Source organism: Paenibacillus sp. FSL R5-0636 (genome assembly GCF_037974255.1).
GTDB classification, from domain to species: domain Bacteria; phylum Bacillota; class Bacilli; order Paenibacillales; family Paenibacillaceae; genus Paenibacillus_AQ; species Paenibacillus_AQ odorifer.
The window spans coordinates 1-57,671 of sequence record NZ_CP150232.1 but is presented as its reverse complement, the minus strand read 5'-3'; the positions used below and the strand labels follow the sequence as shown (position 1 = coordinate 57,671).

Annotated in this window: 47 protein-coding genes, 6 rRNA genes and 1 riboswitch (1 of these 54 running past the window's edge); of the genes, 4 read left to right on the top strand and 49 right to left on the bottom strand. The window is 45.7% G+C overall.

The genetic code is table 11. The features are described from left to right. From MKX34_RS00265 to pth, 4 genes are all read right to left on the bottom strand, one after another. A protein-coding gene (locus MKX34_RS00265) for a peptidylprolyl isomerase (RefSeq protein WP_076147592.1) crosses the window boundary here: on the bottom strand, nucleotides 1-364 show its 5' end (the start). 677 nt of this gene lie to the left of the window's left edge; 364 of the gene's 1,041 nt are visible here — the first part of the coding sequence; its start codon is at nucleotides 362-364; its stop codon lies off the left edge, out of view. After that, nucleotides 351-3,875 (bottom strand): transcription-repair coupling factor, encoded by a 3,525-nt coding sequence (mfd, locus tag MKX34_RS00260; RefSeq protein ID WP_038568019.1) that lies wholly within the window; start codon nucleotides 3,873-3,875, stop codon nucleotides 351-353. The genes MKX34_RS00265 and mfd overlap by 14 nt, the downstream gene beginning before the upstream one ends. A gap of 131 nt (nucleotides 3,876-4,006) precedes the next feature. Next, nucleotides 4,007-4,237 carry an anti-sigma-F factor Fin family protein gene (locus MKX34_RS00255; protein ID WP_036678789.1) on the bottom strand — a complete coding sequence of 77 codons (231 nt, stop codon included), beginning with the start codon at nucleotides 4,235-4,237 and terminating at the stop codon, nucleotides 4,007-4,009. Between the two features lie 84 nt (nucleotides 4,238-4,321). Next, nucleotides 4,322-4,882, bottom strand: coding sequence for an aminoacyl-tRNA hydrolase (gene pth, locus MKX34_RS00250; RefSeq protein WP_036678864.1), 561 nt, complete (start codon nucleotides 4,880-4,882; stop codon nucleotides 4,322-4,324). Between the two features lie 125 nt (nucleotides 4,883-5,007). Between pth and MKX34_RS00245 the strand changes: the two genes are divergently transcribed. Beyond that, nucleotides 5,008-5,208, top strand: coding sequence for a hypothetical protein (locus MKX34_RS00245; RefSeq protein WP_036678792.1), 201 nt, complete (start codon nucleotides 5,008-5,010; stop codon nucleotides 5,206-5,208). A gap of 88 nt (nucleotides 5,209-5,296) precedes the next feature. Here MKX34_RS00245 and MKX34_RS00240 read toward each other — a convergent pair whose 3' ends face one another. From MKX34_RS00240 to MKX34_RS00180, 13 genes are all read right to left on the bottom strand, one after another. Then, nucleotides 5,297-6,250 (bottom strand): ribose-phosphate diphosphokinase, encoded by a 954-nt coding sequence (locus tag MKX34_RS00240; protein WP_036678796.1) that lies wholly within the window; start codon nucleotides 6,248-6,250, stop codon nucleotides 5,297-5,299. Between the two features lie 87 nt (nucleotides 6,251-6,337). Further along, nucleotides 6,338-7,738 carry a bifunctional UDP-N-acetylglucosamine diphosphorylase/glucosamine-1-phosphate N-acetyltransferase GlmU gene (glmU, locus tag MKX34_RS00235; RefSeq protein ID WP_036678799.1) on the bottom strand — a complete coding sequence of 467 codons (1,401 nt, stop codon included), beginning with the start codon at nucleotides 7,736-7,738 and terminating at the stop codon, nucleotides 6,338-6,340. 272 nt (nucleotides 7,739-8,010) lie between these two features. After that, nucleotides 8,011-8,298, bottom strand: a complete 288-nt coding sequence (gene spoVG / locus MKX34_RS00230; protein WP_020425826.1) for a septation regulator SpoVG — start codon at nucleotides 8,296-8,298, stop codon at nucleotides 8,011-8,013. Nucleotides 8,299-8,507: 209 nt separating this feature from the next. After that, the gene (gene purR / locus MKX34_RS00225) at nucleotides 8,508-9,335 is read right to left on the bottom strand and encodes a pur operon repressor (RefSeq protein WP_036678807.1); all 828 of its coding nucleotides are present in this window, start codon (nucleotides 9,333-9,335) and stop codon (nucleotides 8,508-8,510) included. Nucleotides 9,336-9,410: 75 nt separating this feature from the next. Continuing rightward, on the bottom strand, nucleotides 9,411-10,265 hold the full coding sequence (gene ispE, locus MKX34_RS00220) for a 4-(cytidine 5'-diphospho)-2-C-methyl-D-erythritol kinase (RefSeq protein WP_036678809.1): 855 nt from the start codon (nucleotides 10,263-10,265) through the stop codon (nucleotides 9,411-9,413). 140 nt (nucleotides 10,266-10,405) lie between these two features. Then, nucleotides 10,406-10,582 (bottom strand): small, acid-soluble spore protein, alpha/beta type, encoded by a 177-nt coding sequence (locus MKX34_RS00215; protein ID WP_036678812.1) that lies wholly within the window; start codon nucleotides 10,580-10,582, stop codon nucleotides 10,406-10,408. Between the two features lie 143 nt (nucleotides 10,583-10,725). Further along, on the bottom strand, nucleotides 10,726-11,001 hold the full coding sequence (locus MKX34_RS00210) for a Veg family protein (RefSeq protein ID WP_019914493.1): 276 nt from the start codon (nucleotides 10,999-11,001) through the stop codon (nucleotides 10,726-10,728). A gap of 276 nt (nucleotides 11,002-11,277) precedes the next feature. Further along, nucleotides 11,278-12,180 (bottom strand): sporulation peptidase YabG, encoded by a 903-nt coding sequence (yabG, locus tag MKX34_RS00205; RefSeq protein ID WP_036678813.1) that lies wholly within the window; start codon nucleotides 12,178-12,180, stop codon nucleotides 11,278-11,280. 165 nt (nucleotides 12,181-12,345) lie between these two features. Continuing rightward, entirely contained in the window at nucleotides 12,346-13,230 is an 885-nt protein-coding gene (rsmA, locus tag MKX34_RS00200) for a 16S rRNA (adenine(1518)-N(6)/adenine(1519)-N(6))-dimethyltransferase RsmA (protein ID WP_036678815.1), read from the bottom strand. After that, nucleotides 13,227-13,778, bottom strand: a complete 552-nt coding sequence (gene rnmV / locus MKX34_RS00195) for a ribonuclease M5 (protein WP_036678817.1) — start codon at nucleotides 13,776-13,778, stop codon at nucleotides 13,227-13,229. The genes rsmA and rnmV overlap by 4 nt, the downstream gene beginning before the upstream one ends. 175 nt (nucleotides 13,779-13,953) lie before the next feature. Then, nucleotides 13,954-15,120, bottom strand: coding sequence for a 3D domain-containing protein (locus MKX34_RS00190; protein ID WP_036678820.1), 1,167 nt, complete (start codon nucleotides 15,118-15,120; stop codon nucleotides 13,954-13,956). 285 nt (nucleotides 15,121-15,405) lie between these two features. Beyond that, a riboswitch (cyclic di-AMP (ydaO/yuaA leader) is annotated at nucleotides 15,406-15,635 on the bottom strand. 198 nt (nucleotides 15,636-15,833) lie between these two features. Next, nucleotides 15,834-16,604 (bottom strand): TatD family hydrolase, encoded by a 771-nt coding sequence (locus tag MKX34_RS00185; protein WP_036678823.1) that lies wholly within the window; start codon nucleotides 16,602-16,604, stop codon nucleotides 15,834-15,836. Nucleotides 16,605-16,655: 51 nt separating this feature from the next. Further along, nucleotides 16,656-17,939, bottom strand: coding sequence for an HD domain-containing protein (locus MKX34_RS00180; protein WP_038568006.1), 1,284 nt, complete (start codon nucleotides 17,937-17,939; stop codon nucleotides 16,656-16,658). A gap of 295 nt (nucleotides 17,940-18,234) precedes the next feature. On the opposite strand from MKX34_RS00180, the gene MKX34_RS00175 reads away from it, so the two are divergent. Next, nucleotides 18,235-18,489 carry an AbrB/MazE/SpoVT family DNA-binding domain-containing protein gene (locus MKX34_RS00175; protein ID WP_036678829.1) on the top strand — a complete coding sequence of 85 codons (255 nt, stop codon included), beginning with the start codon at nucleotides 18,235-18,237 and terminating at the stop codon, nucleotides 18,487-18,489. A 419-nt stretch (nucleotides 18,490-18,908) separates the two neighbouring features. On the opposite strand, the gene rsmI is transcribed toward MKX34_RS00175, so the two are convergent. From rsmI to MKX34_RS00125, 10 genes are all read right to left on the bottom strand, one after another. After that, entirely contained in the window at nucleotides 18,909-19,820 is a 912-nt protein-coding gene (gene rsmI / locus MKX34_RS00170) for a 16S rRNA (cytidine(1402)-2'-O)-methyltransferase (RefSeq protein ID WP_076147596.1), read from the bottom strand. Then, nucleotides 19,817-20,590, bottom strand: coding sequence for a tRNA1(Val) (adenine(37)-N6)-methyltransferase (locus MKX34_RS00165; RefSeq protein WP_076296962.1), 774 nt, complete (start codon nucleotides 20,588-20,590; stop codon nucleotides 19,817-19,819). The genes rsmI and MKX34_RS00165 overlap by 4 nt, the downstream gene beginning before the upstream one ends. 109 nt (nucleotides 20,591-20,699) lie before the next feature. After that, complete coding sequence (gene yabA, locus MKX34_RS00160) at nucleotides 20,700-21,065, bottom strand: DNA replication initiation control protein YabA (RefSeq protein ID WP_036678835.1); 366 nt, start codon at nucleotides 21,063-21,065, stop codon at nucleotides 20,700-20,702. A 30-nt stretch (nucleotides 21,066-21,095) separates the two neighbouring features. Beyond that, nucleotides 21,096-21,896: a stage 0 sporulation family protein gene (locus tag MKX34_RS00155; protein WP_036678838.1), complete on the bottom strand. Its 801-nt coding sequence runs from the start codon at nucleotides 21,894-21,896 to the stop codon at nucleotides 21,096-21,098. A gap of 139 nt (nucleotides 21,897-22,035) precedes the next feature. Then, nucleotides 22,036-23,010 carry a DNA polymerase III subunit delta' gene (gene holB, locus MKX34_RS00150; protein ID WP_076296963.1) on the bottom strand — a complete coding sequence of 325 codons (975 nt, stop codon included), beginning with the start codon at nucleotides 23,008-23,010 and terminating at the stop codon, nucleotides 22,036-22,038. 17 nt (nucleotides 23,011-23,027) lie between these two features. Beyond that, nucleotides 23,028-23,471, bottom strand: a complete 444-nt coding sequence (locus MKX34_RS00145; protein WP_036678842.1) for a YaaR family protein — start codon at nucleotides 23,469-23,471, stop codon at nucleotides 23,028-23,030. A 51-nt stretch (nucleotides 23,472-23,522) separates the two neighbouring features. Then, complete coding sequence (locus MKX34_RS00140; protein WP_036678844.1) at nucleotides 23,523-23,852, bottom strand: cyclic-di-AMP receptor; 330 nt, start codon at nucleotides 23,850-23,852, stop codon at nucleotides 23,523-23,525. A gap of 126 nt (nucleotides 23,853-23,978) precedes the next feature. Further along, the gene (gene tmk, locus MKX34_RS00135) at nucleotides 23,979-24,620 is read right to left on the bottom strand and encodes a dTMP kinase (protein WP_076099910.1); all 642 of its coding nucleotides are present in this window, start codon (nucleotides 24,618-24,620) and stop codon (nucleotides 23,979-23,981) included. Continuing rightward, a complete protein-coding gene (locus MKX34_RS00130) occupies nucleotides 24,621-26,159 on the bottom strand; it encodes an aminotransferase class I/II-fold pyridoxal phosphate-dependent enzyme (protein ID WP_076273193.1) in 1,539 nt (512 codons plus the stop codon). Nucleotides 26,160-26,371: 212 nt separating this feature from the next. Next, complete coding sequence (locus MKX34_RS00125; RefSeq protein WP_036678851.1) at nucleotides 26,372-26,557, bottom strand: sigma factor G inhibitor Gin; 186 nt, start codon at nucleotides 26,555-26,557, stop codon at nucleotides 26,372-26,374. Between the two features lie 209 nt (nucleotides 26,558-26,766). Between MKX34_RS00125 and MKX34_RS00120 the strand changes: the two genes are divergently transcribed. Beyond that, nucleotides 26,767-27,291 carry a hypothetical protein gene (locus tag MKX34_RS00120; RefSeq protein WP_036678854.1) on the top strand — a complete coding sequence of 175 codons (525 nt, stop codon included), beginning with the start codon at nucleotides 26,767-26,769 and terminating at the stop codon, nucleotides 27,289-27,291. Nucleotides 27,292-27,351: 60 nt separating this feature from the next. Here the strand turns inward: MKX34_RS00120 and MKX34_RS00115 are convergent, their stop codons facing one another. The 16 genes from MKX34_RS00115 to gyrA form a co-directional block, all read right to left on the bottom strand. Further along, nucleotides 27,352-27,765 carry a hypothetical protein gene (locus tag MKX34_RS00115; RefSeq protein WP_036678856.1) on the bottom strand — a complete coding sequence of 138 codons (414 nt, stop codon included), beginning with the start codon at nucleotides 27,763-27,765 and terminating at the stop codon, nucleotides 27,352-27,354. Nucleotides 27,766-28,023: 258 nt separating this feature from the next. Then, nucleotides 28,024-28,140, bottom strand: a 5S ribosomal RNA gene (rrf, locus tag MKX34_RS00110). A gap of 129 nt (nucleotides 28,141-28,269) precedes the next feature. Then, a 23S ribosomal RNA gene (locus MKX34_RS00105) occupies nucleotides 28,270-31,196 on the bottom strand. A gap of 232 nt (nucleotides 31,197-31,428) precedes the next feature. Beyond that, nucleotides 31,429-32,986 (bottom strand): 16S ribosomal RNA (locus MKX34_RS00100). Together the 16S, 23S and 5S rRNA genes form the textbook arrangement of a ribosomal RNA operon. Nucleotides 32,987-33,411: 425 nt before the next feature. Beyond that, nucleotides 33,412-34,563: an amidohydrolase family protein gene (locus tag MKX34_RS00095; RefSeq protein WP_076297357.1), complete on the bottom strand. Its 1,152-nt coding sequence runs from the start codon at nucleotides 34,561-34,563 to the stop codon at nucleotides 33,412-33,414. A gap of 2 nt (nucleotides 34,564-34,565) precedes the next feature. Beyond that, nucleotides 34,566-35,624, bottom strand: coding sequence for an aminotransferase class V-fold PLP-dependent enzyme (locus MKX34_RS00090; RefSeq protein ID WP_076273896.1), 1,059 nt, complete (start codon nucleotides 35,622-35,624; stop codon nucleotides 34,566-34,568). 21 nt (nucleotides 35,625-35,645) lie between these two features. Continuing rightward, nucleotides 35,646-36,395, bottom strand: a complete 750-nt coding sequence (locus MKX34_RS00085; protein ID WP_076101048.1) for an ATP-binding cassette domain-containing protein — start codon at nucleotides 36,393-36,395, stop codon at nucleotides 35,646-35,648. Continuing rightward, nucleotides 36,386-37,153 (bottom strand): ABC transporter ATP-binding protein, encoded by a 768-nt coding sequence (locus MKX34_RS00080; RefSeq protein ID WP_256717659.1) that lies wholly within the window; start codon nucleotides 37,151-37,153, stop codon nucleotides 36,386-36,388. Before MKX34_RS00080 ends, MKX34_RS00085 begins: the two co-directional genes overlap by 10 nt. Then, entirely contained in the window at nucleotides 37,150-38,016 is an 867-nt protein-coding gene (locus MKX34_RS00075) for an ABC transporter permease (RefSeq protein WP_143761395.1), read from the bottom strand. The genes MKX34_RS00080 and MKX34_RS00075 overlap by 4 nt, the downstream gene beginning before the upstream one ends. Then, the gene (locus MKX34_RS00070; protein WP_076297356.1) at nucleotides 38,013-39,002 is read right to left on the bottom strand and encodes an ABC transporter permease; all 990 of its coding nucleotides are present in this window, start codon (nucleotides 39,000-39,002) and stop codon (nucleotides 38,013-38,015) included. Before MKX34_RS00070 ends, MKX34_RS00075 begins: the two co-directional genes overlap by 4 nt. After that, the gene (locus tag MKX34_RS00065; RefSeq protein WP_076273892.1) at nucleotides 38,999-40,615 is read right to left on the bottom strand and encodes an ABC transporter substrate-binding protein; all 1,617 of its coding nucleotides are present in this window, start codon (nucleotides 40,613-40,615) and stop codon (nucleotides 38,999-39,001) included. The genes MKX34_RS00070 and MKX34_RS00065 overlap by 4 nt, the downstream gene beginning before the upstream one ends. A gap of 154 nt (nucleotides 40,616-40,769) precedes the next feature. After that, a 5S ribosomal RNA gene (gene rrf, locus MKX34_RS00060) occupies nucleotides 40,770-40,886 on the bottom strand. A 128-nt stretch (nucleotides 40,887-41,014) separates the two neighbouring features. Next, a 23S ribosomal RNA gene (locus MKX34_RS00055) occupies nucleotides 41,015-43,941 on the bottom strand. A 232-nt stretch (nucleotides 43,942-44,173) separates the two neighbouring features. After that, nucleotides 44,174-45,731: ribosomal RNA gene (locus MKX34_RS00050) — 16S ribosomal RNA — on the bottom strand. 380 nt (nucleotides 45,732-46,111) lie between these two features. Beyond that, nucleotides 46,112-47,209 carry an HD-GYP domain-containing protein gene (locus tag MKX34_RS00045; RefSeq protein WP_038567989.1) on the bottom strand — a complete coding sequence of 366 codons (1,098 nt, stop codon included), beginning with the start codon at nucleotides 47,207-47,209 and terminating at the stop codon, nucleotides 46,112-46,114. Nucleotides 47,210-47,465: 256 nt separating this feature from the next. Continuing rightward, nucleotides 47,466-50,030 carry a DNA gyrase subunit A gene (gyrA, locus tag MKX34_RS00040; protein WP_036677722.1) on the bottom strand — a complete coding sequence of 855 codons (2,565 nt, stop codon included), beginning with the start codon at nucleotides 50,028-50,030 and terminating at the stop codon, nucleotides 47,466-47,468. 356 nt (nucleotides 50,031-50,386) lie between these two features. Between gyrA and MKX34_RS00035 the strand changes: the two genes are divergently transcribed. Then, nucleotides 50,387-51,262, top strand: coding sequence for a YheC/YheD family protein (locus MKX34_RS00035; protein ID WP_076273001.1), 876 nt, complete (start codon nucleotides 50,387-50,389; stop codon nucleotides 51,260-51,262). An 80-nt stretch (nucleotides 51,263-51,342) separates the two neighbouring features. On the opposite strand, the gene gyrB is transcribed toward MKX34_RS00035, so the two are convergent. From gyrB to dnaA, 6 genes are all read right to left on the bottom strand, one after another. Next, on the bottom strand, nucleotides 51,343-53,253 hold the full coding sequence (gene gyrB / locus MKX34_RS00030) for a DNA topoisomerase (ATP-hydrolyzing) subunit B (RefSeq protein ID WP_036677726.1): 1,911 nt from the start codon (nucleotides 53,251-53,253) through the stop codon (nucleotides 51,343-51,345). 47 nt (nucleotides 53,254-53,300) lie between these two features. Next, nucleotides 53,301-53,549, bottom strand: coding sequence for an extracellular matrix/biofilm biosynthesis regulator RemA family protein (locus MKX34_RS00025; protein ID WP_036677731.1), 249 nt, complete (start codon nucleotides 53,547-53,549; stop codon nucleotides 53,301-53,303). A gap of 17 nt (nucleotides 53,550-53,566) precedes the next feature. After that, nucleotides 53,567-54,685 (bottom strand): DNA replication/repair protein RecF, encoded by a 1,119-nt coding sequence (recF, locus tag MKX34_RS00020; protein WP_036677733.1) that lies wholly within the window; start codon nucleotides 54,683-54,685, stop codon nucleotides 53,567-53,569. A gap of 23 nt (nucleotides 54,686-54,708) precedes the next feature. After that, nucleotides 54,709-54,936: a S4 domain-containing protein YaaA gene (yaaA, locus tag MKX34_RS00015; protein WP_036677736.1), complete on the bottom strand. Its 228-nt coding sequence runs from the start codon at nucleotides 54,934-54,936 to the stop codon at nucleotides 54,709-54,711. A gap of 48 nt (nucleotides 54,937-54,984) precedes the next feature. Continuing rightward, entirely contained in the window at nucleotides 54,985-56,127 is a 1,143-nt protein-coding gene (gene dnaN, locus MKX34_RS00010; RefSeq protein WP_036677739.1) for a DNA polymerase III subunit beta, read from the bottom strand. A gap of 197 nt (nucleotides 56,128-56,324) precedes the next feature. Further along, on the bottom strand, nucleotides 56,325-57,671 hold the full coding sequence (gene dnaA / locus MKX34_RS00005) for a chromosomal replication initiator protein DnaA (RefSeq protein ID WP_036677741.1): 1,347 nt from the start codon (nucleotides 57,669-57,671) through the stop codon (nucleotides 56,325-56,327).

The window sequence follows — 57,671 nt, the reverse complement described above, 5'->3', positions numbered from 1 at the left end:
TCTTCTTATAGGTATCGCCCAATTGTTCCTTAATGCTTGCAATTTGAGTATCGGCTTCTTTCTCCGCTTGCTTTTTCGCTTCATCCGTTGCTTGGGAAGCCAAATATTCAAAGCCCACTTCTTGCTTCAGAATGGACTCCTTAAACGCATCAATCTCTAAATATTGCGCTTGTTGTGGAGATAGGAATTTCATGATTTTTTGATCCATTGCGAATTCCTTTTGTGTAATCGTTCCACCTTTATAAGTGGCTACAGCTTGATTATCATCAGCACTATTTCCACATGCTGCTAGCATAGAAAAGGAAACTGCCGCTGCCAATGAAACGAGCAGCACTTTCCATGATTTTGTTTTATTTAACGACATTGTGTAGTTCTCCCTTCGATTTAAAAGACTGTTTAGCTTCCTTAAGAAACTGTTCAAGCAAGTCAAGCAGCTGTTTATCACTTAAATCTTTCGATTTGACCCGGATACTGGCTTTCGCATCCCTATCAAATTGTACACGTCTTTCGAAGCTATTTCCAACTTTGGCGAGTTTCGCTGTGTCTAAAGCGCCGAGACTTCCCTCATAGAAATTCAAGGTAACATCATCTCCGCGTCTAATCATGGAATCAATGCCATACATTTTTCCATACACTTTCAAACGAGCGACCGATAGTAGATTCACCACGGCTTCAGGTAACTCACCGAACCGATCCAAGAGCTCATCTTCAAGCTCGGAAGCATCATCGAAGGAGGTTACTGCCGCCACTTTTTTATAAATTTCAATTTTTTGGATACTGTCGTAAATATACTCTGACGGCAGATACGCGTCAATCGACAAATCAATGACTGTATTGCCTTCTTTCAGGGATGTATCTTCCTCCCCAAGCACAGTAACCTTACGCTTACGAATTTCCTCCGCCAGCATTTGTGAGTACAGATCAAACCCCACGGATGCGATAAAGCCATGCTGCTCTGCACCCAGCAAGTTACCCGCACCGCGAATAGACAGATCTCGCATCGCTATTTTGAAACCAGAGCCCAGCTCCGTAAATTCCTTAATAGACTGCAGACGTTTCTCTGCAACCTCTGTCAGAACCTTGTCCCGTTGATACGTGAAATAAGCGTAAGCGATCCGATTGGACCGGCCTACACGTCCACGCAGCTGATAGAGCTGAGACAAGCCCATTTTATCCGCATCATGCACAATAAGTGTATTAACGTTCGGAATATCTACGCCCGTCTCAATAATACTTGTGCTGACGAGCACATCGTATTCTCCGTCAAGGAAATCGAGAATGGTCTTCTCCAGCTCAGATTCCGACATTTGACCATGTCCGATGCCAACTCTAGCCTCAGGAACAAGCATAGAGATTTGAGCAGCCATTTCTTGAATGCCCTGCACACGATTATAGAGATAATAGACTTGACCACCGCGGGCTAATTCCCGCTCTACAGCTTCCCGCGTAAGGGTCTGGCTATGCTCCACTACATACGTCTGTACAGGGAATCTGTTCTCTGGCGGGGTCTCAATGACAGACAGATCCCGCACTCCGAGCATCGACATATGTAGCGTACGAGGAATTGGAGTTGCAGTCAGCGTAAGAACGTCTACATTCGTTTTCAGCTTTTTCAGCTTTTCTTTATGAGTTACGCCGAAACGCTGTTCTTCATCCACAATTAATAGCCCCAGATCCTTGAATACAAGGTCCTGAGATAACAGACGATGTGTACCGATAACTACGTCGACAGTTCCTGCCCTAACGCCTTTAATCGTCTCGTTCTGCTCTTTACGGCTGCGGAAACGACTTAAGACCTGAATATTAAGCGGGTAATTAGCGAAACGTTCCCGGAAGGTCTCATAATGCTGTTGAGCCAAAATCGTTGTCGGGACTAGCACCGCCACCTGTTTACCTTCAATCGCTGATTTAAAAGCCGCCCGAATAGCCACTTCAGTCTTACCATATCCAACATCACCGCAAAGCAATCGGTCCATTGGCCGGTTTTGTTCCATATCCTTCTTAATCTCTTCGATAGCCCGAAGCTGATCTCGGGTCTCTTCGTAAGGGAACATTTCTTCAAATTCATGCTGTTCCTGTGTATCCTTTTCAAAACCATATCCTGCGGCACTTTGGCGCTCAGCATATAGTTTTATCAAATCATCAGCAATATTCTGAACGGAGGAACGAACCTTATTGGTGACTCGTGTCCATTCATTGCCGCCTAGCTTATATACTTTCGGCTCTTTATCTTCGGAACCGACATATTTCTGAATCAGGTCAATCTGCTCAATCGGAACTGAGAGCTTATCGCCGCCAGCATACAGAATATGCATGTAATCACGGTGAATACCGCTGACCTCAAGCGTGCCGATTCCCATATATTTTCCGATACCATGGTTCTGGTGGACGACATAATCACCGATTTTCAGCTCTGTGTAACTCTTGATCCGTTCAGCATTATCTATTCCTTTGGAAATCTTCCGTGCCTTCCGCTGCTTCTGAGAGAACATTTCCCCCTCAGTTATAACTGCTAGATGAATAGAGGGCAGCTCAAAACCAGAACCCAGATTTCCTTGTACAATCATCGGCTCGTTAATGCCGTAATCATAAAGAACTCTGCGCACTCGTTCAATCCGTTCCTCACTGCTCGCAAGCATCATTACCTTAACACCGGACTTCTGCCAACGCTCCATCTCCGATTTCAGCACATTCATCTGGCCATGGAAATCCTGCATTCCACGACTGATAAATCCAAGAATGTTCTGAGGCTGAATATGCGGAACCTGACGTAAAAAGATTGACATAAACAGACTTTGGAACGGGCGCTGATACATAACAACATCCGTATCGACAGAGAGATCTAGATCCGGTAAAGATTTGCCGTTTTGCAGCAAATGCAGGTTCCATTCCGATTCATCCCGTTCAAGCTGTCTCGCCGTTTCGAGCAGTCTTGTCGGCTCATCTAGAATAAGAATGGTATCCTGGGCCATGTAATCAAATAAATGAGAGCGTTCAGGATATAAAAGACTGATATATTTATAGATCTCCGGGAAATAAGTACCTTCCCGCAGCATTTCCAGCTCACGGCCAATTTCTTCCCGCAGCCTGAGCTTCGCCTGGCGATCCGCCATCTTCTCCAACTGTCGCTCCATCATAGCTGAGGCTTCAGCAGAAGCAGATTCCTGGCGCAATCTACTAGCTATAATCTCTTTAGCCGGTGTAATCTTCACACTACGTACCTTATCAATAGAACGCTGATCCACTGGATCAAAAGTTCTTATGGAATCAACCTCATCGTCAAATAACTCAACCCGATAAGCCAAAGGAGATGTCATTGGATAAAAATCAATTATTCCACCCCGTACGCTCAGTTCACCACGATTTTCAACCCGCTCTACTCTTTCATAGCCCATTTCAATCATGGACATCAAAAATTCATCCAGAGCAAGCGTTCCATCTTGGGAAACGGTGACTTGTGCCTCTGCCATAACCTCTGGGGCTGGCAGCAATCTACGCACTCCTGAGTAAGGAACTACAACAATACCACGGAAGCCCTGAGCACATTTGGTCAGCACATCTATACGCTGAGCCAGTGTCTCTGGGCTTGATACAGCCGCTTCTGCAGCCACTAGTTCATTGGCGGGATAGAGCAGAACCCGGTCAGGAGAAAGCGCTTCCTGCAAATCATCGGCCATCTTCTGGGCCGAAAACATATTATGAGTCACTACAAGTAAGGGACGAGTTGTCTCTTCATGTAATGCTGCAAGCATAATCTGTCTAGCAGAACCTGTAAGCCCCGAAATGAGCTGCTCTTTCATACCTGCAGCAACACCATGGGTGATAGACTGGAAATCGGGATCCTTGGAAAAAGCTTCTATAAGACCTTGTAACAACAGGCGCACCTCTCTTACTAAACAGGCTAACGGTGGCGTAGCCACCGTCACCTATTATGATTGGAATCGAAAAGAAGCCTCAGCTGTAACGCCAAGGCTTGCGGATGACGATAGAGACAGGCGCTTCCACCTTACTGAAGCGGACTTGTCAGCAGGCTAAGCTCCGGATTGTTCTCTAAAGCCTCCTTGCAATAGTCGCAAGTAACCTTTACCGTGATTTCACCTTCTGAATTATACGCTATTATATCTCTGCGCTCCGCAGGGGTCAAGGAATGAAGGCCCAACTGCATTTCTGTAACATCACTTCTATTAATACTGCCTAGAGATGTCTTACAGTGCCTACAAACATAGTTTATTGCCATCTATATGCCTCCTGAAGGTACTATATACCTTCAGTATGTCCGGGCAGCTTCATCTTTAGCCTTAAAAACAACAGGGTTTACAGATTAACCATTGAACTTAGCCATCGTCTGCTCGAATGAATGCTGTAAGCTGTATTCCAGTGCATCACAAGTATTAAGGATCATTTGCTTAAGCGGATCGCTTTCCTTCTTAGGAAAAGTAGAAAGTACATAATCGACAATAGCAAAACCTGGCTCAGGACGAGAAATACCCATTCGTACCCGATTGAAATTCTGTGTTCCTACATGCTGGATGATGGATTTAATTCCATTATGTCCACCAGCGCTTCCTTGATAACGCAAACGGATTTTTCCGATTTCTGTATCCAAATCATCATAAACGACGATCATATCTTCAAGTTGAACTTTGTAATAATCCATATAAGCGCGAACGGCCTCACCGGACAAGTTCATAAAGGTCATGGGCTTAATCAATACGGTTTTGACGCCACCAATGACCCCTTCACCGATGACGGATTTACATTTGCTCTGGTTGAAGGCAATTCCGTTCTGGGCGGCAAGCTCATCCAAAGCCATAAAGCCAACATTATGCCTTGTTTTCGCGTACTGTGTTCCGGGATTTCCCAATCCGACAATCCATTTCATTATCGAACCTTTCCTTTCCATTCGGGCTCTCCGGCAAGAGGAGTCCGTTTTTGGTACAATAGATCTAATCTACATATCTCTGTGCAACCAGAGCGAAATTATACTCCGAAGACAGGTGATAACCCATGCCGCACAAAGGCGAATTATTGACACATCAACGCCATTTTCAGTACCACATCCAATATGCTGTACCCGTGGAAATATATAAGGGCGACGTGCATATTGATATCGGTGTATTAACAGCGGTAGACGAAGCTTTCGTGGAGCTACAAGGGACACTCTATAACCGCAGTTTATTCACCTTTGTCTCCCGCCCCGGATATTGAATCCAGTAGTTCTACCTGTAGCACGCCGATAAGGGTTACATCTCCGAGAACGGAGGTGTAACCCTTTTGTACTATTCATTCGTTATATTTATTCAATCTCGAACAATTTACTAATCGACAACTCTTCATGAACGCGGATAATTGCCTCACCCATAAGTGGAGCCACGGACAACACCTTGAGCTTAGAGGTTGGATTCGCGCTGCGAATTGGAATGGTATCCGTCACGATAATTTCTTTGATTGGAGAATTCTCCAGACGCTCGTGTGCAGGACCAGACAATACTGGGTGTGTACAGCATGCGTATACTTCCTTCACGCCGCCTTCCATCAAAGCATTAGCACCAAGTACGATAGTTCCAGCGGTATCGATGATATCATCAATCAGGATGGCTGTTTTGCCTTCGATATTACCGATGATGTTCATAACTTCGCTGACGTTAGGTTCTGGACGACGCTTGTCTATAATAGCCAGCGGAGCGTTTAGGAAATCAGCAAGCTTTCTTGCACGTACTACACCGCCATGATCCGGCGATACGACAACTGGGTTCTCGATTTGTTTGGAACGGAAATACTGAGCCAGAATCGGTACACCAAGCAAATGATCCACTGGAATATCGAAGAATCCTTGAATCTGCATGGCATGAAGATCCATCGTAATTACACGGTGAGCGCCAGCCTTTTCAATTAGATTGGCTACCAGCTTAGCGGTAATGGGGTCACGGGAACGGGCTTTACGATCTTGACGGGCATATCCGTAGTAAGGGATAACCACGTTGATGCTTTTTGCAGAGGCACGTTTAAGCGCATCTACCATAACCAAAAGCTCCATCAGGTTATCATTTACAGGGCCACAAGTGGATTGAACAATATAAACATGACATCCCCGAACGCTTTCTGACAGCTTGACCTGAATTTCTCCATCGCTGAAACTTGTGGTGTGTGATTCACCCATCGGAATCCCGATGTAATCAGCAATTTGACTAGCTAGCTTAGGATTGGAGTTACAGGTGAAAATCTTTAACTTGGAATCACAATAAGTCATAAAATATAAACCCTCCGTGACGGAATTTAGCTTTCCAAAGGCGCCGGCGCGGAAATATAAGTCCGTCCGGCGCTTCTTAGCAACGCTTTACGATGGACTCGAGTGGTCTTTCTTCGCTTTAGCACGGGAACGGATCTTCTCTGCATATCCCGGTTTGTTCTCTTGTCTTACTCTAGCTACAGCCAGATCGTTCTCGGAAACGGAACGTGTAATTGTCGAACCTGCTACAACAAAAGCCCCTTTGCCCACAGTGACTGGAGCAATAAGATTAACATTACTGCCAATAAAGGCATCGTCTGCGATTGTTGTCTTGAATTTATTATACCCGTCGTAGTTAACGGTAATCGCACCGCACCCGACGTTTACATTCTTACCTACAGATGCGTCGCCGACATAACTAAGATGTGACACTTTTGAACCGTCACCAATAGTAGCATTCTTGATCTCGACGAAATCTCCAACCTTAACTTCTTCTCCAAGCACAGAGCCTGGACGCAAATAGGCAAAAGGCCCAACGGTTGTCCGTGCGCCGACTTGAGCTTGATTCAATACGGACTGCTTAATCGTCGCATCATCCATAATCTGACAGTCTTCGATTTCACTAGCCGGTCCGATCACACAATTGTCCCCGATTACAGTCTTCCCTTTCAGGATGGTTCCTGGATAAAGCGTTGTATCTGATCCGATAACTACATCTGCTCCGATATAAGTGGAGGCTGGATCAATGATGGTTACACCACCGAGCATGTGTTTACGATTAATACGTTGACGCATAAAGGCTTCCGCTTCAGACAAAGCTAAACGATCATTAACGCCGATAGACTCAGCTGCGTCATGGGTCTGATATCCTAGTACGGTATCCCCTTGTGAACGAAGAATCCCAATCACATCAGTCAAATAATACTCCTGCTGGTTATTACTGTTCGTTACCTTTTCGAGTGCAGCAAATAATTTAGCATTATCAAAACAATAAGTGCCTGTATTGATTTCCTGAACCGCATCTTCTTCAGTAGTGCAATCCTTCTGCTCTACAATCTTCAGAACGCCGCCATCTTCACCACGAATAATTCTTCCGTAGCCTGTAGGCTTTTCCATAACTGCTGTCAATACGGTTGCAGCCGCATTACGCTGTTCATGAAGCGCCATGAGTCCTTCCAGGGTCTCCGTGGTTACGAGTGGTGTGTCTCCACAAATAACTATAGTTGTTCCTTCTTCGCCAGCAAGTAAATCCTTTGCTTGTTTGACAGCATGGCCAGTGCCGAGCTGAGTTTCCTGCAGCACGTATTCCGCTCCATCACCTACATAGGCCTTAACTTTCTCTGCGCCATGCCCAACAACAACAACGGTGCGCTGGCATCCGGTCGCTTTTACTGTATCAAGCACGTGCCCTACCATCGGCTTACCGCAAACGGGGTGCAGCACCTTATATAATTTAGATTTCATTCGCTTGCCTTGACCTGCGGCAAGTACTACAGCCATTCTTTTCAAGAATGCCAACCTCCTACTCTTGAACTCACTACTGAATATATCTCATTCCGGGCAAAAAGAAAAGAGAACCATGAAGTCATGGTTCTCTTTTCTATAAACCCCAAGTTAGAAAAGCATTTATCGCTGCCTTTCGAAGATGTCGTCAAATCCTTCACCAGCAATAGCTTTTCTTGCAAGATCAGGCTGCTAATTCATGATGTGTATGTCGGTGTGATCTTATCAAAAACGGCGGATCCTACGCCACCCAAAAGGTAGCAGTCTTCCGAGGAAGCCTAAGCTCCCTCTTCAATAACTTCTTCTTCTTCCGTAGCGGCGCGATCGTACTCGGCCAGAACCGCGGATTGAATCTTCTCGCGTGTTCCCGAAGAGATCGGGTGCGCGATATCGCGGAATTCGCCGTCCGGTGTACGCTTGCTGGGCATTGCAACAAACATCCCATTATTGCCATCGATGACGCGAATGTCATGAACAACAAACTCGTTATCGATGGTAATGGATGCGATTGCTTTCATTCTCCCCTCAGAGTTAACGCGGCGGAGTCTGACATCCGTAATTTGCATGTGTGTGTTCACCACCTTTTTCCATCAGAGACTTGGTGTATAATTCCACACAGCAAAGCGAATTCCTTCTTTTTCATTCCATAAAATACCTAAAAAAGAAATATATTTTTTGGGATATGTTGTTTTCGACATACATCGAGTAGTTTACTTAATATTCCTTACGTTTTCGACAATTTCCACGCTTTTTGAAAATGTAAGAGAATGGCTAATCAAGAGGAAAAGTAGTTGCCCGGATGCGCCGAAATTCTCCGCTCTTTGGAGTCTACTTCACTTAGTTTTACCAAAGACACGTAATCGTGCAACAGACGCTCTTCCGTCTCTACAGCGCCTGATTCCACTAAAACGCCTACCCCAGCAACCTCGGCATTAAATTCACCGAGCAGATCGACCATACCACGTACAGTCCCTCCCGCCTTCATGAAGTCATCTACGATAAGTACTCGCGATTTCTCCTTGAGTGCCCGTCTGGAGAGAGACATTGTGTGTATGCTTTTATGAGATCCTGATACGTAGTTAATACTTACTGCTGATCCCTCTGTAACCTGATGGTCACGTCGCACAAGCACTACCGGCAAGCCTAGCTGTGCTGCTGTTGCATAGGCTAGTGGAATGCCTTTCGTTTCAACGGTCATCACCACATCGATTTCCGATCCGTAAAAGGCCGTTGCGATGATCTTACCCGCCTGTTCCATCAAAGACGGCAACCCAAGTAGATCCGACATATACAAATAACCGCCAGGCAATATCCGGTCAGTCTGCTCTAGCTGCACACATAAGCGCTGCACAAAGGTTAGCGCCATATCTTTAGGCATAACTGGGATATAACGAACTCCACCCGCTGCACCAGCTAAAGTCTGCAGCTCTCCGATGCCTTCACCTTCAAATACTTCTTTTATGATTGCCAAATCTTCACTGATGGAGGACTTAGCCGCTCCATAGCGATCGGCAAATATAGACAGCGGCAGTAGTTCATGCGGCCGCTCAAGTAAAAACTGAGTCATGTCTACCAAACGTTGGCTTCTTTTTAATTTCTTCACGGAATGCTCCTCGCCAAAACCGAATATTTTAGAAAAATATATCACTTTTGTACGGGTTTACACAAGAGAAGCAGACTAATTCAGTGATCTCACTGCGTAGACTTCCTTGCAGAACCCTCGCAGTCCGTTGTAAATCCTTGCTACTTTAGACTGCTTGGACACTAAACCGAATACGGTAGGTCCGCTGCCTGACATCAACACCCCATCTGCTCCGAGCTTTATCATCGCTTCCTTGAGCTGCTGAACCTCTGGATGCAGCCTTAGGGTAACATCTTCAAGCACGTTGCCTAGATGGTTGCATACGCCCCCAAAGTCTCCTGCTTCAATCGCTTGCTGCATCTTTCGAGCAGAAGGATGCACAGCTATATTATTGCTCCGAACGCGTCCATACACTTCTGCAGTCGATACATTGATCGGTGGTTTCGCCAACACAACCCAACATTGTGGCGGGTTGTTGATTGGCGTAAGCTTTTCGCCTCGTCCTGTAGCTAAGGCTGTGCCGCCTGTGACGCAGAAAGGCACATCTGAACCCAGCTCAGCGCCAAGCTCCTGTAGCTCCTGCGCAGGAATACCGAGACGCCACAGACGGTTTAGACCGCGTAGCGTAGCTGCGGCATCACTGCTGCCGCCAGCTAGGCCAGCCGCAACCGGAATTCTTTTATCCAGATGGATATGTACCCCACTCTTCACGTTATAACGGTCTTTAATAAGCCTTGCCGCCTGGAAAGCTAAATTTTTCTCGTCCAGGGGAATATAACCAGCCTGACTTGATATTATAATAGTATCCCTTGGCAGCTCAGACAGCTCTAAGCGGTCTGCTAAATCTACCATGGTCATAATCATTTCCACCTCATGAAAACCGTCAGCACGTTTGTGCAGCACATCCAGCATCAAATTAATTTTAGCTGGTGCCTTTTCATACATTTTCAAGGCGTTCACCCACCTTCAGCTTTTCCCGTAAAAACAACTTAACATATTATATGAGAAACTTCTAATGAAGTCCAATATTAAAAGGGTGTCGCCTTTTAGACGCACCCTTTTTCAGTAATATTCACTTTATAGCCTAAAATTTAAGATTTCCGCGCGGCCTGTTCAGCAAGCTGTATCGCTTTTTTCACCATGTTGCCAGCGTCTTGAGTTGTAATTCCACCCCAGCCCTCACGTTCTACGGTTTCATAAAAACCCAGCTCCTTGGCTAACTCTGTCTTCAGTTCCTCCGACATCATGCCTCGTTTTCTGCGGCTCATTACGGAATTCCTCCCTTATGAAAATAAATGATTAACCCGTTGCCCAATTAGTATGCTTGCTTAGAACACGGATCATGCACCAAATATTTGTCCCAAAAAACGCAAACAAAAAACAGCCTCCAAAGGAGACTGTTCGTGAAACATTAAGCTTTAATATACATAATCCGCATCTGCCCATCGTCTTCACAAACTGTGATTTCCACAGATTCAGTAAGTATATCGGCATAGCTATAGGAGACTCGCTTAAAAGTTTGCTGCTCCTGATCCAGTTTGACAATAAATACAGAAGGGTACGTTTCTTCCAGGACACCTGTGCGTTCAACGGTTTTACGACGACCTCCGTTTGCACGCAATGTGATCTTATGACCGACGTGAGCTTCAAGACTGCGTTTGATTTCCAACAGCGCGTTATTAGCCATTACCTGACGACCACCTCTTTTCTTGTCCATTATACAACTTTTTCAGGACAATGTCAAAGCAAATAAATAATTAATTATAGTTGATGCATATTTCGTTGTCAACGGAATTTTTTTGCGGGAAATCAGCGCCGGACTAATATCCTTGTTATCTGTAATATAGGCATCACAAAGAAAAAAAGAAAGGGTTAAGCTCAGCGCTCACCCTTTCTTTCGGATATTCTATTCAGCCCATTCAAATTACCTATATTCCTGAAACCATAGACCTATCTCTGCCGCTTAAATGGCTGATGGTGTCACTTTTAGCGCCGACAGATTCTGCAGCCGCGGCATTCCGATACGGAAGCTGCCACGGGTCTCAACACCACCAATACCCTGATTACCGCTGATGGTATTATTCAGAACATCACTAAGATTTACAGTATCCCTGATGGAAGTAAAGGATGATTTTGCTGCTACATAAACGGGATCCAGAGCATGGATCAAAATTCGACCAGGTGAACTGGCAAAATTAGCCCCAGCTCCAAGTAATGCCTCGAAATGAGATTGGCAAGCACCGGCAACAATAGTCAACGCATCAAAATTCCGCTCATACTCCCTAGCTACCCTAATAGCAGCTATAAAGTTTTGCGAATTTTTATAGCTATTCAGACTATACAGATCGTAAGTATGCTGTTGCTTCAATACCCCATCATGACCAGTGATCACTACAATGTCTGGGCGTACACGGGGCAACAGCCGGTATAACGTATCAGCCATTGCAGATTCATGAACATGATGCCCTTCAGCGGGAATCCGCAGCTGCTCGTATAAGCTAAGGCTCTTATTCAAATATGCCGGATCGCCATCCAGATGCAGTACTTTACCCGGCACTTCAAAATAAGGAGCTTCCTTGGACGGTGGAGCCCATGTCCCCTCTGTTAGGGTTCCCCCGCTCCGCTGACTTTGCTCCTGACGGTCCTTCCGCAGCTGTGTCAGTGATTCCTTCGCTTTGATCTGTGCTTGCTGTCCCCGTTCCGTTATTCGGGTAGGAGGCACTTGAACCAGGTCATCCAGAGGAGAATCCGCCAACAGGCGGAAATCTGTGCCTTTAATGACGGCTCTATCCTGCACAATATTATCTACACGAAATGTTAAATCACCGCCATAAGATTTGCGAACGACCAAGTCTCCTAAATTCATTACAACCACCACCTCTACCCCATCGTATGGGCAAAGGCCTCAGTTGGTTCATAACTCGCCATATTTTTAAAATATAAGAATGTATAATGCTCCACCAGAATAACATCCTTATATTTCTACGAGAAACGGTTGTCGTCCTTTAAGACAACAACCGTTTCTTATTGCTTATTCAATTCCAGCGGCTAGCAAAACACCGCTTAAGCGGGCGTATTCTTCAAGACTGAGTGTTTCTCCGCGACGGGTCGGTTCAATACCCGCTTCTGCGAGTAAAGCCTCCAGCTGCTCACGTCCTTGTTCAGGGAAGTAACGAGCCTTCAGATTGTTAGCAATCGTCTTGCGGCGCTGTGTGAAAGAAGCGTGAACCACTTCAAAGAAATGCTTCTCACTCTCCACCTTTACCGGAGGATGCTCTCTAACCTTCAGACGGATAACAGCAGACTCCACATTAGGTTGAGGGATGAATACCGTACGCGGCACGATACAGACGAGCTCAGGCTCGCTGTAGTACTGCACGGCAATGCTAAGACTTCCGTATTCCTTTCCACCTGGAGATGCAGCCATACGCTCCGCAACCTCCTTCTGAATCATTACAACGATGTTATCAAGGGGAAGCTTCTCTTCAAGCAGCTTCATCAGAATCGGAGTAGTCACATAATAAGGCAGGTTAGCAACCACACTGACCTTGTTCACAGTGGTGAAATCTTCCTTGAACATTTCCTGCAAGTTCACATTGAGGACATCATCGTTACGAACCTTAACATGGGGATAAGGGGAAAGTACGTCTTTTAATATTGGAATCAGTCTACGGTCAATCTCTACGGCAGTTACAGCACCGGCTGTTAGTGCCAGACGTTCCGTCAGCGCTCCAATTCCCGGCCCGATCTCCAGCGCCCCAGAATCGCTATCTAGTCCAGCAGCGTCTACAATCTTGTCCAAAATATTTTGATCAATCAAAAAATTCTGTCCCAGGCTTTTCTTAAACTTGAATCCATAACGTTGAATAATCTCTTTGGTCCGTTTTGGAGTCGAAATTTCCTCTCTACCACTCATGAAGTAATGCCTCCCTGATCAATTTGGGCGAGAGCCCCGGCAAATTCCTCCCGCGTAATCCCAAACATCGCCAGCCGCTTGTACAGCTGTTTGCCGTTACAATATCCGATTCCAAGCAAATTACCAAGCGCCATACGTCTTTCAGCAGCCCGAGGGTGTACAAGCATTCCAGCGGCCATAAGGTCATCAATACCAATCAAAGCAGGTGCTCCTTCAAAAGAGGTATGTACATTACGCAGCGCATGACGAATCGCCTCTGGCGATGCATTCTCTACACCGATATCCCCTTTTCGAGTTGCGTCCTTCTCCGGAATAAAAGCATGCTTGCAGCCCGGCACCTTCGCTGAAACGATTTTACGAATTCGCTCCCCAGCATGGTCCGGGTCCGTAAGAATAATAACCCCTCTGCGTTCCATAGCTAGCGCAATCTTCGCAATTACAGTCCGGTTTACAGCAGAGCCGCCTGTCTCAATCGTATCTGCTTCCACAGCACGCTTAATGGCTACGGTATCGCTTTTGCCTTCAACGACGATTAATTCCTTAATCATATTTCTTGACTCCTTCCAAAAAAAGCAAAAAGAAGAGATTCGCTCCTCTTCTTTTGGTTAAAGAATGTATAAGTGATGAGCGGTTGCTCTGCGATCAACGAAATGATCATCCAGCGTTCCTTAACGGTTATCATCACTATAGCTTATCAAAGGATTTTTTGCAAAAGCTTTAGTTCTAGTTAAGCTCTGGTTTCACAGGTCCAATCACATATACGGTACGTGATTTACGGCCGAAATTACGAGCATGGCTCAGGGAATCATAATAGACATCCACTTTATTGCCTTTAATGGCACCGCCAGTATCCTCTGCACGGCGGAATCCAAGCCCATCGATATAAACCCACCAGCCAATAGGAATTACATTCGGATCTACTGCAATTGTACGACCTTCCGTTACGCGTGTTCCGGAGGCAGTTTTAGTACCTATTCCTGGCTCTTCTGACGAATAAGCTGTCATGGAGACGTTCTTAATCATCTTCTTGTACTCAAAGTCTACGCCAGCCTTGCTTGTGACGTTCTTAGTCTTAGCGCTAACTTTAGTCGTTTTGGAGGTAGTGCTTGATTTGGAAGTTGTTGTAGCTTTAGCAACTACAGTAGGCTTAGGAAGTGCTTTAGTACCAACGGCAATGATCTTATCTTTTGTTACCGTTTGTACTTCCTTGCCGATCATGCGCATAGAGGCCAGTTCTCCGTCTTGATAGATCTTTTCAATATGCTGAACCATGACGCCTGGTTTGCCTGCCTGTGCCACTCTAACTGTTCCCACAGTAAGGGAGGGATCTGCTGTCTTAATAACACGGAAAGGTAAGTTAGTTGTTCGCTGTACCGTTTGCTTGTTGATACGAACGATCTTAATCTCCATGTCAGCAGAGATGGTGGTGTCTAACGAAGGAAAAATCTTATCATAGCCTTCTAGGTTGATACCCAGTTTGTCAATCGCCTGACCGATGGTGTCTTCGGTCGTATATAACGTTTTTGTTGCTCCGTCCGCAGTAAGGCTAAATTTCTGCGCACGATTGATAACGACACGGTCACCGTCTTTTATTTCATCACTCAGACCTAAAGATAATTCATCATGCGGCTGCAGCGAAATTTGCTCTTTCTCCAACACATCACCAAGAAGTGCTTCTCGCGTTTCAAGTGTCTGTGTTTGCCCGTCTATTACTAAAACAAATTGTTTGTTACTTTGACCGTGTACGTACAGCAGAATTAACAGCGCGATTGCGATTGAAATCACACCTGCAAGTAAAAGTACGCGAGTATTTACTTGCTCCCACCGTAATGCGAAAGACCTGCTGGATGACTGCGAATCATGGGATACCTCTGGTTGGAATAAGCCCATTCTCTCCATCCTCCTTACATAGCCTCGTCGTCAATTTGTATATCATGAGGACTGAATTTCTTTGACGAAACTATTTGAGATTGTCACAGGATACGCACGTATTAACTTAGCGTCTCCTGCTCATGGATCGCCTGCTCGGCACAGCTACTCCCACACCTGTTATATAACAGTATGCGGGCAACATTCAGTTTATTCAAAAATAAAGAAGCCTAAAAAGAGTTCTCTTGAGGACTCTTTCGTGGCTTCTCCGATGTCAGAATACGCGGGAATGTTTGTGCACGAGGTTGCCTCTCTTACTTGCGCTTACGGGGTTAGCTGTCGGGTTCGGACGAAAGAGAGACGCCCTATTTCAGGTCACCCGCTCACGGCGGTTGCCCTTAAATTCACCCCAAAGACCACGTGAAGAAATCAAATATTGTTCTGCGGCAATTCCTAGTCGTATTCAAGATACAGGCATGCGGCAGTTCAATATTGGTTCCCCCGTTCTCCATACGGAGACTCAGCGAGACGATCCATGAATCAATGGCTGTCACAATAACAACAGCTCACATCACTGAAAAGATGATATCCTGTTTTGATGCATGTTGTAAAGGACGATTCAACCACGTTTACGCAAATATATGGTTAAAATATTGTAATAATCAGCCGTTTTTATATTAAAAAAGTTTAATATATCGGCTATTCTCTATTTTTCACCCGTTTTACTCCTGTTTTCAGACAATCCCAAATCGTTCCAGTGCGTTCGCATACGTAATTTTAGCCAATTCTTCCCATGTTAACCCTTTAATTTCAGCCGCAGCCTCTGCTACTAACTTCACATGAGCACTCTCATTTCGCTTGCCACGGAAGGGGTGTGGAGTCAAATATGGAGCGTCTGTTTCGATCAATAATCGGTCCAATGGCGTCTGTGCAAGCACCTCTTTAGGCACTCTGGCATTTTTGAACGTTATCGGTCCTCCAAATGACAAATGAAATCCAAGGTCTAGACACATTTTTGCTGTTTCCCAGCTGCCTGAGAACGAATGCATCACGCCACCAATTTCATTTGCTTTTTCCTCCCGTAAAATCCGTACAACATCTTCATGAGCATCACGGTCATGTATGCAGATTGGCATTTTTAGTTCACGGGCTAGTCCGATTTGTTTGCGGAAGACCTCCTGCTGCACATCCTTGGGAGAGGTATCCCAATAATAATCCAATCCAATCTCTCCGATGGCCACCACTTTTTCATGGCTGCAAAGAGAGGCGATCCAATCGAGGTCCCCCTCTTTCATATCAATCGCATCCTGTGGATGCCAGCCCACCGCTGCATAAATATAATCATAAGATTCAGCCAGCTTCATCGTTGAAGGGATCGTTTCCCGATTAAATCCAATATTGATCATCTTGCTAACTCCGGCCTCTACTGCACGAGCAATAACTTCCTCGCGATCCTCGTCGAATTGAGGCGCATCTAGATGTGTATGTGTGTCGAACAGATACATTTTAAAGCTCACTCCTTGTTGTTTTTATCAATAGTTCCATAAATATTTGTATTATTTTGCAAAAATCTCTGCTACAGAAGAGGGCAAGCGTGTAAGGGCTTTTTTCAGCTTATCCTGTGGGAAATATAGATGATATCTGCCACGATGAATTCCGCTTATTGAGCGCACAATATCCGATACCTCTGAAATTTCCCGCAATTGCTCATTCCGATCAAGCAGTAAAATTTGATTATTGTCGAAGGCTGCTCCTGGACGGAACACATCATAAGGCAAATCTGTCGGATAATCAATCTCTAGGTCATATTCTGGGTTAAGTCCCACTCCCGCAAAACTGCTGCGGATTTCCGTAATCATATCTGTATCCAAATTCTCGATCTCTACATATTTATACAGTTTACGATGAATAAAACGGGTACACAAGTCGCTTAATAACTCATCTTCTTCAAGTGTCCATTGCATAAAAGCAGTCTGTACCAGTGCCTCATCAAGCATTAAATATTGCTTCACTGTTACTTCTCCTCGAAAGAGATCTTCCAGCGGAGCGATCATAAAGCGAAATTTGTACCCCTCTTGGAACAATTCTTTAGCTCTACGGAAGATTTGACGCAAAATAATTTCAGAGCTGCGCGTCACCGGATGAAAATATACCTGCCAGTACATTTGATAACGTGACATTAAATAATCTTCAATGGCATGCATACCTGATTCTTTTACTACAATCCGCCCATTATAAGGACGAAGCATTCTCAAAATCCGATCAATGTCGATGGTTCCATAGTTTACACCTGTATAGTACGCATCACGCAGCAAATAATCCATACGATCAGCATCCAGCGGACTGGAAACCAAATTGACAACAATTTCATGCTCATAAGTCTTAGAGATAACTGAAGCTACTTTACGAGGAAAATCTTCCTCCACATCACGCAATATTTCGGTAATCTCCGTGTCCTCCAAAATAATCCGGCAGGTCCAATCCTCATGGTTCATTTCAAAAGCTTCTTCTATAGAATGGGAAAATGGGCCATGCCCTAAATCATGCAGCAAAGCCGCACACAAAGTAAGCAAACTTTCTTCCGGAATCCAATCCTTATACCCGCTGCGCTCAAATTGCGAAATGATTCTTCGTGTAATTTCATATACTCCTAAAGAATGAGAAAATCGACTATGCTCTGCACCATGAAAAGTGAGATATGAGGTACCTAACTGGCGAATCCGGCGTAAACGCTGAAATTCTTTTGTATTAATTAGTCGCCAAATAATCGTGTCCTGTACATGAATATAATTATGAACGGGATCCTTGAAAACCTTTTCTTCCGTGAGCGGCTGCTTCATGAGATCAACTCCTTCTAATAATTTAATATGATTTTAACTAATATCAGTATATAATAAGTAATTATGTCGTACTTTGTCGAAAAGTATCATTTTTGGTCTTGGTAAATCGACAAAATGCTTTCAGGGTAATTCTTAATTTTTATAGGGACATTCAAAGTTCTTATGGAAATTTTCTTATTCAGCCTATGAAAAAAGGTTGACTGATTTGGGAATCGTTGGTATTATAAGTATCATAAAACAGTGAACAATGTCGAATAATGACGTTTTTGGAACATTGAGAGGAGTAACGATTGTTATGATGAAATCAACAGGAATTGTAAGAAAAGTAGACGAACTTGGACGGGTTGTTATTCCTATTGAATTACGCCGTACACTTGGCATTGGCGAAAAGGACGCACTGGAAATTTACGTTGATGGCGAACGGATTATGCTTAAAAAGTATGAGCCTGCCTGCATTTTCTGTGGCAACGCTGAGAACGTAACTTACTTTAAAGGAAAAATAGTTTGTCATGAATGCATTTCTTCCATCCCTACCCCTGTGACAAACTAAATTAAATAGTATATAATAGAACTAATCAAATTGTTAATTCTAACCTTTTCATATCTCCTTGACCTCCCGTGACCGCGGGAGGTATTTTTTATGTCTGGGTTTGCCCTCCCGGTTATCCCCTCCCTAAGGGCAATGTGCTTCAAGACGGAACCAGTAATACTTAGTTGTATTTCTTACAGTAATTTTAAATGATTTTTACCATTAAACGAATTAATTGTATTTTGTACACTTATATTCCCTATATCTCCGTGAAATCAATCATTTCCACCTTTATAACTGTATGAAGTACAACTAAACGAACAAATACATAAAAAAATTCAAAAATAACTGTACAAAGTACATTTAACCCACAGATAAATCATTCAAGCTCGGGCCGTTTCCAAGAATCCTTAGTTATTCTAAGAGTTCGTCTACAACACTTACTCTTCTGCTCTATCAAGCAACGCATTATAAATATCCCGTTTGGCTACACCCCGGTCTGATGCCGCTTTTTTCATAGCCTCTTTACGTGGCACATCCTGTGCTTCGTAATGAGCTACATGTTCTTCAATGCTTAACTGACGCCACCACGCCGATTCTGCGATTTCAGCATCTTCCTTGCTCTCCCCTTCTACGACAATAACATATTCGCCTAGCGGAGGATGTTCAGTAAGCCAAAGTGTACATTCCTCAATTGAACCGCGTAGAAACTCCTCATATCTTTTCGTTAATTCACGTGCCAACACAATCTGGCGATTGCCGAATGCTTCTTGAAGATGAGCAAGTGTCTTAACTACGCGATGGGGAGATTCGTAGAACAACAAAGTTCCTTGAGCCGAACGAAGTGGACTTAATACTGCTCGGATGTCCTTACGCTCTCGGGGAAGAAAGCCGATAAAAGTGAACGTATTCGTAGATAGACCAGAAGCGATCAAAGCTGACAACGCTGCGTTAGCTCCAGGGATAGGAATCACCGGAATTCCATGACTTATAGCAAGGGCTACAAGATCCGCTCCAGGGTCAGAAATCGCTGGTAAACCGGCATCGCTGACGAGTGCCAAATTTTTTCCTTCTATTATATAGCGTACAAGCTCAGGTCCACTGGCGGCCTTATTATGCTCATGATAACTAAACAACATCGAAGGTGAAATCTCAAAGTGGCTGAGTAATTTCCGGGTCTGTCTCGTATCTTCCGCGGCAATAATATCACATTCCTGTAAAGTGCGGACTGCACGATAGGTCATATCCTCCAGATTACCGATAGGTGTAGCCACCAGAAAAAGCGACCCTGTTGTCTCCTGAGTACTGGTATTGGTCTTGTTTTGAAAACTGCTTTGGCATGATATCGTCATGATTTACCCTCTTTAGCACCATAGTAGATGTCCATAATCTCTGGACAGTATTGATTGTCCTCATTATATACGATGAGCGGTGGTTGTAAACGAACCTCAGGCTTTCCATCACGTGCAGCTTCGATTAATACCATATTAGCCTCTAGATGAGCACGTGGATGTACAAACCGAATAATCTTTGGCTCGAGTCTATATTGTCTCATAAGACTGATAATATCAACCAACCGTTGTGGTTTATGAACCATACTTACCTTTCCGCCCGTCCGAACCAATCGCACACAAGCCTGAATAACCTCCTCCAGAGTACAGCCTATCTCATGACGAGCCATAGCCTGATGGTTGTTCAGCTTCAGATCACTGCCATTAAGCGGCATATAAGGAGGGTTCACCGTTATTGCATCATACACACCATGTCCTGCGGTAGTATATAACTCGCGTAAATCACCTTCATGAATTACAACCTGATCCTGAAGGCCATTGAGAGCCACACTACGACGAGCCATATCAGCTAAACGAGGTTGTATTTCAATACCTTCTATAGAGGCTTTTGTCCGGGTAGTCATTAAAATCGGTATTACACCATTTCCCGTACAAAGATCTAGAACTCTTCCACGTGGCGGAACACTGGCGAAACGAGCAAGCAATACAGCATCCATAGAAAAGCTAAATACTTCATCACTTTGAATAATGTGCAGGTCATGCGTTAGTAAATCATCCACCCGCTCCGTCGGTAACAAGGGGACAGATATATCATTAAAAGAATTCGTCATGTAATAATCTCCTAAAGGTTTTGTTGAAAAAAACTTGCTTCAAATGCATATGCCTATTGGCCAAAATTCAAAAAAAACCGTAGGATTAATCTCCTACGGCTGGATATCCTCATTTATTAAGAAAAGAAAGACAGAACAGACAGTCACCTTCCGTGCGTAAATGTCCAAAATAAACATTACAGATGTGAAAGCCTTCGTGGTAAAGTCGAGCCAAGTTGTCATAACCTTCCCCGACAACCTCTTCTGTTCCCTCTCCGGTAGCTAAAAGAGCTTCCGCCTCCGCAGAATCTACGGTAGGATCCAAAGGTGCATCCCGCTTTAAAATTTTGCGAAGCTGTTCATTCTCCAGAGTTAACCTCTGGTTAGCTTCCATCAGTTCTTTTACCGTCTGTTTCCATTCTCCAAGATTGGCGCGCATCGTTTCCATCTGCGCTTCCATATCCTGCATGTGTGCAAATATATTTTTCTTCTCCAAGTTTCCACCCCGAAAGTAACCTTATATGGTTTACTTGACGACAACATCATCCATTGGAAGTTCCTTAACTTTGCCCACTTCAAACAACTGTACATGAACCGTACGGTTTCCGGCATTGATTCCTACTACTTTGCCATCCCCCAATGAGGTCACGACAATCTTGCCGACCGCTGGCATTTCTTCCTTTACACTCTCATAATTGTCATGCTCAAATTTCAAACAACACATCAGACGTCCACAAAGTCCGGAAATCTTGGTCGGATTAAGTGAAAGGTTCTGATCCTTGGCCATTTTTATGGATACGGGTTCAAAATCCCCTAACCAAGAGGAGCAACAAAGCACTCGTCCACAAGGTCCAAGTCCACCTAGCATCTTTGCTTCATCACGTACCCCAATTTGCCGAAGCTCAATGCGGGTCCGAAAAATACTTGCCAGATCCTTAACCAATTCTCTAAAATCAACGCGTCCTTCGGCCGTAAAGTAAAATATAATCTTATTACGGTCAAAAGTAAACTCTACATCTACGAGCTTCATTTTGAGACCGTGGTCGCGTATTTTATTTAAACAGGTGGTAAAAGCCTCCTTAGCGGCGCTTTTGTTCTCCTCAACTACGCGTGCGTCGGTTTCTCCGGCAATACGCATCACTTTTTTGAGGGGTAGTACAACATCGGACTCCTCCACCTCTTTTTTGCCTACGACAACCTTACCGTATTCCACCCCACGTGCTGTCTCAACAATAACACATTGATCTCGTTCAATCGGAAAATCAAGTGGATCAAAATAATATATTTTACCCGCTTTTTTAAAACGGACACCTACTACGCTGTACAAAAATTAACCCCCTTGTTTGCCGGTAAAAGGAACCTATGGGCATGTCCGCTCCCTGATGATCCATGCTTGTCCTTCCTCGTCTGTTAAAACGATACTTCCAGGTAAAGCGACATCCGGAGGATATATCATTGCTAATCCTTTAACTTTCCAGTCGGATTAAGAACTGCTCCAGACACAACTGGGCATTGGCATTGGAACGCAGCTTCTTAGTACTTTCTGCTGCATATCCCATATAAGCCACCCATTGTTCCGCACTGCGCCCACGGGCATGCCTGGAAATAAAGTCTAACTGATCTATAAAAACGATACTTTCATGCTTGCGGTACAGGAAGTAGAGCATATCTTTAAACCATAGATGGAACATGCTGAAAAGGATATCCAAATGTTCAGCGAGCCCAGTCTTGAACAGCTTCTGCCCGGCAGTTGCTACCGTGGAGCTGCCCTTGCTTAAGGACTCCTTAGCTAATTGTAACACTAGATTTCTCATTTCTGCAAACCAATTCTGTTCCAAAAGTTCCCTGCAACCATCAAGTCCCGAACTGAGTGATACTGCACATCGAGCTAAGGGGATCGGCACACCCTCACTTGCTAGCGCTTGAAGCATAATATCCGGATTTAACGGACTAAATGGAATCCGCTGAGTCCGTGACTGAATCGTCGGCAATAAAGAACGACTATTATCAGATATTAGGATTCCTACTGCCGGAGCTGGCGGTTCTTCCAGAAACTTCAACAAACTATTGGCAGCTTGTACCGTCATTTTGTCTGCCCCATCTATAATATAAACCTTTGGATTCACACCCTCAGATCGATAGGAAAAGACACGCTGCAGCTCACGGATCTGATCTATTTTTATGCTTGCACCGTCGGGCTGCAGCAATGACAAATCAGGATGGTTTCCATGCTCAACCTTTCGGCACTCTAGACATTCGCCACAGGCGTCATCCTTGCTTTCAATGCAAAAAATTGCTTGGGCAAACATCAGCGCCGTCTTCATTTGTCCACTGCCTGCTGGTCCTGTAAATAAATAAGCATGGCTCACAGCGTCCTTGCGCAAGGCATTTTGGAGTAGCCGTTTAGCATGCTCCTGGCCTACTATATCATGAAAAGGCATAATTTCCTCCCAAAACTTTAAAAAGAAAGGTTGATTAACAACCCGCGAATTTCTCCAACACGTCCCAACAGATCTATTCGGCCCTGCTCACTATTCAGCAGATCGTCTGCCATAGATAGCAAAGCCGCATCAATTTCCTCAAGCAGCTTGTAACGCTTGCCCCGCCCACGTCTATCCCATCCACGTGTCTCTTTCAGTATAACGCCTCTACGAGCGGTTTCTTCCAGAAACCTTTTGATCATCATCCGGTAAATGGTGAGTTCACGAATGGTCATAGACTTAGATAAACGGTCGCCTTGTGACTGTATTTCTTTGATCTGGCGGTTTAGTTCATCTTTGGTTTTCTGTTCACCTTGCTGCTGAAAAACGTCAGAGAACGATTTCTGCTGAACAGGCTTATTAGCCCCTTCTGCATTTGGAAGCTCACTCTTTAAGGGCCTATATCCCGGATTGATCTTCAAAGGTTATCTACCGCCCCTTTTTTGTAAATGACTTGCTCATTTATATTATACTTAATAATGTTCGAAACGATCTACAGGAAGCACGAATACAGTAGCGCCACCGACCTGTACTTCAACAGGGAGCGGTAAATAGGAATCCGTCGTGCCACTCATCGGAGTTACTGGAGTGACTAGTTGTTCACGCACTTTACAGCTGTTACGGATAACGTTTAGTACAGCTTCGATCTGACTGTCTTCTACCCCAATCATAAATGTCGTATTTCCCGCCCGCAGAAATCCACCTGTACTTGCGAGTTTGGTAGCACGGAAATTGGCTTTTACTAGCTCACTGGATAACCGGTTACTGTCTTTATCCTGGATAATTGCAATGATCAACTTCATCTTCGCATTCCCTCCCAAAAAAGTTTTATGGAGTATTACTACTTAATGTGTTCTTAGTAGTAACCTCACTTCATAAGCAAACGCTTAGTTATATGCCACTTCTCTTATTATATTAGACAAAACACCCTAAAAACCCTTTAATACTCTCTCTTCAAGAGTTCTCACGATATCTTGTTCTACCAGATGAATAGGGCGGTTTGCATCAAGAACTACTATTCTCTCCGGATTCGCCTTAATTAATAAATGATATCCTTCACGAACCTTCTGATGAAAGGCAAGACTCTCCATATCCAGACGATTGACTTCGCGATCTTGATTGGCCGCAATCCGTGATAATCCAATCTCAGGTTCTACATCCAGATAAAAGGTTAGATCGGGCATGCGATTTCCAATAGCAAAGCGGTTAATACTCCACACCTCTTCCATACCTAATCCTCTTGCATGTCCTTGATAAACGAGACTACTGTCTACAAAGCGGTCACAGAGGACTGTAAGCCCTTCTCTAAGAGCCGGCTCTACTACTTCAGCGAGATGTTGGCTTCTTGATGCAGCGTACAGCAATGCCTCTGTACGTGCATCCATTGCAGTATGGGCAGGATCCAGAATAATAGAGCGAATTTTTTCGGCGATTTCTATGCCTCCAGGTTCACGTGTAATTCGATAGGGCATGGACCGATTCTGCAAATATGCTGCTACTCTGCCCAGTACCGTTGTTTTTCCGGAGCCTTCGCCCCCTTCTAATGTTATGAAGAAACCTTCTTTGCCCACTTATACTTCTCCGCCCTTCTGAATGTTGTATACCTTAATACGCTGCAAGACCGGATCAGCACAAGCCTGGAACTTCGCGCCTCCATAAGCTAAACCAGTCAGTCTTTGCTGTATCTGATCTGTGATGACCTCACCCGGATATAATAATGGAATGCCTGGTGGATAGGGAATTACCATTTCTGCAGCTACTCTCCCCACGCTGTGTTCAAGATTAATACTTTCTACCTCATTGACTGATACCGGCTTCAAAGAGAAGGGAACAGGTGCTGAGATTTGTAAAACATTCAAATTGTTCCACGTGGAAATATTTCGAGATTCTGAAATGGCAGCGGTGTGCGGTGATTCGGATGTATCCTCCGACTCTATTTCCCGCAGCGCCTGCAATAACCTTGCTGCATCTTCAGCCTTCGAACCGAGGCTGAACAGCAGCACTACGTGCCGGTCGTCACTCATCTCCGGCACACAGCCCTTAGCTTCGAGCCTGCGCTGCAGCTCGAAACCGCCTAGGACCCCGGTGGCGTCATAAATGACGACTTTGAAGGGGTCCTGCATCTCGTACGCCGCCTTATGCAGCGGCGTACCGTCGTGCAGCTGCTCTGCCGGCTGCACCAATCCATAGCGCGGCAGCTCGGCAAGGCCGCGCCGCAGGACATCCACGGCGGCCAGCCCCGCCGTGAAAGCATCGCTGCCCCGGCTGTGCAGCAGCCGCCGGGCAAGATCAAGCGACGCCATCATAGGATATGATGGGCTGGAGCTCTGCACCATGGCGAGCCGCTGCGAGAGCAGGGCGCGGTCGAGCCGCTGCCCTTGAACATGCAGCATAGCGCCCATGGTCATTGCAGTGAGCATCTTGTGCGTGGACTGCACTACGCCATCCGCGCCACAAGCAAGCGCCCCGACAGGCAGTGCCGGATGCTGCCCGTAATGCGCCCCATGCGCTTCATCGACAAGCAGCGGTACTCCGCTGTCGTGGCAGATACGCGCGAGGGGCGCGAGGTCACTGCCCATGCCGTAGTAATTGGGCATGGTGACAAATACAGCGGCGGCTTCAGGATAGGCTGCAAGTGCAGCCTCAACAGCTTCTGCCGCCGGCGCTACTGCCAAGCCGCTGAGTGGATCAATCAGCGGCTCGACGAAAACAGCCCGCACTCCAGCTAACATAAGACCATGAATCACTGATTTATGCACATTTCGTTGAAGGATCAGAATCATTCCAGGCTCGGGGCAAGCCGTTAGAATCAGCGCCAAGTTGCCCGCCGTACTTCCGCCAACTAGAAAAAAGCTCTCCTCTGCTCCAAAGCAATCAGCAGCCAACTCCTGTGCTTCCTTAATGACTCCCTCAGGATGATGAAGATCATCCGTGCCGGTAATCTCCGTAACATCGTACTTCATAACCTCATCTAGATACCCAGCGCCTTCTACGCCGTCATATGCCGCTCCATTTTTATGTCCCGGCACATGATAAGATATATTACCCACAATTCTATATTGCTCCAGCATTTCGTATACAGGCGCCCTACATCGTTGTAATTTATTCATATTAAATTCCTTCCCATAGGGTTCCTTCTATTTTAACGTAAATATTCAAAAACTCCTATGTTTCCTCATAAAAGCATCTGACTGAACAGCAAAACGGCTCCCCCCGCTTAAACAACGAGGAAGCCGTATATGAATATCTCTAATGCAGCCCTTATATCTTTCATCCAGACCGCTCTCTTATCCGCATCAATTAACAGAGTTACTCTACTTACTTAAGCGTTCTTTTGCAATCCGATCTTCTTCATCTGGCCAATAAAAAAACGGTACTTAGCATCTTCTGCCTCGGTACGGATCATTTCTGCCTCACAATCCTCACAAATAAAATGCGAGACAATCACAATACCTTCTTCTTTTTCCTGTCCACAAATGATACAAGCTTGCCCGGTTTGCTGTTCCATAACCATCCCACCTTGACTCTTTTAAGAACAGTATGATACACCTTCTATCATTTTAAACCTTTTCATAGTTTTTTCATATCCTTCGTTTCGTGTATTATATATATTCCGCTGCCCCCATATCGGTGAATATTCGCCCATAGTTTAATAAAATGCTTTCATTCGCCGATATTAAGAACATATGAATCTGTGAGGAGGTTAGTCTATTTTATATGGAATCCAACACCAAAGGCGCTGCTACATTCTATCAATATAAATTAATCAAAAAAATTAATCTAACGGCACCTCTGCTGCGTGTTTATATTTTGCTCCCTTTTTTGGTCCTTGTGCTCGAGACAGTCTTTCTTTCTTGGTGGAGTATTCTCTACTTAATTATAGCTGCTCCGGTTATGTTCTGGGTTCAATATGTTATTTCACGCTCAGTACTTCTAATCTCCGGGCATCCTATTTCAAAAAGATGGTCCATCTCATTTAAAATCCCGTGGCTTGGCTTCATGCCAGATCAACACATTAGTTACCGCATTTTCCGTAAAGTACAGTTACATAATTTTTATATTGGTCTTTGTATTGCAGCTCTCTTTATTTTTTGGTCACCACCGGCATTTACAGTATCCCTGATTATTTGCCACTTGTGGCTTTTACTACCCCGTCTCTATACACTGTTCAAAATAAATCAACGCAACAAGGAAGGCATGCTGAAGTTTAATCCAACCGATGCCTCCTATTACTCTCAATAGAGTACGGTTAACCTGTATTCGCATATAAATAAATCGCCATCCATAAAGGACGGCGATTATTTATTTTGTCTTAAGACCTTTAATTAAGGCCTTCTTTTCTTTAGGAATCATAACTATAAAATAATCATCATGTACTGTTAAATGAACCGTTACTCCATCCTTCTGAAAAACACCAGATGAATCGGTATTCTCCTCTTCCTGTTCAACCCATCCCCAGGCCTTAATAGTATCCATATACTCCTCTGGGATACCATTCTTCTCCTTTAATCCAGGTAAAGAATAACGTACATAATCCATAGCAACGTTTGTCGTAGTCTGGTCTGGTGAGTACGCCTCTTGGGGTACAGGGAAATTCTTCTCGTTTAGCGCACCCTCAAAAGCATCCCAGCTGGGCGCTTTCGTACCGCAGCCTGCCAGTATTAAAGCTACTATACACGAAAAAATTAATATCTTAATAATTCTTGTTTGTTTCATGCCTTAAATCCTCCTTACCTCCACAATGCATCTAAAGACACAAGAAAATTCAAAGTTAGAATTTATGAGTAGTTCCTTCGTATTAGAGATGTTGCTTATTATTTGCACTTATCTATTATACTTGTATCGACCTCAGCGTCGGTAACAAAAATGTCACTCAATTACAGCCCCTTCAGATGTTGTACTCCCCTTCAAATATCACTCTTGTCCAAAAAAAACAAAAAAGCCACTGCTGATAAATCAACAATGGCTTAATGTGCTTGGCAACGTCCTACTCTCCCAGGACCCTTCGGTCCAAGTACCATCGGCGCTGGAGGGCTTAACGGTCGTGTTCGGGATGGGTACGCGTGGAACCCCTCCGCTATCGCCACCAAACATGCGTCTGTGAAACAGACGCTGCCGCGTGAAATTCGGTTCATCACCAGAAGTGACAATAAATTTCTAAGCGTGTTACAGGCTTAATCGCCTGAAAACTGAATCCGAAACGAATTTGCATTCTAAGTATAGGATAAGCCCTCGACCGATTAGTATTGGTCAGCTCCATGCATTGCTGCACTTCCACCTCCAACCTATCTACCTCGTCGTCTTCAAGGGGTCTTACTAATTGGGAAATCTCATCTTGAGGGGGGCTTCACGCTTAGATGCTTTCAGCGCTTATCCCGTCCGTACGTAGCTACCCAGCCATGCTCCTGGCGGAACAACTGGTGCACCAGCGGTACGTCCATCCCGGTCCTCTCGTACTAAGGACAGCTCCTCTCAAATTTCCTGCGCCCACGACAGATAGGGACCGAACTGTCTCACGACGTTCTGAACCCAGCTCGCGTACCGCTTTAATGGGCGAACAGCCCAACCCTTGGGACCTACTTCAGCCCCAGGATGCGATGAGCCGACATCGAGGTGCCAAACCTCCCCGTCGATGTGGACTCTTGGGGGAGATAAGCCTGTTATCCCCAGGGTAGCTTTTATCCGTTGAGCGATGGCCCTTCCATGCGGTACCACCGGATCACTAAGTCCGACTTTCGTCCCTGCTCGACTTGTAGGTCTCGCAGTCAAGCTCCCTTATGCCTTTGCACTCTGCGAATGATTTCCAACCATTCTGAGGGAACCTTGGAACGCCTCCGTTACTCTTTAGGAGGCGACCGCCCCAGTCAAACTGCCCGCCTGACACGGTCCCCGTACCCGATTAGGGTACTAGGTTAGAACCTAGATACGATCAGGGTGGTATCCCAACGGCGCCTCCACCGAAGCTTGCGCTCCGATTTCTACGGCTCCCACCTATCCTGTACAGATCGTACCCAAATTCAATATCAAGCTGCAGTAAAGCTCCATGGGGTCTTTCCGTCTTGTCGCGGGTAACCTGCATCTTCACAGGTATTAAAATTTCACCGGATCTCTCGTTGAGACAGCGCCCAAGTCGTTACGCCATTCGTGCGGGTCAGAATTTACCTGACAAGGAATTTCGCTACCTTAGGACCGTTATAGTTACGGCCGCCGTTTACTGGGGCTTCGGTTCATAGCTTCGGGTTACCCCTAACCACTCCCCTTAACCTTCCAGCACCGGGCAGGCGTCAGCCCGTATACTTCGCCTTGCGGCTTCGCACAGACCTGTGTTTTTGCTAAACAGTCGCTTGGGCCTTTTCACTGCGGCCCCCTCGTGCTATTCACACTACCGGGGCACCCCTTCTCCCGAAGTTACGGGGTCATTTTGCCGAGTTCCTTAACGAGAGTTCTTCCGCGCGCCTTAGAATTCTCTTCTCGCCTACCTGTGTCGGTTTGCGGTACGGGCACCTTCTCCTGGCTAGAGGCTTTTCTTGGCAGTGTGAGATCATGACCTTCGCTACTATAATTTTCGCTCCCCATCACAGCCTAGCCTTAACGATGTGCGGATTTGCCTACACATCAGCCTCACTGCTTAGACGGACATCCATCAGTCCGCGTCACTACCCTCCTGCGTCACCCCATCGCTCATAGCGGATTACGGTGGTACAGTAATTTCAAACTGTTGTCCTTCGACTACGCCTTTCGGCCTCGCCTTAGGTCCCGACTTACCCTGAGCGGACGAGCCTTCCTCAGGAAACCTTGGGCTTTCGGCGGATCAGATTCTCACTGATCTTTTCGTTACTCATACCGGCATTCTCACTTGTGTAGTGTCCAGCGCTCTTTTCAGTACACCTTCAACCCCTACACAACGCTCCCCTACCCCAGATACATACGTATCTAGCCATAGCTTCGGTGGTGTGTTTAGCCCCGTTACATTTTCGGCGCAGAGTCACTCGACCAGTGAGCTATTACGCACTCTTTCAATGGTGGCTGCTTCTAAGCCAACATCCTGGTTGTCTGTGCAACTCCACATCCTTTCCCACTTAACACACACTTGGGGACCTTAGCTGATGGTCTGGGCTGTTTCCCTTTTGACAATGGATCTTAGCACTCACTGTCTGACTCCCGGCAATAAGTATATGGCATTCGGAGTTTGACTGAGCTTGGTAATCCTTGCGGACCCCGCACCCAATCAGTGCTCTACCTCCACTACTCTTATACCGAGGCTAGCCCTAAAGCTATTTCGGGGAGAACCAGCTATCTCCGAGTTCGATTGGAATTTCTCCGCTACCCCCACCTCATCCCCGCACTTTTCAACGTACGTGGGTTCGGGCCTCCAGTGCGTGTTACCGCACCTTCACCCTGGACAGGGGTAGATCACACGGTTTCGGGTCTACGTCCACATACTCATTCGCCCTATTCAGACTCGCTTTCGCTGCGGCTCCACCTTCTCGGCTTAACCTTGCATGTTAAACGTAACTCGCCGGTTCATTCTACAAAAGGCACGCCATCACCCATAGATCGGGCTCTGACTTTTTGTAAGCACACGGTTTCAGGTTCTATTTCACTCCCCTTCCGGGGTGCTTTTCACCTTTCCCTCACGGTACTGTTTCACTATCGGTCGCCAGGTAGTATTTAGCCTTAGCAGATGGTCCTGCTGGATTCATACGGGGTTTCACGTGCCCCGCACTACTCGGGATCCGTCTCGGAGAGAATACAGTTTAGGTTACAGGGCTTTTACCTCTATCGCGGGCCTTTCCAGACCTCTTCACCTACCATATTCCTTTGTAACTCCATGTGAGACGTCCCACAACCCCAAGAGGCAAGCCCCTTGGTTTAGGCTGTTCCGCGTTCGCTCGCCGCTACTGACGGAATCACTATTGTTTTCTCTTCCTCAGGGTACTTAGATGTTTCAGTTCCCCTGGTCTGCCTCTACATTTCCTATGTATTCAGAAATGAGTAACTGCGAATTACCACAGCTGGGTTTCCCCATTCGGACACCCCCGGATCAAAGCTTGCTTACAGCTCCCCGAGGCAGTTTCGTTGTTCGCCACGTCCTTCGTCGGCTCCTGGCGCCTAGGCATCCTCCGTGTGCTCTTATTAGCTTAACCTTGATTCTTCCGAAGAAAAATCTCACTAATAACATTTACTTGTTTGCACAAGTTGCTAAAAGATGTTCTAAAACGCAAATTCGTTTCGGTATCCAGTTTTCAAGGATCAAGTCTTACTTGAGAGCTTAAACTCTCAAAACTGAGCAACGAGTGAGTAACAGGCCTAAACCTGAGTTTTGGAAGCTAAGCTTCCGATTTGAATGTTCTCATTGCAGAGAACGATTCTCCATAGAAAGGAGGTGATCCAGCCGCACCTTCCGATACGGCTACCTTGTTACGACTTCACCCCAATCATCTACCCCACCTTCGGCGGCTGGCTCCCTTGCGGGTTACCCCACCGACTTCGGGTGTTGTAAACTCTCGTGGTGTGACGGGCGGTGTGTACAAGACCCGGGAACGTATTCACCGCGGCATGCTGATCCGCGATTACTAGCAATTCCGACTTCATGCAGGCGAGTTGCAGCCTGCAATCCGAACTGAGACCGGCTTTGATGGGATTGGCTCCACCTCGCGGCTTCGCTTCCCGTTGTACCGGCCATTGTAGTACGTGTGTAGCCCAGGTCATAAGGGGCATGATGATTTGACGTCATCCCCACCTTCCTCCGGTTTGTCACCGGCAGTCACTCTAGAGTGCCCAGCATTACCTGCTGGCAACTAAAGTTAAGGGTTGCGCTCGTTGCGGGACTTAACCCAACATCTCACGACACGAGCTGACGACAACCATGCACCACCTGTCTCCTCTGTCCCGAAGGCCGCTGCTATCTCTAGCAGATTCAGAGGGATGTCAAGACCTGGTAAGGTTCTTCGCGTTGCTTCGAATTAAACCACATACTCCACTGCTTGTGCGGGTCCCCGTCAATTCCTTTGAGTTTCAGTCTTGCGACCGTACTCCCCAGGCGGAGTGCTTACTGTGTTAACTTCGGCACCAAGGGTATCGAAACCCCTAACACCTAGCACTCATCGTTTACGGCGTGGACTACCAGGGTATCTAATCCTGTTTGCTCCCCACGCTTTCGCGCCTCAGCGTCAGTTACAGCCCAGAAAGTCGCCTTCGCCACTGGTGTTCCTCCACATATCTACGCATTTCACCGCTACACGTGGAATTCCACTTTCCTCTTCTGTACTCAAGCCACCCAGTTTCCAGTGCGACCTCAGGTTGAGCCCAAGGTTTAAACACCAGACTTAAATAGCCGCCTGCGCGCGCTTTACGCCCAATAATTCCGGACAACGCTTGCCCCCTACGTATTACCGCGGCTGCTGGCACGTAGTTAGCCGGGGCTTTCTTCTCAGGTACCGTCACTCCGGTAGCAGTTACTCTACCGGACGTTCTTCCCTGGCAACAGAGCTTTACGATCCGAAAACCTTCATCACTCACGCGGCGTTGCTCCGTCAGGCTTTCGCCCATTGCGGAAGATTCCCTACTGCTGCCTCCCGTAGGAGTCTGGGCCGTGTCTCAGTCCCAGTGTGGCCGTTCACCCTCTCAGGTCGGCTACGCATCGTCGCCTTGGTGGGCCGTTACCCCACCAACTAGCTAATGCGCCGCAGGCCCATCCCTCAGTGACAGATTGCTCCGTCTTTCATTCTTCTCTCAGGAGAAAAAAGAAATTATCCGGTATTAGCTACCGTTTCCGGTAGTTATCCCAGTCTGAAGGGCAGGTTGCCTACGTGTTACTCACCCGTCCGCCGCTAAGTCATTTTGAAAGCAAGCTTTCAAAATGACTCCGCTCGACTTGCATGTATTAGGCACGCCGCCAGCGTTCGTCCTGAGCCAGGATCAAACTCTCCAATTAGTATTGAAAAGAGCGATATGCTCATTTTGAAACATCTGACGAGAAAATTAATTCTCTAATTTTGGATATCACTTGCGTGATTTCCTACTCACTCGTTGTTCAGTTTTCAAAGATCAAGTTCTCGTTGGCGCCGTTTAATGTCTCAGCAGCAACTCTTATACTATATCATGTTCGGCTATTTAATGTCAAGCTCTTTTTTTAACTTCATTTTCGAGCTCGGCATGTGTATTTCTTGGCCGGACTTAGAATATATCATGTATAGAGATTCATTGCAAGAGTTTTTTTATATAAAATCAAAAGCATAAAACATCATCTATGTATTATCGTATTATAATAACTACCTCCACTTATCATCTAATTATCTAGAAAGTAAAAAACAACTGCAGAAGACAACAGTTGTTTTTTTAGAAGAAGCTTAGACGATTCTAGATTAATTCCGCTTCCTTCGCTCCAGTAATTACGTCAACGATATTGTTTCGAAGGGCATCTGCATCGTGCGCTTCGTATGGATCCACTTTGAAAACAACAGCATCTGCAATAAAGCCTTCTGCAATTTGCCCCAGCTCGTTACCACTCCCCAGAATATCAGCAGCACTTTTAGTCGCAGCCTGCCACGCTTCTCTCCGAGTTAAGCCATAATCAATCAATGTATCCAGTTCTTGAAGGTTATAGCCATGTAGTGCAGGTGTGGCATAATCTGTACCGAATCCAATACGAACGCCTTCTCTTTTTGCATAATGAATGGCCTTGGAATGACATTCGGCAGCGCGGGCAGCTCGGTCGCAAATGATCGGGTTTAACGCTAGAACGCCTTTTGGGTCTGCAGCAATACGATAAATTGATGTGGTGGGCACAAACGCTACCCCCGAGTTAGCAAGTCTTCCTGCCTGATCCTCAGTTAAAAACATCCCATGCTCTATTGATTCCACGCCGGCCTGGATGGACCAGTCTATCGTCACTCCACCCCAGGTATGAACCAGTACCTTCTTATCATGGGCATGTGCATTACGAACAATGAACGCGAACTCTTCTTCGGAAAAGATCGGGTCAACGACTTTCTCGGTAGGTGCTCCAAGCCCGCCTGTGGCCATGATTTTTATCCAACCCGCTCCTGTAGCAAAGATTTCCGCCATTCGTTGTTCTAAATGCTTGAGACCACGGGCATCTGCTGCTCCAATCATATCGCTACTGGTCTGCACTCTTAATGGATGCTGATATTGCTGAACAAGATGCTGCACTGTGCTCGGCAGAATCCCACCTGCATCACGGGCAGTCGTTACACCCGTCCTAAGAGTAGCTTCAAAAGCTTGTGCCTGCATAATTTCGATCTGGTTGGCATCGCGCTTCAATTGATCAGAGTGGTCAAAATCTGTCCAAGCTAAATGCGTATGAAGATCAATAATACCCGGACTTAGCCACAGATCTGTTCCTGCAAGATTTGACTCCACTTGATGCGGCTCCGCTTCAGTAATGGATGAAAAACGACCATCCTTTATCACGACATCAAAACGTCTGCCTTCGATACCTGCTATAAAAATATCATTGAACGTTTGCAGCTCTGGATGCTTAAGGATCATCTTCATTCCCCCCATGCCAGCCGAACAGCTGCTAATGCCTGAACAGGGTCTTGTTTCAACAGTTCGGCAAGCGTGGATATAGCCTTCTCCACACTTTGCCGCTCAGCATTCGTTCCAAAATGGTTGATCCGCAGAAGATGGCCAAATAATTCTCCGTCTCCGGGAGCCACAATGCCTATAGGCTGCTCAATCCGCAACTCTTGCTTTTCAGAAATCCGCACCGTTGTAGTCAGCGTAGAATAATGTCTGCTGTCCTTTTGCCAAGGCTCAAGCCCCAAGGATTTAATACCAGCTACAGCAGCTGCTGCGGCTCGCTCATGGCGTTTGATTACTTGATCCAATCCTTCTTCTTCAATTCGTGTCAAAGCTTGAATCAAGGCTCTAGCCTCCAGCGTAGGAATGTTTGGGGCAACCCGCAGTGGCGCGGCGTCTCCCAGTGATGGTTTCAGATCCAGCAAGGATAAAATAGAATTGCGTGGAGCATTTTCATTCGACTCAAGAAATTCCCAGCCACGTGGAGAAATACTTACGGCACTAACACCGTTGGGTCCAGCTAAGGCTTTTTGCGCACCTATAACTGCAAAATCAACGGACCATTCATCCACCAGCAGGGCCTCTCCCCCAACCGCAGATACGGAGTCCGACACAGTAATAAGATTGAACTCTTTTGCAATTTTAAATATTTCTTTAGCAGGATTAGAGCCTCCAGTAACCACTTCAGCTTGAACAAAAGAAAGGGCACAGGGTTTAAACTCCTTAATCGCGGAAGCAACTTGGTCGCTAGTGACCACTTCATCAAAAGGAACCTTTACTTCAACAACCGTTGCTCCACCCCGCTCAAGCCATTTTCCAAATAAACTTCCATAGGGACCTGTTACTATATTTACAATGGTTCGACCAGGTGCAGCTATTCCGGTGGCTACCGCCTCGATTCCAAGGATTGCCTCAGCCGGGATGATAACTGGAGGGTGCTCAGTAAACAAAACTTTGGAAATTAAATGTGTTAGCTTATTGTACTCAGCCAGTGAAAGTGGCACGTATCCTTTATGTTCTCGGTTCATAAGAAAACCTCCTGATGTACTTTATTTTGGCATTTTCGGAACCGCTGACAACAGCTCATAACTGTATTCATGTTTAGGACGGATGAAGAATTGGTCCCGCGGACTCTGCTCCACGAGCTTTCCTTGCCGCATAACTGCTACCGTATCACTAATTGCATTGATTACACCTAGATCATGAGAAATAAAAAGCATGGTGAGATTAAGCTCAGCCTTCAGCGTATTAAACAGTTCGAGCACACTAAGCTGCACAGATACATCCAACGCACTTGTAGGTTCATCCGCGATCAGGATGTTTGGCTCAACACTTAATGCACGAGCGATCGCTATCCGTTGACGCTGGCCGCCGGAAAATTCATGTGGGAATTTGTCTAAGACCTTCTGTTCTAAATGAACTTGATTCAAAAGCTCTTTGCATCTTTGTTCAACACCTGTACGCCCCACTATTTTATGAAACAATAAGGGCTCGGAAAGAATTTGCCTAATCGAATGTTTAGGATTTAGCGAAGCATCTGGATTTTGGAATATCATCTGGATTGTTTTGTGCTGCTCACGGCTTCTTTTCTTTTTTAATTCTTGGGTACCCAACAGAATCTGCCCCTCATTTGGGGCAATCAGTCCAGCAATTACTCGCGCCAGCGTAGATTTCCCTGATCCGGATTCTCCAACAAGCCCAAGGGTGGTGTGCTGCTCAAGATTCAGATTGATGCGATCCAGTGCAGTAAAGCCGCCATAATGAACAGTTAAATCTTTTATTTGCAAGGCTAATTCCATGAGTCTCTACTCCCTTCAAGCTCTGGCAAAGGAAGCACCGAATCAATCAGCATCTGTGTGTAAGGGTCTTTCGGATTTTGCAAAATATCAAGGGTATTGCCCTGCTCAACAATCTGTCCCTGTTTCATTACACATAGCCGTGAACACAAGTTTGCTGCAATCGCTAGGTTATGCGTAACAAATACCATGGCAAAACTGAGCTCATGCTGGAGGCTCGTGATCGTCTCAATAATTTGCCGTTGAACCGTGACGTCCAGCGCCGTTGTCGGTTCATCACAGAGAAGTATGCCTGGCTTGCACGCCAGTGCCAGAGCGATGACTACCCGTTGACACTGACCGCCTGACAGCTGACTCGGATACCGGTCCTTTTTCTTCAATGAATCGGGGAGACCAAGCCTTTCGAGCAGTTCCAGTGCAATTACCCGCGAGGTCTTACGGCTTACTCTCTGTCTGTAATACACAACTTCAGCCAGTTGTTTGACAACCGTACAGAGCGGATCAAGCGCACCTCTTGGATCTTGAAATACCATTGCACTGCTTACGGCACTTTTAATGGTGCCACCAGTCTGTTCAACACCATTTGGAAGCAAGCCTAAAATTGCACGCAGTGTAAGTGATTTTCCTGATCCCGATTCACCTACTAATCCCAGACTCTCCCCTTTACCCAGCGAAAAACTAACATTATTGACCAATCTCTCATTTGACTTAGCTGCCAGCGATAGCGCCTCTATTTCTAAAATGGGTTGTATAGACATCATTTTTTCCTCCATATGTCTGCCAAACCATCACCTAGGAGCGACAAAGCTATCCCCGTATACACCACTGCAAATCCCGGCACGGCCGAGAGCCACCAAGCTGTAGTGATGAAGGGCTGTCCATCTGAAATCATTGTCCCCCAGTCAGGAGTTGGCGGTGTAATGCCGATACCAAGATACCCGAGCGTAACAATGGCAACAAGCAATCCAATCATATCTGTCATAAGGACGACCACGGCTTGCGGAAGTACATTAGGCAGGAGATGACGTAAAATAATTTTCACTCCAGGTAGCCCTAAGGTTTGAGCGGATGCCACCCATTCCTGATTGCGAAAAGAAGCACTAAGACCTCTGACGACACGGGCAAAGACAATCCATCCTACAAAGATAAAAGTAATATAAATGCCTCGTTCTCCTGCTCCACTAGCAAAAGCAACGATAATAACGATCAGATAAAAAGGAAAGGCGATGAATGTATCTGACAACAGCGTAATAACTGTATCGATCCATTTGCCGTAATATCCTGCCAGCATTCCTAGAAATACACCTGTGCAAAAGGGAATGATTTCTGCCAAGACCATGATTTTCAAATCAGTCCTCGCTGCGTAGATCAGTCTAGTAAACAAATCACGCCCTAACTGATCAGTTCCCAACCAATGTTCGGCTGACGGAGGCTGTAAAAAGGCACTCAAATTTTGCTCAGAGGGGCCATAAGGACTTATATAAGGTATAAACACAGTCAAGAGAATAAGAGCTGCAAACATAATAATTCCCACTAGAAGTGAAGGGGTATTCCATATTCGCTTTAAGCCGCTTGTTATCTTACCGTCTTCATACAATCGCGAGTCTAGTCTTATAGTTTTCATTGTTTTCCTTTCGTTCTGGGATCGAGCCACCAGGAAATGATTTCAATCAAGAGACTGATGATCACAACAGATAGCGCACAGTAAAGTGCTATTCCTTGAATAACCGGAAAGTCCCGTTTCGAAATTGAAGTGAACAATAAGCTGCCAATTCCCTTAATTCCAAATACCTGCTCAACGACCAAGGTGCCTCCGATTAAATAAGAAATATTCACACCCAGCAGCATTAGCGTAGGAAGAGCAGAGTTGCGCAGCACATGTTTAAATAAAATAACCCTGTTTGGTATGCCCGCAACCTTAAGGGTGACTACAAAATCCGATTCTAACACTTCAAGCATCTGCGCTCTTAATGAACGAACAAGCGTAGGAACCTGTGAAAAAGCAACAGTGATTGCTGGAAGTGCAAGACTATGCAAGGTTCCGACCCACCCTTCACTTACTCCCCCAACAGGGAACCAGCCAAGCCGGACACTAAAGAGCAAAATTAAAAGTAAGCCAACCCAGAAGATTGGCATACCTAGAGTAATTGTAGGAAAAATACGTATCAAATGGTCCAGCAGTTTATCCTTATGCGTAGCGGCTACCGTAGCGAGCAGAAGAGATACAAAAATCGCCAACACACAAGCCATCACGATGAGCAGCAAAGTAACAGGGGCCCGTTGTGTAATCAACTCTCTTGTTGATGTCCCCATAATAATGGAGTTTCCAGTATCTCCTCGAGTAAACAGCGTCTTCACAAATCGGATGAATTGCTCCCATAAAGGGAGGTCCAGCCCAAGAGTATGATGCATACTCTTGAGCGCCTCAGGGGTGCTGTATTCTCCCAAAATCATTTTTGCTGGATCTCCCGGCACGATTCTAATGATGAAAAAGACTGCTATCATTACACAGAAGATCACTGCCAATGCTTTTATAAGAGATATCACAAGCCAGTTATAAGAACCCTTGCTTTCTTTCGGTTGATTTAACGCCTGCTTAAGATTCATCATTGGCTGATGCGGACATCTTCGAAACGGGCACTGCCGTTCGGTAGAACAACGAGACCGTCAACTGAAGAACGAATACCTTTTAAAACATCTGGATAGTAAAGCGGAATATACGGAACTTCATCAGCAAGGGTCTGCAGCAGCTTAGTATAGATTTGTGCACGTTCATCGCCATCCGCAGTTTTTTGTCCCTCATATAGAAGCTTCGTAACTTCATTATTTGTATAATGCGTCCAATATGATTTGCTGAAGCCTTCCGGATCAGTTTGGAAAGCAATAATTGAGTTCGCTTCAGGGGAATCCGCCTGACCGCTGTTCAGCATTGCCGCAAAATCATATGCGAAGAAACGTTCACGGAAAGTGGCAAGTTCAATCGATTCAATCTCAATCTTAATCCCGATCGTTTGACCCGCTGCCTGAATAATTTGTGCCTCTTGAGCTCTTGTGCTATTACCGGATGCTACAAGTAATTTGGTAGTGAAGCCATTAGGGAAGGCAGATTTTGCAAGCTCCTCCTTGGCTTCTTCGATATTAAAGTTCAGTGCTTTGATTGTATCATTTGCGTTATAAGGAATCGTTGTTGGCAGCAATGAGTTTGCTGTTTGTGCATAACCAAAGGTTAGCGCCTTGGTCAAGCCCTCACGATCAAGCGCCAGCGCCAGAGCGCGACGGACATGCACATCAGAAAAATGTTCATCCAACGTATTAAAGAACAATTGCTCTGTCACCCAACTACCGTTAGTAACTACTTTAGTGTCAGCCCCAGCTTTAATCTCATTGGCATTTTGCAGAGCCAAAGATTCAATAGCATTAACTTCTCCAGCCTTCAGCTGGTTAATCGCTTGGCTGTCATCTTCAATCAGCTTATAAACAAGCTTATCAATATAGGGTTTACCTTCTTGCCAGTAGAATGTATTCTTAGTGAAGGTCAGATCACCTGCAGTGTCCCATGTTTCAACAACAAAAGGTCCCGTACCGATTGGTTTCTTGAAGAATTCTTCTTCGGATACTCCACCGAAATTGTTAGGAAGGATACCATTTGAGAAATTAGATAGCTCCGAGATAAATGGTGTATAAGGCTCTCTAAGTGTAATAACAAGCGTTTTGTTATCTTGCGCTTTGATTGTGTCGACCTTTGCAGATATTGCCAGCGGGCCGCCTACCTTCAAGTGCCGCTCAAGAGAGAATACAGCATCTTCTGCAGTCACATCCGTACCATTGGAAAACTTCAAACCATCACGAAGCTTGAATGTATACGTCAGACCATCTTCACTGATAGTATGTGACTTAGCAAGCCAATCTACAATTTCACCTTCGCTGTCAAAAGCGACTAATGATTCAAAGACTTTGTCGATTGCAAAAGCATTGTTGGACGTAATCTGATTATGCAAATCCAGCGAAGTTACAGAAGCAGGTCGTCCATAGACGAAAGTCCCTCCCGTTGCAGGTTCTGCAGTTTGAGGACTTTGAGTTGCCGGACTCGCACTTTCCTGTGCCTCTTTATTTGAATCAGCCTTATTATTAGACCCCGAGCACCCTGCAATTAACATCAATAGCAAAACTGCTATTGCCCCCAACAGAATCGGTTTCTTAATAGATACACTAAAGTATGACATAATTTGCTCCCCCTATAATTCTTATATGTTTAGTATGAATTGTATTATGGGTTAAACACTGTAGTCTGTCAAACATAATTTAATTTGCAACAATCCTAAAGTAAATATACATAACAAAAAGACCACTGTCGATTACTCAACAGTGGTCTTGTGTGCTTGGCAACGTCCTACTCTCCCAGGACCCTTCGGTCCAAGTACCATCGGCGCTGGAGGGCTTAACGGTCGTGTTCGGGATGGGTACGCGTGGAACCCCTCCGCTATCGCTACCAAACATGCGTCTGTGAAACAGACGCTGCCGCGTGAAATTCGGTTCATCACCAGCAGTGACAATGAATTTCTAAGCGTATTTCAGGCTTGATGCCTGAAAACTGAATCCGAAACGAATCTGCATTCTAAGTATAGGATAAGCCCTCGACCGATTAGTATTGGTCAGCTCCATGCATTGCTGCACTTCCACCTCCAACCTATCTACCTCGTCGTCTTCAAGGGGTCTTACTAATTGGGAAATCTCATCTTGAGGGGGGCTTCACGCTTAGATGCTTTCAGCGCTTATCCCGTCCGTACGTAGCTACCCAGCCATGCTCCTGGCGGAACAACTGGTGCACCAGCGGTACGTCCATCCCGGTCCTCTCGTACTAAGGACAGCTCCTCTCAAATTTCCTGCGCCCACGACAGATAGGGACCGAACTGTCTCACGACGTTCTGAACCCAGCTCGCGTACCGCTTTAATGGGCGAACAGCCCAACCCTTGGGACCTACTTCAGCCCCAGGATGCGATGAGCCGACATCGAGGTGCCAAACCTCCCCGTCGATGTGGACTCTTGGGGGAGATAAGCCTGTTATCCCCAGGGTAGCTTTTATCCGTTGAGCGATGGCCCTTCCATGCGGTACCACCGGATCACTAAGTCCGACTTTCGTCCCTGCTCGACTTGTAGGTCTCGCAGTCAAGCTCCCTTATGCCTTTGCACTCTGCGAATGATTTCCAACCATTCTGAGGGAACCTTGGAACGCCTCCGTTACTCTTTAGGAGGCGACCGCCCCAGTCAAACTGCCCGCCTGACACGGTCCCCGTACCCGATAAGGGCACTAGGTTAGAACCTAGATACGATCAGGGTGGTATCCCAACGGCGCCTCCACCGAAGCTTGCGCTCCGATTTCTACGGCTCCCACCTATCCTGTACAGATCGTACCCAAATTCAATATCAAGCTGCAGTAAAGCTCCATGGGGTCTTTCCGTCTTGTCGCGGGTAACCTGCATCTTCACAGGTATTAAAATTTCACCGGATCTCTCGTTGAGACAGCGCCCAAGTCGTTACGCCATTCGTGCGGGTCAGAATTTACCTGACAAGGAATTTCGCTACCTTAGGACCGTTATAGTTACGGCCGCCGTTTACTGGGGCTTCGGTTCATAGCTTCGGGTTACCCCTAACCACTCCCCTTAACCTTCCAGCACCGGGCAGGCGTCAGCCCGTATACTTCGCCTTGCGGCTTCGCACAGACCTGTGTTTTTGCTAAACAGTCGCTTGGGCCTTTTCACTGCGGCCCCCTCGTGCTATTCACACTACCGGGGCACCCCTTCTCCCGAAGTTACGGGGTCATTTTGCCGAGTTCCTTAACGAGAGTTCTTCCGCGCGCCTTAGAATTCTCTTCTCGCCTACCTGTGTCGGTTTGCGGTACGGGCACCTTCTCCTGGCTAGAGGCTTTTCTTGGCAGTGTGAGATCATGACCTTCGCTACTATAATTTTCGCTCCCCATCACAGCCCAGCCTTAATGATGTGCGGATTTGCCTACACATCAGCCTCACTGCTTAGACGGACATCCATCAGTCCGCGTCACTACCCTCCTGCGTCACCCCATCGCTCATAGCGGATTACGGTGGTACAGTAATTTCAAACTGTTGTCCTTCGACTACGCCTTTCGGCCTCGCCTTAGGTCCCGACTTACCCTGAGCGGACGAGCCTTCCTCAGGAAACCTTGGGCTTTCGGCGGATCAGATTCTCACTGATCTTTTCGTTACTCATACCGGCATTCTCACTTGTGTAGTGTCCAGCGCTCTTTTCAGTACACCTTCAACCCCTACACAACGCTCCCCTACCCCAGATACATACGTATCTAGCCATAGCTTCGGTGGTGTGTTTAGCCCCGTTACATTTTCGGCGCAGAGTCACTCGACCAGTGAGCTATTACGCACTCTTTCAATGGTGGCTGCTTCTAAGCCAACATCCTGGTTGTCTGTGCAACTCCACATCCTTTCCCACTTAACACACACTTGGGGACCTTAGCTGATGGTCTGGGCTGTTTCCCTTTTGACAATGGATCTTAGCACTCACTGTCTGACTCCCGGCAATAAGTATATGGCATTCGGAGTTTGACTGAGCTTGGTAATCCTTGCGGACCCCGCACCCAATCAGTGCTCTACCTCCACTACTCTTATACCGAGGCTAGCCCTAAAGCTATTTCGGGGAGAACCAGCTATCTCCGAGTTCGATTGGAATTTCTCCGCTACCCCCACCTCATCCCCGCACTTTTCAACGTACGTGGGTTCGGGCCTCCAGTGCGTGTTACCGCACCTTCACCCTGGACAGGGGTAGATCACACGGTTTCGGGTCTACGTCCACATACTCATTCGCCCTATTCAGACTCGCTTTCGCTGCGGCTCCACCTTCTCGGCTTAACCTTGCATGTTAAACGTAACTCGCCGGTTCATTCTACAAAAGGCACGCCATCACCCATAGATCGGGCTCTGACTTTTTGTAAGCACACGGTTTCAGGTTCTATTTCACTCCCCTTCCGGGGTGCTTTTCACCTTTCCCTCACGGTACTGTTTCACTATCGGTCGCCAGGTAGTATTTAGCCTTAGCAGATGGTCCTGCTGGATTCATACGGGGTTTCACGTGCCCCGCACTACTCGGGATCCGTCTCGGAGAGAATACAGTTTAGGTTACAGGGCTTTTACCTCTATCGCGGGCCTTTCCAGACCTCTTCACCTACCATATTCCTTTGTAACTCCATGTGAGACGTCCCACAACCCCAAGAGGCAAGCCCCTTGGTTTAGGCTGTTCCGCGTTCGCTCGCCGCTACTGACGGAATCACTATTGTTTTCTCTTCCTCAGGGTACTTAGATGTTTCAGTTCCCCTGGTCTGCCTCTACATTTCCTATGTATTCAGAAATGAGTAACTGCGAATTACCACAGCTGGGTTTCCCCATTCGGACACCCCCGGATCAAAGCTTGCTTACAGCTCCCCGAGGCAGTTTCGTTGTTCGCCACGTCCTTCGTCGGCTCCTGGCGCCTAGGCATCCTCCGTGTGCTCTTATTAGCTTAACCTTGATTCTTCCGAAGAAAAATCTCACTAATAACATTTACTTGTTTGCACAAGTTGCTAAAAGATGTTCTAAAACGCAAATTCGTTTCGGTATCCAGTTTTCAAGGATCAAGTCTTACTTGAGAGCTTAAACTCTCAAAACTGAGCAACGAGTGAGTAACAGGCCTAAACCTGAGTTTTGGAAGCTAAGCTTCCGATTTGAATGTTCTCATTGCAGAGAACGATTCTCCATAGAAAGGAGGTGATCCAGCCGCACCTTCCGATACGGCTACCTTGTTACGACTTCACCCCAATCATCTACCCCACCTTCGGCGGCTGGCTCCCTTGCGGGTTACCCCACCGACTTCGGGTGTTGTAAACTCTCGTGGTGTGACGGGCGGTGTGTACAAGACCCGGGAACGTATTCACCGCGGCATGCTGATCCGCGATTACTAGCAATTCCGACTTCATGCAGGCGAGTTGCAGCCTGCAATCCGAACTGAGACCGGCTTTGATGGGATTGGCTCCACCTCGCGGCTTCGCTTCCCGTTGTACCGGCCATTGTAGTACGTGTGTAGCCCAGGTCATAAGGGGCATGATGATTTGACGTCATCCCCACCTTCCTCCGGTTTGTCACCGGCAGTCACTCTAGAGTGCCCAGCATTACCTGCTGGCAACTAAAGTTAAGGGTTGCGCTCGTTGCGGGACTTAACCCAACATCTCACGACACGAGCTGACGACAACCATGCACCACCTGTCTCCTCTGTCCCGAAGGCCGCTGCTATCTCTAGCAGATTCAGAGGGATGTCAAGACCTGGTAAGGTTCTTCGCGTTGCTTCGAATTAAACCACATACTCCACTGCTTGTGCGGGTCCCCGTCAATTCCTTTGAGTTTCAGTCTTGCGACCGTACTCCCCAGGCGGAGTGCTTACTGTGTTAACTTCGGCACCAAGGGTATCGAAACCCCTAACACCTAGCACTCATCGTTTACGGCGTGGACTACCAGGGTATCTAATCCTGTTTGCTCCCCACGCTTTCGCGCCTCAGCGTCAGTTACAGCCCAGAAAGTCGCCTTCGCCACTGGTGTTCCTCCACATATCTACGCATTTCACCGCTACACGTGGAATTCCACTTTCCTCTTCTGTACTCAAGCCACCCAGTTTCCAGTGCGACCTCAGGTTGAGCCCAAGGTTTAAACACCAGACTTAAATAGCCGCCTGCGCGCGCTTTACGCCCAATAATTCCGGACAACGCTTGCCCCCTACGTATTACCGCGGCTGCTGGCACGTAGTTAGCCGGGGCTTTCTTCTCAGGTACCGTCACTCCGGTAGCAGTTACTCTACCGGACGTTCTTCCCTGGCAACAGAGCTTTACGATCCGAAAACCTTCATCACTCACGCGGCGTTGCTCCGTCAGGCTTTCGCCCATTGCGGAAGATTCCCTACTGCTGCCTCCCGTAGGAGTCTGGGCCGTGTCTCAGTCCCAGTGTGGCCGTTCACCCTCTCAGGTCGGCTACGCATCGTCGCCTTGGTGGGCCGTTACCCCACCAACTAGCTAATGCGCCGCAGGCCCATCCCTCAGTGACAGATTGCTCCGTCTTTCATTCTTCTCTCAGGAGAAAAAAGAAATTATCCGGTATTAGCTACCGTTTCCGGTAGTTATCCCAGTCTGAAGGGCAGGTTGCCTACGTGTTACTCACCCGTCCGCCGCTAAGTCATTTTGAAAGCAAGCTTTCAAAATGACTCCGCTCGACTTGCATGTATTAGGCACGCCGCCAGCGTTCGTCCTGAGCCAGGATCAAACTCTCCAATTAGTATTGAAAAGAGCGATATGCTCATTTTGAAACATCTGACGAGAAAATTAATTCTCTAATTTTGGATATCACTTGCGTGATTTCCTACTCACTCGTTGTTCAGTTTTCAAAGATCAAGTTCTCGTTGGCGCCGTTTAATGTCTCAGCAGCAACTCTTATACTATATCATGTTCGGCTATTTAATGTCAAGCTCTTTTTTCAACTTCTTTTTCGAGCTCGGCATGTGTATTTCTTGGCCGGACTTAGAATATATCATGTATAGAGAAGCATTGCAAGTCTTTTTTTGAAATATAATAGATAAATGAGAGACTGTGCTGCCATAAGCCTCAATACTGCGATATATAATGGCTAGCACAGCCTTATTCCCTTGTAACTACCCCCTAAGCAATGATCTCTTGAATATACAATTCACGTTCCAACATCAAGTTAACTATCGTATCTTCAATTTTAACCATCGGACGTGTAGGGTTTGCGCGATCAGTGAAGATAATCTCCCCATGACGGCCATCACTTAATTTGATTCTAGTGCCATTAAAGAGATCAGTGCTCTTCTGTATAAACGTCTGCACAATCACTGGGTCAAGCTTACCGAAGCTTTCTGTCAGAATCTGCTCTAGTACCAAATAAGGAGACTGTGCTCTTCTGTAGGCTCTTTCTAAGGTCATAGCATGGAATATATCTGCTACTGCGACTACTTTAGCGTAGAAATGAATCTGACTGCCATCCAGCTTCAATGGATAACCAGAGCCATCAACCTTCTCATGATGCTGCAAGGCGGCAAGTCTTACCCCTTCATTAATCGCTGTAACATTGCGTAATAATTGATAACCATATGTAGTGTGTCGGCGAACCTCTTCTATTTCACTATTGTTAAGCGACTCCGGTTTCTGTAAAAGTGAGCTGTCTACTTTAGCATTGCCGATATCATGTAATAATCCCGCAAAAGCAATCTGCATCCAATCCTTTTGTGGGTACCCACACCACTGAGCGATTTTATAGGAGGTCAACGCGGACAACACAGCATTGTGATAGTTGTAATCCTCATATTTTAAAGTACGCGGTGTAAACTTCAAGACATGATAATCCTTTAAATAACCTATTAGTGTCTCTAACTGACTGCGCAGCTCAAAAATAGGAAGTGAAGCTGCCGTTACCGATCGATAGCTGTTCTTAATAAGAGTGAGCAGTTTATCGTATTCATCATGTAGAGGAGAATTAGTCTTGGCCAACATCGATTCGTTGATAATGGCTCCAGCTTTAGGGGAAGCTTGCTTAGCTGTTGTTTTGGCTCCATCCGAACTCGCCTCACCTTGGTCACCTTCGATTTCCACTTGCCCAATCAAAAAAGCCTGTAAAATATCTAGATCACGAGGGAGCAATATTTTTCCCTTAGTGAATAAAGTCCCCCCTAAAGGTGTAATTACATCCTTTATTATCTTTGAGCCTGCTTTAACTTCTCCAACCAATATATTTGGCATATACTCAGCCCCTTAATTTCTATAAGCCGTACACCCAGCATTACCTCACATTGATAAGACAGATAATTTCTGAGAAATTAGTACTTTATAGGATTCTATTGGCTAATTATAGTACGGAAAAATGGAAGACACTAGTGCAGTGAAAACTATTCTTTCAAAATATTTATTTTATTTTATGAAGCATCGGTCATTCAAAAAGCAGCAAAAAGAGCAAGAACTTCTGGAATAGAAGCCCTTGCTCTTTTTTGAATTCAACCTATTCTAAGTCAGTGTCTTCGTCCTCAGTCAGAATCTCAGGCTGATCAATATCGCCAGATTCCTCGACTGTATCTTGCCCATCCAGGCCTTCTTGCCCTTCCAAGCCTTCCAGACCTTCCACTTCCTCAGATTCATCCTCTTCGTTCTTGTCAGCTCTACACAGGGTAGCTACTGCGTCATCCTCGCGGATGTTAATCAGCTTAACCCCTTGAGCATAACGGCCCATAGTAGAGATTCCATCCATGCTGGTACGAATCAGGGTACCGCTAGTCGTAATGATCATTAAGTCTTCATCCTTCTTAACGACCTTAAGACCCACTACAGGACCATTCTTATCTGTGAGATTAATGGTCTTGATCCCTTTACCACCACGAGTCTGGGAACGATAATCACCGGCTGGTGTCCGTTTACCATAACCCTTGGTAGTAACAATCAGAACCTCAAGCTCTTTATCGACACAGTCCATACCAATGACATGGTCATTACCGTCAAGCGTAATGCCCTTAACGCCAGTCGCGCTACGTCCCATAGAACGCACATCATTCTCTGAGAACGTAATCGACATTCCGCGAGCTGTACCGATAATGAGATTTTGCTGTCCATCAGTCAGCTTAACCTCGATCAGGGAATCTTCTTCACGAAGATTAATAGCAATAAGACCGCCTTTACGGATGTTGTTATAATCCCCAAGAGGCGTCTTCTTCACGATACCCTCGCGGGTAGCAAAGAATAAATATTTGTCGCTATCGCCATCTTCCACTTGGATTACCGCACTAATCTTCTCACCTTGTTCGATTTGAATCAGGTTGATGATTGGTGTCCCCCGGGCTGTACGGCCCAATTCTGGGATCTCATAAGCTTTAATCCGGTAAACTTTACCCTTATCGGTAAAGAACATCAGATAGTTATGAGAGTTACTCACGAAGAGATGCTCCACAAAATCCTGGTCCTTGGTGTCCATCCCCATGACTCCGCGACCTCCGCGCTTCTGACTGCGGTAGGTGCTGACAGGTAGACGTTTGATATATCCTGTATGTGTAATAGTGATAACAACCTCTTCACGTGGAATAAGGTCTTCATCCAGGATACTTTCTTCACCAACCGTAATCTCTGTCCGGCGTTCATCAGAATATCTATCACGGATATCCTGCAGCTCGTTGCTGATGATTTCCAGTACAAGATGCTCGTTAGCCAGAATTTCACGGTACTCTGCAATTTTAACGATCAATTCGTTATATTCATTCTCGATCTTTTCCCGTTCCAGACCGGTCAGACGTTGCATCCGCATATCGAGGATAGCCTGAGCCTGCTCTAAACTGAGGCTAAAGGTGCTCATTAATCCTTCGCGGGCTATATCAGTTGTCCGCGAAGCACGGATTAACGCAATCACTTCATCCAGATGATCAAGCGCAATGCGCAAACCTTCTAAGATATGAGCGCGTGCTTCAGCTTTTTTAAGATCAAATATAGTACGACGACGAATAACTTCAATCTGGTGCTGCAAATAATGATAAAGCACATCACGCAGATTAAGAATTTTCGGCTCGTTATTTACGATGGCAAGCATGTTGATCCCAAATGTGGATTGCATAGAAGTATGTTTATATAGATTGTTTAATACTACATTTGGATTAACATCGCGTCTCATCTCAACAACTACACGCATACCGTTACGGTCAGACTCATCTCGAAGATCCGTTATACCTTCGATCCGTTTCTCACGTACTAATTCTGCGATTTTCTCAACCAATCTTGCTTTGTTAACCTGATATGGAAGCTCATGCACAATGATGCGAGCCTTGCCGTTGTTCTCTTCGATCGTTGCCTTCGCACGCATGGTTACTGAACCACGCCCCGTACGATAAGCCTGACGAATGCCCTCACGACCCAAAATATATCCAGCCGTAGGGAAATCCGGACCTTGGATAAACTCCATCAATTCCATTGGCGTGATATCAGGATTCTTAATCATCGCCTGCACACCATCGATAACTTCACCAAGGTTATGCGGTGGAATATTAGTAGCCATACCTACAGCAATACCAGATACCCCATTTACGAGCAGATTCGGATAACGGGCTGGCAATACAACCGGCTCATTCTCTTCACCATCATAGTTGGGTGCGAAGTCAACTGTCTCTTTGTTCAAATCACGAAGCATTTCGCCTGCAATCTTGGAAAGACGGGCTTCTGTGTACCGCATCGCCGCGGCCATATCACCATCAATCGAACCAAAGTTCCCGTGACCGTCTACAAGCATATAGCGCATCGAGAAATCCTGAGCCATCCGTACCATTGTTTCATAGACAGCTGAGTCACCGTGAGGGTGGTACTTACCGATAACCTCACCAACGATTCTTGCAGATTTCTTATGAGGCTTATCCGCAGACATTCCAAGCTCCGACATCGCAAACAAAATGCGTCGGTGAACCGGCTTGAGTCCGTCCCGCACATCTGGCAAAGCCCGGCTAACAATGATGCTCATTGCGTAATCCATAAAGGATTCACGCATTTCCACGCCAATGTCCCGATCTTTGACTTGTGGGTTATTTTGTTCAGCCATGAGTTGCTGGACCTCCTTCAGTTAAAAAACCGCTACCCTTAATTATATTACTTTCACAAAAGTAGCACAATTAAACATGATAGCCTTTTATCTTCTAATATTGATTTCTTTTTGCGCTTATCAGGGTATTTGCCCTTTCCGCAAATATCTTTACTACATAGACTGTAAAGACAAGAAACACGGTTTTATTATCCTAATATCGTTCGATAAGGCATAACCCCATATCCTTATATTATACCATTGTTTAGGTAGCTTGTCCTGATTTTCAGCTGTCAAAGATTATGCTGCCACTGCATTTTTTACAACAAGGAACCCAAAGGACCTATTCCTGCACAAAACTCATAAGGAGGAAGATAATGAAGATTCAACGCGTCCCAAGCAAATGGGCTAAAACGAAAGTCATCCTTCAAAATCACTCTCTATTGCAATATGTGCCTGATACCCGTAAATTCGATGTCAATGCTCTTAAGGAAATGCTTGCGTTATATACAATGGTCTATATTAAGCCTGATCGGGGAAGTTATGGTATCGGTGTAATGAGAGCTGAGCAGCGTACTGTAACTCTTAGCACTAGCAAACAGAAAGCTGAACACGGTACCGACATCGATAACGTTAATAAAGAAGAGCCCGAAGAACAGATCTTGTATATTTTAAGATATGGGAAGACTGCGGAAGTGTTTTTCTCACCAGAAGAGCTGTATGAGAACTTACAGAAACGAATTCAGAATCGAACCTATTTGATTCAAAAAGGGATTGACCTTCTGCGTCATCAAGACCGCCCTTTTGATCTTCGGGTTCTTACCCAAAAGACTCCATCAGGAGTATGGGAAACAACAGGAATGCTTGGAAGAGTAGCTGCCCCTCAAAAAATCGTCACCAATTATCACAGTGGAGGCAGTATCCTTTCCGTAAGTACTCTACTAAAAAATTATATGCCGCCCTCTGAAGTCCTAGTTACGATCAATCACCTAAAAGCTTTGGGTATACAAATCGCGACACAGCTTCAATCTGCCTATCCAGGAATCAAAGAGATTGGTCTGGATATTGCCATGGATCAACATCTGGATATGTGGCTGCTGGAAGTCAACACTCTTCCGTCCATTGCTGTATTCAAATTATTTCCTGATAAATCAATCTATCGTAAAATACATCGCTATGCCGTAGCCTATGGACGTGTAAAAGCAAGAAAATCCCCTTATTCGACCCGCAATAAACAATCTACAAGAGCCTAAAAAGAAGCTTGAAATCAAAGAACCTCCAGCGTTCTCATTCCGTTAGGAATAGAAGCCGGAGGTTGTATTAAATATTGTTCTTACACATCAAGGTATCTAACGTTCTTGGCATGCTCATGGATAAAGTCACGTCTTGGTTCAACATTGTCACCCATAAGTGTATCAAAAATACTATCTGCCAGCATCGCATCTTCAATCGTAACCTGGAGCATCATACGGGTCTCAGGGTCCATCGTTGTGTCCCAAAGTTGGGTTGCATTCATCTCTCCCAAACCTTTGTAACGTTGGACGTTAACCTTAGCATTTTCTCCAAAAGAAGCGATAATATCATCGCGTTCCTTCTCGCTGCCTGCGTAGCGGATAACCTTATTGCGCTCAATCTTAAAGAGAGGAGGCTGTGCAATATAGATATAACCCGCGTCTACTAGCTTCCGCATGTAACGATAGAAGAACGTTAGTAATAGCGTTCTAATATGGGCTCCATCGACGTCGGCATCGGTCATAATAACGACTTTATGGTAGCGAGCCTTCGATAAGTCAAAGTCATCGCTGATCCCTGTGCCCAAAGCCGTAATGATGGCGCGAATCTCGGCGTTAGATAAAATACGGTCAAGCCGAGCTTTTTCAACGTTTAGGATCTTACCACGCAACGGTAGAATCGCTTGGAAATGGCGATCCCGGCCTTGCTTAGCCGATCCACCCGCTGAGTCACCTTCGACGATGTATAGTTCGCTGATCGAGGCATCCTTGGATGAACAGTCGGCGAGTTTACCAGGCAGAGCACTGACTTCAAGCGCACTCTTCCGACGGGTTAACTCACGTGCCTTACGGGCAGCTTCTCGTGCGCGTGAAGCGGAAAGTGATTTCTCAAGAACGCGACGTGATACTGCTGGGTTTTCTTCCAGGAACTCTTGTAATTTTTCTCCGAACAGTGATTCTACGATACCCCGCACTTCACTATTTCCGAGCTTAGTTTTCGTTTGACCTTCGAATTGTGGATCTGGAATTTTGACAGAAATAATGGCTGTCAATCCTTCACGCACGTCATCACCAGTCAGATTCGAATTGCTATCCTTCAGTACTCCCGCTTTACGAGCATAATCGTTGATGATACGGGTCAGCGCACTTTTAAAGCCGGATTCATGCGTTCCGCCCTCATGCGTATTAATATTATTCGCAAAAGAGTAGATGTTCTCAGTATACGAATCGTTATATTGGAGAGCCACTTCAACTTGGATCATATCGCGTGAGCCTTCCACGTAGATCGGATCCTCATGTAGTGCTTCTTTTTTCTCATTCAAATATTTCACATATTCAACGATACCACCCTCGTATTTGAACACGTTGGTGACATCCGTCCGCTCATCATGAAGCGAAAGCTCGATTCCTTTGTTAAGAAAAGCTAGCTCCCGAATACGAGTAAGCAGTGTCGAATATTCAAAAACTGTGGTTTCCGTAAATATTTCAGGATCCGGATGAAAGGTTGTAGTCGTTCCTGTCTCATCTGAATCGCCAACAATTTTGATATCATACTGCGGTGCACCGCGTCTATATTCCTGTTGGTAGATATGACCGTCACGTTTGACCTTAACAAGGACCTTTTCAGACAAGGCATTTACTACAGAGATACCCACACCATGCAAACCACCGGAAACTTTATATCCGCCACCGCCGAATTTACCGCCTGCATGCAGCACGGTCATTACGACTTCAAGCGTCGACTTCTTAAGCTTTACATTCTCACCTACAGGTATGCCACGTCCATTATCGATAACAGTGATCGCGTTATCCTCATGTATAATCACTTGAATCCGGTCACAATAACCTGCGAGTGCCTCATCGATACTATTATCGACGACCTCCCATACCAAGTGATGGAGACCTTTAGAACTAGTCGAACCAATATACATGCCCGGACGTTTCCGAACCGCTTCCAGCCCTTCCAGTACCTGAATCTGGCTCTCATCATATGTCGGTTGATTCATTGACATGCCTTCACCTACTTCTTTCTGATTATCTCTTTGTTACCAAATGCAAGTTATATTTCGAGCAAAATTTTGGCTCTTTTTTTAAGAGTGGAGGAGGAAATGGGGGAGTAATACACGATATTTTTAGTTACGACAATAGATTTTGCTTCCTCTTCGCCAATCCGCTCAAGCTTCTTATCCTGCTCAGAGTGAATAACGAATTGCTTAGATACCTTGGAAGATTTCTCAATCGAAATATCAAATATAGCAATTAACTCCGAAGACCTAATGATCTTCTCCCCGCCCAAATGAATATACATGATCGTCCTCCGCTCTTTTATAACTCAACTTTTCCATCATGAACATGAAATAGGCTGGCGCCCTTTAATTTATCGGCATTCAGACCCTCAATTCCGGTAGCGGTAATGAATGTCTGTACCTTGCTTTGAAAGGTTTCAATAAGCTGGGTCTGGCGGTAAGGATCAAGCTCGGATAAAACATCATCAAGAAGCAGCACAGGATATTCTCCGATTTCTTCATGGATCAGCTCGATTTCCGCCAGCTTAAGCGATAAAGCCGTGGTACGCTGCTGTCCTTGAGAACCGTAGACCTGAGCTTCCCTTCCGTTGATAAAAAAGGACAGGTCATCCCGATGGGGACCCGTCAGCGTCATGCCGCGCCTGATTTCTTGTTCTCTCGTTTGTGATAACTTTAACATAAAATTGTCTAATAAGACAGCTTCATCTTCCTCATCCCGATCGCCGAAAGAGGGGACATAGAGCAATTTCAGTTCTTCTCCGCCGTTCGTAATCCCCCGGTGAATGCTTTCAGCCCATATTTGCAGCTTCTTTATGAATTGTTTCCTTTTTTTGACGATTTTAACACCATGCTCTACAAGTTGAGCATCCCAGATTTCCAGAAGCTCTTTCCCTGCAGCCTCTTTTCCCCATAATTGCTTTAAGAGATTACCTCTTTGCAAGAGAATTTTTTGATACTGCTGTAGGTGAAATAGATAACTAGGCTGGACTTGGCCGATCTCCATATCAAGAAAACGTCGTCTGATACCAGGGGTCCCTTTTACAATCTCTAAATCTTCCGGTGCAAACATGACCACATTCAGAGATCCAACAAACTCACTAAGGCGCCGCTGCTCCAAGCCATTGATCTTGGCTTTTTTACCTTTGGCAGACAGGGTGAGCTCCAGCTTGAGATCGCCATACTTTCGTTCTACCTCGGCAACGATCTGAGCTGCATCTCCGGGGGCATCGAAGGAGATAAGTTCGCGGTCCTTAGAGGTACGGTGGCTTTTGGTCATCGCCAGGACGAACAATGCCTCCATGAGGTTTGTTTTGCCTTGGGCGTTCTGACCCAGAATCAGATTCACATCGCCCAGGCTCTCCAGACGCAGCAGCCCGTAATTCCGATAATGCTGCAGACCGATATTTTTAACAAACACGAAATGGTTCCTCCCCTAGCGTACTACTCTTTTACTCCTCCGCCTTCAACCTCAAAGGTCCCGTTATCCTGCACTTCGATTTTGTCACCCGGATAAAGTTTTCTTCCGCGCCGTTCCTCTACCTCTCCGTTGACCAGTACGTGACCTTCCTGCAATAAAGCTTTGGCCATTCCACCTGTGGATACACAATCTGCGAGTTTCAGAAATTGGTCCAGCTTAATGTATCCACTGTGGATAAGTATTTTTTTCATGGTTTTTATCCTTTCAGCCACTTATCCACATGTTCATGAATGTTGGCATTAATTTGTTGTACGGTAAGGCAAAATGATATACAAGCTATTGGTTTGGTCAAGTGGTTTCAAAATGATTGGACTCATCATCCCTGTAAATGCAATAACGAGCTGTTCACTCTCTATGACCTTTAATACATCAAGCATATATTTCGAGTTAAAAGATATTTTGAGAGGTTCACCTTTGAAATCAATGACTTCAAGTTCCTCGCGAACCTTACCCAGCTCTGATGAGCTTGAAGAAATTTCAATACCGCCTTGATCAAGCGTCTGCATACGAACAATATTTGTTTTTTCTTCCCGGGACAGCAAATAAGCACGATCAATCGATTCGCTTAATTTTTTTGTATCTAAAGTTAGTTCTGTTTTGTAGGTTGTTGGAATAATTCTAGAAGTATCAGGATAAATCCCATCAAGGATCCGTGAATAAAACAGTACTTTGTCGATTTTGAAGAGAACTTGATTATCCGCAACGACAATATCAACCAGCATATTTTGGTCAGGGATAATTTTGCTGAGCTCATTAAGGGTTTTACCGGCAATAACAATATTTCCGAAATTGACATTTTCCGTGCCTTCAAGTTTAGCAGCTCTTGTTGCCAAGCGGTGACGGTCAGTCGCTGTAAACTTAAACTCATTGTCGCTCAGATTCCATAGTATACCCGTTAATATCGGAGTTGTCTCTTGGGTAGAAATAGAAAAGGCTGTTTGTTTAATCATATTTTTCAGCAAATCACCTGGTAGAGAGATCGTGTCATTCTCTTCAATGCTCGGCAACACTGGGAATTCTTCAGGGTCTAAACCTACCATCTGAATCTCAGTGGATCCGGAAGAAATGTACGTTTGGAATCCTTCTTTTACTTCCATGTGGATTTCTTTGGAGGGCAGCTTCTTAATAATCTCGACGAAAAATTTAGCGGGAAGAACAACACTTCCTGGCTGATCTATCTTCACGATGGTGTGGCTGTCATTCTCTGCTGGAATAAACGATTGAATAGAAATATCGGTATCACTTGCAGTTAATGTGACGCCTTGATGGCTAACTTCCAGTTTAATACCGGTCAAAATAGGGATTGTTGTTCTGCTGGATATAGCTTTGGATACGTGTTGAATGGATTCGTTGAGCTCATTTTTAAGAATGCTTATTTTCATGATTTCACTCCTAGCTGAAAAATTGGGAATTTCGATGGATTTGAGTCTGTTAATTACGCGTCTTTACATGATGAATTATTATAGTTATTTAATAGTATTAGTAGTAGGGGCGACGAATATGTGGATAACCCCACCAAACAGCATAAAATTAAGCCTACCCACATGTGTATAGATTGTGTATAGGCTCTTTGTTCCTCTTAGGAAGGATTTTTAATTTTCTCCGCAAGATTATTTACCACTTTGTACAACTCCTGATCGACCTTTAATGCCTGTGTAATTTTATCGTGCGCATGAATGACGGTCGTATGGTCACGTCCTCCGAAAGCCTCACCAATCTTAGGCAGTGAATAATCCGTTAGTTCACGGGATAGATACATTGCGATTTGACGTGGAAACGCTACGGCTTTGGTTCTTTTGCGTGCTTTGAAGTCTTCAAGGCGCAAATTGTAGTATTCTCCGACTTTTTGCTGAATATCAGCGATGGTGATCATCTTGGGACGACTGGAAGGAATAATATCCTTGAGCGCTTCAGCTGCCAAATGAGTGGTAACATCCTGGTTGGTAAGCGAAGAATAAGCAACTACCCGGATTAATGCACCCTCAAGCTCACGAATATTGGTGTCAATCTGGTTGGCAATATACATCATGGCCTCATTAGGGATATCAAGGTTCTCTGCCTTAGCCTTTTTGCGTAAAATCGCAATCCGGGTCTCCAGATCTGGTGGTTGAATATCCGTAATCAAGCCCCATTCGAACCGGGAACGCAGCCGTTCTTCCAGTGTGGGAATTTCCTTTGGTGGTCGGTCGCTGGAGATGATAATTTGCTTGCGTTCTTCGTGGAGCGCATTGAAAGTATGGAAAAACTCCTCCTGTGTAGACTCTTTTCCAGCGAGGAATTGAATGTCGTCGATAAGCAAAATGTCAACATTACGATACTTGTTACGGAAGCTTTCACCGCGGTTATCACGGATCGAATTGATAAATTCATTCGTGAATTTCTCAGACGAGATGTAAATTACCTTGTTATTTGGGTTATGTTCCAGGACATAGTGCCCAATTGCGTGCATCAAATGGGTTTTGCCCAGACCTACACCACCGTATAAAAACAAGGGATTGTATGCTTTGGCTGGTGCTTCGGCCACTGCCAGTGAGGCTGCATGCGCAAAGCGGTTCCCAGAGCCGATTACAAAGGTGTCAAAAGTGTACTTTGGATTAAGCAGATGCGTTTGTGCTTCTTCTCTTGATACTACGGGAGTCGGAGCGGATTGCTGAACCACAAGCTCAGGCGGCTTGCTTTCTTCAATCACGAATTTTACATCCACTTGTTTCCCTGTGACTTCGTAGACGGTTGCTCCTACCAGTTTGGTGTAACGACTTTCCAGCCATTCTACAGCAAACGTTGTAGGTGCCGAGATAATGAGAACCTGGGAGTTGAAGGTTATCGCTTTAGTAGCCTTAAACCAGGTATCAAAGCTCGGCTTGCTTAATTTGGTTTGAATAATCGATAAAATTTGCTGCCATAATTCGGAAGTATGGCTGTCCAC

Coding starts and splice junctions, on each gene's coding strand:
- gyrA (WP_036677722.1), bottom strand. CDS start 50,030: ATGGCTGAACAAAATAACCCACAAGTCAAAGATCGGGACATTGGCGTG.
- rsmA (WP_036678815.1), bottom strand. CDS start 13,230: ATGAGTGGTAGAGAGGAAATTTCGACTCCAAAACGGACCAAAGAGATT.
- holB (WP_076296963.1), bottom strand. CDS start 23,010: ATGCCTTTTCATGATATAGTAGGCCAGGAGCATGCTAAACGGCTACTC.
- MKX34_RS00190 (WP_036678820.1), bottom strand. CDS start 15,120: ATGGGCTTATTCCAACCAGAGGTATCCCATGATTCGCAGTCATCCAGC.
- MKX34_RS00080 (WP_256717659.1), bottom strand. CDS start 37,153: ATGATGTCTATACAACCCATTTTAGAAATAGAGGCGCTATCGCTGGCA.
- rnmV (WP_036678817.1), bottom strand. CDS start 13,778: ATGATTAAGGAATTAATCGTCGTTGAAGGCAAAAGCGATACCGTAGCC.
- MKX34_RS00125 (WP_036678851.1), bottom strand. CDS start 26,557: ATGGAACAGCAAACCGGGCAAGCTTGTATCATTTGTGGACAGGAAAAA.
- MKX34_RS00085 (WP_076101048.1), bottom strand. CDS start 36,395: ATGGAATTAGCCTTGCAAATAAAAGATTTAACTGTTCATTATGGCGGC.
- MKX34_RS00175 (WP_036678829.1), top strand. CDS start 18,235: ATGATGAAATCAACAGGAATTGTAAGAAAAGTAGACGAACTTGGACGG.
- MKX34_RS00025 (WP_036677731.1), bottom strand. CDS start 53,549: ATGTATATTCATTTGGGCGGGGAGAAGATCATTAGGTCTTCGGAGTTA.
- MKX34_RS00075 (WP_143761395.1), bottom strand. CDS start 38,016: ATGAAAACTATAAGACTAGACTCGCGATTGTATGAAGACGGTAAGATA.
- gyrB (WP_036677726.1), bottom strand. CDS start 53,253: ATGTCAATGAATCAACCGACATATGATGAGAGCCAGATTCAGGTACTG.
- MKX34_RS00130 (WP_076273193.1), bottom strand. CDS start 26,159: ATGAATAAATTACAACGATGTAGGGCGCCTGTATACGAAATGCTGGAG.
- MKX34_RS00045 (WP_038567989.1), bottom strand. CDS start 47,209: ATGCCAAATATATTGGTTGGAGAAGTTAAAGCAGGCTCAAAGATAATA.
- MKX34_RS00180 (WP_038568006.1), bottom strand. CDS start 17,939: ATGAAGCAGCCGCTCACGGAAGAAAAGGTTTTCAAGGATCCCGTTCAT.
- MKX34_RS00090 (WP_076273896.1), bottom strand. CDS start 35,624: ATGAACCGAGAACATAAAGGATACGTGCCACTTTCACTGGCTGAGTAC.
- MKX34_RS00065 (WP_076273892.1), bottom strand. CDS start 40,615: ATGTCATACTTTAGTGTATCTATTAAGAAACCGATTCTGTTGGGGGCA.
- yaaA (WP_036677736.1), bottom strand. CDS start 54,936: ATGAAAAAAATACTTATCCACAGTGGATACATTAAGCTGGACCAATTT.
- yabG (WP_036678813.1), bottom strand. CDS start 12,180: ATGAATTTAGGAGACTTGGTCGTTCGCAAATCTTATGGCGGTGATTTA.
- MKX34_RS00210 (WP_019914493.1), bottom strand. CDS start 11,001: ATGGCTAATAACGCGCTGTTGGAAATCAAACGCAGTCTTGAAGCTCAC.
- MKX34_RS00245 (WP_036678792.1), top strand. CDS start 5,008: ATGCCGCACAAAGGCGAATTATTGACACATCAACGCCATTTTCAGTAC.
- MKX34_RS00070 (WP_076297356.1), bottom strand. CDS start 39,002: ATGATGAATCTTAAGCAGGCGTTAAATCAACCGAAAGAAAGCAAGGGT.
- rsmI (WP_076147596.1), bottom strand. CDS start 19,820: ATGACGATATCATGCCAAAGCAGTTTTCAAAACAAGACCAATACCAGT.
- MKX34_RS00095 (WP_076297357.1), bottom strand. CDS start 34,563: ATGATCCTTAAGCATCCAGAGCTGCAAACGTTCAATGATATTTTTATA.
- MKX34_RS00255 (WP_036678789.1), bottom strand. CDS start 4,237: ATGGCAATAAACTATGTTTGTAGGCACTGTAAGACATCTCTAGGCAGT.
- MKX34_RS00240 (WP_036678796.1), bottom strand. CDS start 6,250: ATGACTTATTGTGATTCCAAGTTAAAGATTTTCACCTGTAACTCCAAT.
- MKX34_RS00215 (WP_036678812.1), bottom strand. CDS start 10,582: ATGAGCCGCAGAAAACGAGGCATGATGTCGGAGGAACTGAAGACAGAG.
- MKX34_RS00120 (WP_036678854.1), top strand. CDS start 26,767: ATGGAATCCAACACCAAAGGCGCTGCTACATTCTATCAATATAAATTA.
- spoVG (WP_020425826.1), bottom strand. CDS start 8,298: ATGCAAATTACGGATGTCAGACTCCGCCGCGTTAACTCTGAGGGGAGA.
- MKX34_RS00140 (WP_036678844.1), bottom strand. CDS start 23,852: ATGAAGTTGATCATTGCAATTATCCAGGATAAAGACAGTAACCGGTTA.
- MKX34_RS00185 (WP_036678823.1), bottom strand. CDS start 16,604: ATGTATCTGTTCGACACACATACACATCTAGATGCGCCTCAATTCGAC.
- MKX34_RS00035 (WP_076273001.1), top strand. CDS start 50,387: ATGAAGATTCAACGCGTCCCAAGCAAATGGGCTAAAACGAAAGTCATC.
- dnaN (WP_036677739.1), bottom strand. CDS start 56,127: ATGAAAATAAGCATTCTTAAAAATGAGCTCAACGAATCCATTCAACAC.
- MKX34_RS00165 (WP_076296962.1), bottom strand. CDS start 20,590: ATGACGAATTCTTTTAATGATATATCTGTCCCCTTGTTACCGACGGAG.
- MKX34_RS00115 (WP_036678856.1), bottom strand. CDS start 27,765: ATGAAACAAACAAGAATTATTAAGATATTAATTTTTTCGTGTATAGTA.
- pth (WP_036678864.1), bottom strand. CDS start 4,882: ATGAAATGGATTGTCGGATTGGGAAATCCCGGAACACAGTACGCGAAA.